The following is a 56,822-nucleotide window of genomic DNA, read 5'->3' as shown; positions in this document are numbered from 1 at the left end:
GGTGCTCTCCTGAAGTGGGGGTGACCTAGAAAGTGACTACCGGGGCGCCGGGCTGTTCAGCCGGAAATCGCAGATTTTCGATATCCGGCGCTGCCGACGAAGGGCGCGCGCTTTCGCCGCAACCAACCCGCGGGCTGCGTTGCCCAAGGGATAGTGCGTGTCCCCAACGGGAGGATCTGCGGATGAACAAGGTTTCGATCGGCCTGTTGGCCCTGTGCCTGGCGGGTACGGCGCTGGCGGCGGAGTCCCCGGCCTGGCTGCAACCGCGCAGCGGCCCCGGCTCGCCTGGGACGGCCACGCCCCAGGCTCCCGCGCAGCCACCGGCACCGACGCCGCCCCGCACCCCCAGCGGCAACCCGCCGCTGCTGCGCAACGGCGGTGGCCCACCGGCGGCCACGCCCGAGCGGCCCGCCTCTCAGCCGGCAACCGGGATTCCCGCCGACAACCGCTCCCCCACGCCGCCCACGCCGTCCAGCGACTGAGCTCGAGCCATCGCCCGGGGCGGGCTAGCTAATGGCTGGCGTTGCCCACCGGACGGGCTGGCGGTACTGCGTCGGCGTGGGCCTCCGGGTCCTGCAACACTTCCAGGATCGAGGCTTCCGGCTCGAACGGGTGCTCGCCGTCGTCGGGGTCTTCAGGCAGGAAAATGTTCAGCAAAATCGCGCTGAAGGCGCCGACGGTGATCGGCGATTCCAGGATGTTGTGCAGCGCCGGCGGCAGGCTGGCCAGCACTTCCGGCACCGCCGCCACGCCCAGCCCGAGGCCCAGGGAGATGGCGGTCACCAGCATGTTGCGCCGGTGCAGGCCGGCCTCGGCGAGGATTTTGATCCCGGCCACTGCCACGGTGCCGAACATGATCAGGGTAGCCCCGCCCAGCACCGGCTTGGGCATCAACTGCAGCACTGCGCCGATCATCGGGAACAGCCCCAGCAGCACCAGGATCGCGGCGATGAAATAGGCCACGTAGCGGCTGGCCACGCCGGTGAGCTGGATGACCCCGTTGTTCTGGGCGAAGGTCACCATGGGCAGGCTGTTGAACATCGCCGCCATGGCCGAGTTGAGGCCATCGGCCAGCAGCCCGGAGCGGATGCGCTTGACGTACAGCGGGCCGCTCACCGGCTGGCGGGAGATCATGGAATTGGCGGTGAGGTCGCCGGCGGCCTCCAGGGGTGTCACCAGGAAGATCACCGCGATGGGCACGAAGGCCAGCCAGTCGAAGGAAAAGCCGTACTTGAAGGGGATCGGGAGGCTCACCGCGGGCACCTGGGGCAGGGCGGCGAAATCCACCTTGCCCAGCAGCCAGGCGGCGACGAAGCCGACCCCCAGGCCGATGACGATGGCGCCCAGGCGCAGCAGCGGCCGGTCGAAGCGGTTGAGCACCACAATGGTCAGCAGCACCAGGGCGGCCAGGCCCAGGTTCAGGGGGGCGCCCAGGTCCGGCGCGCCGAAGCCGCCGGCCATGTCCATCACCGCCACCTTGATCAGCGACAGGCCCATGAGGGTGATGATGGTCCCGGTCACCACCGGGGTGATCAGCTTGCGCAGCTTGCCGACGCACTGGCTGAACAGCACCTCGACGAAGGCTGCGCAGAAGCACACGCCGAACAGGGTGGACAGGATCTCGTCGGTGCCGCCGCCGCGGTTCTTCACCATGAAGCCCGCGCTGAGCACCACGCTGAGGAAGGCGAAGCTGGTGCCCTGCAGGCACAGCAGCCCGGCGCCGATGGGGCCGAAGCGCCGTGCCTGGACGAAGGTGCCGAGCCCGGAGACGAACAGCGCCATGCTCACCAGGTAGGGCACCTCGCTCTGCAGGCCGAGGGCGCCGCCGACGATCAGGGTAGGGGTGATGATCCCGACGAAACTGGCCAGGACGTGCTGCAGGGCAGCGAAGAGGGCCGCGCTGAAATGGGGCCGGTCTTCCAGGCCGTAGATCAGTTCGGAGGGGCGTGAGAACGCGTCGGGTGCACTCATGGATCGTAGCCTGCCTGTTCTTGTTGTCGGTCGTGGGCTGGGAGGTAGGCGAACTACTGCCTACCTCGGGAAGGAACGGCGTCCGCCTGGACTATCGGTGCTGTAGACGGTCTTCATGACAATCGCTTCTCCAGGTTGTGTACAACGCATCGCCTGCTCGTTCCGGAAGAACCTGCCCGCCGCGACGGAGGCGCGGATTGTCCCTGCTCGGGGCGCTCCGCGCCAGCGCGACGGGCTCGCTCACCCTTCTGAATGGGCGCCGCAGGGGGTGGCCCGGCCCTTCTCCGCGAAGATGTTGAACAGCAGGTTCAACGCCATGGCGCTGAGGGTGGCCAGGGCGATGCCGCTGTGGGTGATGGGCTCCAGCCAGTGGGGCAGGTGGGCGAGGAAGTCCGGCCGCACCACCGGTGCCATGCCGACCCCCAGGCTGACCGCCACCAGCAGCTGGTTGCGGCGGTCGCCGATGTCCGCCTCCTGGAGGATGCGAATGCCCGTGGCCGCCACCATGCCGAACATGGCGATGCCGGCGCCGCCCAGCACCGCCGGCGGGATCGAGGCCACCAGGTAGGCGGCCTTGGGCAGCAGGCTGAGGGCCACCAGGAGCAGCCCGGCGACCACCGTGACGAAGCGGCTGCGCACGCCGGTCATCTGCACCAGGCCGATGTTCTGGGCGAACGAGGAATGGGTGAAGGTGTTGAAGAAGCCGGCGACGAACGATGCACCGGCGTCGCACAGCAAACCACGGCGCAGGTCCCGGGCGGACACCGGGCGCTCGGTGATGCTGCCCAGGGCGAGGAACATCCCCGAGGACTCCACGAAGATGATCACCACCACCAGGCACATGGACAGTACCGGCGCCAAGCTGAAGGTGGGCAGGCCGAAGTGCAGCGGCTCCACCACCCGCACCCAGGGCGCCGCGTCCAGGCCGGACAGGTCCACCATGCCCAGCAGCCCGGCCATGCCGTAGCCCAGGGCCATGCCCACCAGCACCGCCACGTTGACCCAGAAGCCGCGCAGGAAGCGGTTCACCAGCAGGATGGTGATCAGCACCAGGGCCGCCAGGGCCAGGTGGTGCAGGGCGCCGAAGGCTGGCGTGCCGCTGCCGCCGCCGGCCCAGTTCACCGCCACCGGGAACAGGGTGAGGCCGATGGCGGTGATGGCGGTGCCGGTCACCAGAGGTGGGAAGAAGCGGGTGATGCGGCACATGAACGGGGCGATCAGCATGCCGAAGAAGCCGGCGGCGATGGTGGCGCCGAAGATGCCCTGCAGGCCGACCCCGGGCATCCCGGCCATGGCCACCATGCTGCCCACGGCGGCGAAGCTGGCGCCCATCATGATCGGCATGCGGATGCCCAGGGGGCCGATGCCGAGGGATTGCACCAAGGTCGCGAGGCCCGCCACCAGCAGGTCGGCGTTGATCAGGAAGGCCGTTTCCTCGCGGGACAGGTGGGCGGCCTGGCCGATGATCAGCGGCACCGCCACAGCGCCACCGTACATCAGCAGGACATGCTGGAAACCGACCAGCAGCAGGTGCAGCAGGGAGGGACAGCGTTCGGGGAGCGGTGGGGCGGCGGAACGGTCGCTGGGCTGGGGCATGCGGCACCTCGTTTTCTTATTGTCGGCCGGCTGGCTTCCTGCCGGCGCCCGGCTGCCCGGGATCGGCTCCAGCAGGCGGCCTGCCGGTTATACCGAGGACTTGTGCGCCATTCAATGTATTTTTGTATACATAAAGATCGTCTCTTTGGTTGCTTATTTCGTGCCATTCGGTACCCAGATAGAGCGGCCGGGCGGTCGTTTCCGGCACCCGTGGGCCGCTCACCGGCTCACCCTGGGCGCGGCCGGCTGGATACACGGGCATGAAAAAGCCCGCGCGGGGCGGGCTTCGTCGAAGGCAATGGGCGTCAGTCGAGCTTGGCGCCGCCGGCGATCCAGTGACCCAGCAGATCGCGTTCCTGCTGGGTCATCTGGGTGATGTTGCCCAGGGGCATGATGGGGTTGGTGACCGCCTGGGCCTGGATCTTCGGCGCCAGCTGCTGGATCTGCTGCGGCGTGTCGAACATCACGCCGGCCGGCGCGCTGGCGAACAGCGGGCTGGTGGGCGTGGCGGAATGGCAGACGCTGCAGCGCTCGTGGATCACCGTCTGCACCTGGGCGAACTCGCTCACCGCGGGGGCCTGTGCGCGGGCGGCGGGCGCCGCGGCCTTGTCCGCACCGGTGACGAACGCCAGGCTGACCATCCCCAGGGCCGCCAGGGGCAGGACCCAGGCGAACTTCTGGCTGTGGTGGCGGGTGTTGAAGTAATGCCGCACCAGCACCGCGATCACCGCCAGGGCGGCGAGAATCAGCCAGTTGTGGGGGCTGCCGTAGCTGCTGGGGAAGTGGTTGCTGATCATGATGAACAGCACCGGCAGAGTGAAGTAGTTGTTGTGCCGCGAGCGCAGCAGGCCCTTGGCCGGCAGGGCCGGGTCCGGCACGCGGTTCTCCTCGATGGCGCGGACCAGGGCGCGCTGGGCCGGCATGATGATGCGGAACACGTTGCCCACCATGATGGTGCCGATCAGGGCGCCGACGTGGATGTACGCGGCGCGCCCGCTGAACACCCGGCTGAAGCCCCAGGCGGCGGCGACGATCAGCAGGAACAGCACCGCGCCCAGGAGGGCCGGGCGCTTGCCCAGGGGCGAATCGCAGAGCAGGTCGTAGACCAGCCAGCCCACCACCAGGGAACCCAGGCCGATGCCCACGGCGGCGGCGGGGGACAGCTCGCTGCCCGGGGCGATCAGGTACAGCTGCGGGTTCAGGTAGTACACCACCAGCAGCAGGGCGAAGCCCGACAGCCAGGTGCTGTAGGCCTCCCATTTGAACCAGTGCAGCGTCTCCGGCATCTTCGGCGGCGCCAGCTTGTACTTCTCCAGGTGGTAGATGCCGCCGCCATGGATCGCCCAGAGGTCGCCGGAGAGCCCGTCCCGTGGGTTGCGCCGGTCCAGGTTGTTTTCCAGCCAGACGAAATAGAAGGAAGCGCCGATCCAGGCCACGCCGGCGATCATGTGGATCCAGCGGATGCTCAGGTTCAGCCACTCGGTCAGGTGTGCGTCCACGGTGTCTTACCTCTTGTCCCGGGGCCGGCACGTCGGCCCCGGATCGTTCTTATCGGTGGGGATCGAGGAGGAGCAGCTCGTCCTCGGTGAAGAAATGCTCGTCGCAGTTGTTGCCGGCGCCGGTGCGGTCGACCACCAGGAAGTCGTCGGGGCCTTCCAGGGCCAGAACCGGGTGGTGCCAGACGCCGCGCCGGTAGTTGACGCCCTGCCGGCCATCGCTGAGGAACGCCCGCACCCGGTCAGGCGCGGGCCGCTCGCCCACCGGTGCCACCACGATCAGGAACGGCCGCCCCAGCAGGGGCATGAACGCCTGGCTGCCCAGGGGGTGGCGTTCCAGCATGCGCACCGTCAGTGGCATCGCCAGGGCATCGGCGCGGAAGATGCTGAGGATCGCGCGATCGTCCGGGTCGCTGGTCTCGACGCTGGCCAGGCGGTGGTAACGGCGGGTCGAGCCGTTGTTGATCATGAAGAAATCGCTGCCGTCGGTTTCCAGCACCTCGCCGAAGGGGGCGAAGGCAGCCTTGGTCAGTGGTTCGAGGGTCAGGGTGCGCATCACGGGCGGCTCCAGTTGGGAAGGGCGCGCTGCCGGCCGGGCGATGGACGCCGGCCGGCACGCGACGGGGCCGTCACTTCGCCGGCTTGCCGAACAGCCGCAGGCGGCTGACGCCGCCGTCGGGGAAGACGTTCAGGCGCATGTGGGTAATCGGCCCGAGGCGGGCGATCTGCTCGGCGAAGGTGTGCTCCTGGTGCATGGAGAGCTTCTGACTCGGCAGCAGTTCGCGCCAGAACAGGCTCTGGGTCTCGATCTGGGCATCGGTGCCGCCCTTCACGTAGGCCGCCTGGATCGAGCAGCTGTCCGGGTAGTTGCCCTTGAAGTGCAGGGTGTCGACGACGATCCGCTCGATCTCCCCGGGGTGGCCCAGGGCGACGATCACCCAGTCGTTGCCGGGGGTGCGGCGGCGGGCGGTTTCCCAGCCGTCGCCCATGTTCTCGCCACGGCCCGGGTTGAGGATGTTGCCCATGCGCCCGAAGTGCTCGTCGGAGCAGGCCAGGGCGCGGCCGCCATTGAGGGCCGCCGCCAGGTCCAGGGTCTCGCCGGAATCGATCGCGGACCAGTCCCGGTAGGGGATGCCGTAGACCCGCAGACGGGCGACGCCGCCGTCGGGGTAGATGTTGAAGCGCAGGTGGGTCCAGGGACGGTCGTCGGCCAGGGCGTGGTAGTGGTGGCTGTCGCCCTGCAGCGCCACGGCCGGCAGCACCTCGGTCCACTCGGTGGCGTCGGTGGGATCGCCCTCGGCGAGGAAGCACGCCTCCAGGGACGCGGAGGGCGGGTAGTTGCCGGTGAAATGGCGGGTGTCGATGTCGACCCCTTTGATCGAGCCCGGCACGCCCAGGCGGATCACCGTGTGGTCATAGCCTTCGAAGCGCTTGCGGCGCGACTCCCAGCCGTCCATCCACTTGCCATTGTCGTCGTACACGCCTTCCTTCCAGACCGGCTCGCCGGGTTGCAGCATCCGGTCCACGGCGGCGAACCAGTCGTCGCTGACCGACAGGGCGCGGGTACCCAGGCGGGCATCGGCGAGGTTGACGTATTTCTCGAAAGGCGCGGCGTAGGTTCTCATTGTTCTTCCTGCTGGTTGGGCGGGGTGCGTCTCGTCTTACAGGGCGTGCAGACGGAACAGCGCGATGCGGTTGATCTCGGCCAGGGCGCGGTGGAATTCCTGCTCCGGCGAATGGTGGATGCGGGTCTCGAAGGCGGCGAGGATCTGGTGTCGGTCGCTGCCCTTCACCGCCATGATGAAGGGGAAGCCGAAGCGCTCCTTGTAGGCGGCGTTGAGGCGGGTGAAGCGCTCGAACTCCTCCGGGATGCAATCCTGGATGCCGGCGCCGGCCTGCTCGGCGGTGGAGGAAGCGGTCAGCTCGCCGCGCACCGCAGCCTTGCCGGCCAGGTCCGGGTGAGCGTTGATCAGCGCCAGTTGTTCGTCGTGGCCGGCCTCCAGCAGCACCTCGGACAGCCGCTGGTGCAGGCCGTCGATCTCGTCGTGGCGCGCGTCCAGGCCACGGTCGAAGGCCCGCTCGGCCACCCAGGGCGAGTGCTCGTAGATGTCGGCGAAGGCCTCGACGAACGCCGCGCGGTCCAGCTGCGACGGGGTCAGGGTCTGGAAACGGCTCATGGGTGGGTCTCCTGGAACGGGTGGGTGGCGTGCCAGTGGCGGGCGATGTCCACCCGGCGGGCGAACCACACCTTCTCGTGGCCCTTGGCGTAGTCGAGGAAGCGCTGCAGGGCCAGCAGCCGGGCCGGCCGGCCCAGCAGCCGGCAGTGCATGCCGATGGAGAGCATCTTCGGCGCGCCGGCCTCGCCCTCGGCGTAGAGCACGTCGAAGGCGTCCTTCAGGTAGCGGTAGAAATCCTCGCCGCAGTTGAAACCCTGGACCTGGGTGAAGCGCATGTCGTTGGTGTCCAGGGTGTAGGGGATCACCAGGTGCGGCTTCTCCGGCGTGCTGGCCGGGTCCCAGTAGGGCAGGTCGTCGTCGTAGGTGTCCGAGTCGTAGAGGAAGCCGCCTTCCTCGCGTACCAGACGCCGACTGTTGGGTCCGGTGCGGCCGGTGTACCAGCCCAGGGGCCGTTCGCCGGCGAGGTCGGTGAGAATGCGGATCGCCTCCTGCAGGTGGGCACGCTCCAGGGCCTCGTCCACGTACTGGTAGTCGATCCAGCGGTAGCCGTGGCTGCAGATCTCGTGACCGTCCTTGACCATGGCACGGATCACCTCGGGGTGGCGCTGGGCGGCCATGGCCACGGCGAAGACAGTCAGCGGGATGTCGTAGTGGCGGAACAGGCGCAGCAGGCGCCAGACCCCGGCGCGGCTGCCGTATTCGTAGAGGGATTCCATGCTCATGTGACGCACGCCCTTGAGCGGCTGAGCGGCGACCATTTCCGAGAGGAAGGACTCGGACTCCAGGTCGTCGTGGAGGACGTTGCGTTCGCCGCCTTCCTCGTAGTTGAGGACGAAGGACAGCGCCAGGCGCGCGTCGCCCGGCCAGTGGGGGTGCGGCGGATGCTCGCCGTAGCCGATCAGGTCGCGGGGGTAGTCAGCGCTCACTCACGAATTCCTCATGGACGAATGACGATCACGAACAGGTAGCCGGATCGAATGGCAGGATTGTATACAAAACGTGGCGGGCTTTGTAAATGCCGCTGCGTGCCACGGTAGCGCGGCGCATCGGACCCTGATTCGTACCGGGGTGACGGACGAAACCAGCCAACGGGTCCGGCTATCTTGTGTACAGTTATCCATTAATTTGTCTACATCCGATTCGGCTGCTAAGCTCCCGGGTCATTCACGCCATCCGATCAGGGAGCCCTCGTGCGATGGGACGCTTGACCACTCATGTGCTGGACGCCGCCCATGGCCGCCCCGGCAGCGGCATCGAAATCGAACTGTTCCGCGTCGACGGCGAGCAACTGACCCGGGTCGCCCGCGCCAGCACCAACCACGACGGCCGTTGCGACAGCCCGTTGCTGCAGGGCGAGGACTTCCGTCCCGGCACCTACCAGCTGCACTTCCACGTGGGGGCGTATTACCGGCAACGAGGCGTCGAGCTGGCTGAGCCGGCTTTCCTCGACGTGGTGGCGCTGCGCTTCGGCATCGCCGCCGGCGAAGACCATTACCACGTGCCCCTGCTGGTCTCCCCTTACAGCTACTCGACCTACCGCGGTAGCTGAACCTCGCTCCAACTCGACTCACATGAGTCTCAGACCCGCGGGAAGCGGGTCTTTTTTTGTCCGCGATCCGCGATCCGCGATCCGCACCTCAGCGGCTGAGCAGCGAGGCCCCGCCGGCGCCGGCGAACAGGCCGGCGCTGATCCGCTCGAACCACACCTTGCCGCGACCGCTGCGCAGGTAGCGCGCCGCGCCGCGCGCGCCCAGCCCGTAGCCCAGCTTGCACAGCAGGTCCAGCACCGCCCAGGTGGCGATCATGGTCAGCAACTGCGCAGACAGCGGCCGCCCGGCGTCGAGGAACTGCGGCAGAAAGGCGGCGAAGAACAGGATGTCCTTGGGGTTGCTGGCACCCAGGGCAAAGGCTTTCCAGAACATCGGGCGGAACGCCGGCCTGGACGCCGCCTGCGGCTCGTCGCCCACCGCGCCGCCTTGCTGGCGCGAGGCGCGCCAGCTCTGCCAGGCCAGGTAGAACAGGTACAGCGCCCCCACCAGCTTCAGGGCACTGAACACCCGTTCGGAGGCCATCAGCAGCGCGCCCAGGCCCAGGGCGGAGGCGCTGAGCAGGCAGAGGGACGCGCTGGTGCCGCCGAGGAAGGCCGGGGTCGAGCGGCGCAGGCCGTAGTTGAGGCTGTTGCCGATCATCAGCAGCGACAGCGGGCCGGGGATGAGGATGACGACCAGCGCGGCGCTGCAGAACAGCAGCCAGGTATCCAGGCTCATGGAAAACTCCGGAGGGGCGCCCGGCGGACCGGACGCGGGGATGGAGCGTCGACCTTACAGGAAGACGAACTTGGCGATGAAGATCACGCACAGCACGTAGAGACTGGGGGAAATGTCCCGGTAGCGCCCGGTGAACAGCTTCAGCGCACCGTAGGTGAGGAAGCCCAGGGCGATGCCGTCCGCCACCGAGAAGGTCAGCGGCATCATCACCACGGTGACGATGGCCGGCAGAGTCTCGGTGTGATCGTGCCAGTCGATGTGGGCCAGGCCGCCCATCATCAGCATCGCCACGTAGATCAGCGCGCCGGCGGTGGCGTAGGCGGGGATCATGCCGGCCACCGGGGCGAAGAACATCGCCAGGACGAACAGCGCGCCCACCGTCACCGCGGTGAGCCCGGTGCGGCCGCCGACGGCCACGCCCGCCGCGCTCTCCACGTAGCTGGTCACCGGCGGCACCCCCAGCAACCCGCCCATCACGCTGGAGGCGCTGTCCGCCTTCATCGCCCGGGACAGGTTGTGGATGCGGCCGTCCTCGCCCACCAGTCCGGCGCGCTGGGCCACCCCCATCAGGGTGCCGGCGGTGTCGAACATGTGCACGAAGAGGAACGCCAGGATCACGCTGATCATGCTGACGTCGAAGGCGCCGCGCACGTCCATGGCCAGGAAGGTGGGCGCCAGGCTCGGCGGCAGGGAGAACACACCGCCGTAGCTCACCAGGCCGAGGCCCCAGCCGGCCAGGGTCACGGCGAGGATGCTGATGAGGATGCCGCCGAACACCCGGTGGTATTCGAGGATCGCGATGGAGAGGAAGCACAGGGCCGCCAGCAGCGGCGCGGGTTCGGTGAGGTGGCCCAGCTTCACCAGGGTCGCCGGGCTGGCCACCACGATGCCGGCGGTCTTCAGACCGATCAGCCCGAGGAACAACCCCACCCCGGCGCCCATGGCGAAGCGCAGGCTGGGCGGGATGCTGTTGAGCAGCCACTCGCGGACCCGGGAGAAGGTCAGCCCCATGAACAGCACCCCGGAGAGGAACACCGCCCCCAGAGCGATCTGCCAGCTGTAGCCGAGGGTGCCCACCACGGTGTAGGTGAAGAACGCGTTCAGGCCCATGCCCGGGGCCAGCCCCACCGGCCAGTTGGCATAGAGCCCCATAAGGAAGCAGCCCAGGGCGGCCGCCAGGCAGGTGGCGACGAAGGCCGCACCGTGGTCGATCCCGGCATCGGCCATGATGTTGGGGTTGACGAAGATGATGTAGGCCATGGTGATGAAGGTGGTGACGCCGGCGGCCAGCTCGGTCTTAACCGAGGTGCCGTGGGCCCGGAGCTGGAACAGCCGCTCCAGGAGGCCGCGGCGGGAGTGTGCGTCGGCCGGGGCCGCCACGCTGGAAGGAGTTGGGGTGCTGTCCACGGGTGGTCCTCGTTCTTATTGTCACGACCCGTCCGCCGACGGGTTCCGCTGCCGCATCTCCTGACCGGGAGGTCAGGAAATCGTGCGCAATGGATTATGCTTTTGTATACAAATAATGCAAACGGAGTTTCCGAAATGCCTCCCCGGTTGGATCGAATCATGCCGTCCGGTCGGATCGCAGTAGGGCATGGCGCGTCCACGAGCCGTGTCCTTTCTCCAAAGCGGCGCAGGCCAGGCGGGCTGTCCATCCACCGGCCGATACCCACCGGTCATCGTTTGCCGGGCGCTTGTGTACAATGCGGCTTTTCCGCCGCGGCTTTGCGCGGCGATCGCCGACCGGAACGGGAACCATGAGCCAACAGCTGCCCCTCAAGAAGCCGACGCGTGCCAGCAAGAGCCCGCGCAGCGGAACCCAGGACGATGTGGTCTACGCGCACATCTTCGACGCCATCCTGGAGCAGCGTCTGGCCCCGGGGACCAAGCTGAGCGAGGAGGCGCTGGGGGAAATCTTCGGGGTCAGCCGCACCATCATCCGCCGCGCCCTGTCGCGGCTCGGCCACGAAGGCGTGGTGCTGCTGCGCCCCAACCGCGGCGCGGTGGTGGCCAGCCCCAGCGTCGAGGAAGCCCGGCAGATCTTCTATGCCCGGCGCCTGGTGGAGAAAGCCATCACCGAACTGGCGGTGGAGCACGCCACGGCCGAGCAACTGGCCGAGCTGCGCCGCCTGGTAAGCGAGGAGCAGGCCTGCTTTTCCCGGGGCGACCGAGGCGCCGGCATCCGCCTCTCCGGCGAATTCCACCTGAAGCTGGCGGAGGCTGCGAAGAACGCGCCCCTGGTAGGGTTCCAGCGCAGCCTGGTGTCACAGACCTCGCTGATCATCGCCCAGTACGAGAGCGGTGGCCGCTCCCACTGTTCCTACGACGAGCACAACCGGCTGATCGACGCCATCGAGTCCCGGGACGCTGCCAAGGCGGTGGAGCTGATGATGCACCACATGGACCACATCGACGGCAAGCTGAACCTGGAGGAAGAGGGCGCCTCCGACGACTTGCACGCGGTGTTCTCCCACCTGCTGGGCACCCGCAAGAAGAGCCCGCGCGGCGCCGACCGCCTCTGATTTCCCACGGGCGGAACGCCTCCTCGTTCCGCCTGTGTCTTTTCCGCCTCCGCTTTCTGCCTTCCTCCACGCACCCGACGCGCCGGTCGCCCGGTGGCCGCTCCCGCCTGCCTTTCGCGCCTGGCCGTCTATGCTGAGAGTCGACGCGACACGTGCCTTGCCCGCCCATTCGACCCGGTAGACCTTGGTCGAATGGTTGCGCCTGCCCGCCGCCGTTACAAAATGAACCCACCCGATACGTGGTTCTCTACAAGAACAGAACAACAAATGACTTCAGTAATCGAGGTAATGCCCATGAGTGCCGCTTCCCTGTATCCCGTACGCCCCGAGGTGGCCGCCCAGACGCTGACGGACGAGGCCTCCTACAAGGCGCTGTACCAGCAATCGGTGATCAACCCGGACGGCTTCTGGCGCGAACAGGCCCAGCGCCTGGACTGGATCAAGCCATTCACCCGGGTCAAGCAGACCTCCTTCGACGACCACCACGTCGACATTAAATGGTTCGCCGACGGTACCCTCAACGTTTCCTACAACTGCCTGGACCGTCACCTGGAAACCCGCGGCGACCAGGTCGCCATCATCTGGGAAGGCGACGACCCCGCGGAACACCGCCACATCACCTACCGCGAACTCCACGAGCAGGTCTGCAAGTTCGCCAACGCCCTGCGCGGCCAGGACGTGCATCGGGGCGACGTGGTAACCATCTACATGCCGATGATCCCCGAGGCGGTGGTGGCGATGCTCGCCTGTGCCCGCATCGGCGCGATCCACTCCGTGGTCTTCGGCGGGTTTTCCCCGGAAGCCCTGGCGGGCCGCATCATTGACTGCAAGTCCAAGGTGGTGATCACCGCCGACGAAGGCGTGCGCGCCGGCAAGAAGACCCCGCTCAAGGCCAACGTCGACGACGCCCTGACCAACCCGGAAACCAACAGCGTCCAGAAGGTCATCGTGTGCAAGCGCACCGGGGCCGACATCAAGTGGAACACCCACCGCGACATCTGGTTCGAGGACCTGATGAAGGTGGCTGGCAGCGTCTGTGCGCCGAAGGAAATGGGGGCCGAGGAAGCGCTGTTCATCCTTTATACCTCCGGCTCCACCGGCAAGCCGAAGGGCGTGCTGCACACCACCGGCGGCTACCTGGTCTACGCCGCGCTGACCCACGAGCGGGTATTCGACTACCGCCCGGGCGAGGTGTACTGGTGCACCGCCGACGTGGGCTGGGTCACCGGCCACAGCTACATCGTCTACGGCCCCCTGGCCAATGGCGCCACCACTGTGCTGTTCGAGGGCGTGCCCAACTACCCGGACGTGACCCGGGTGGCCAAGATCATCGACAAGCACAAGGTCAACATCCTCTACACCGCCCCTACCGCCATCCGCGCCATGATGGCCCAGGGCGATGCCGCGGTGGCCGGTGCCGACGGCTCCAGCCTGCGCCTGCTGGGATCGGTGGGCGAGCCCATCAACCCCGAGGCCTGGCACTGGTACTACAGCACCGTCGGCAAGGAACGCTGCCCTATCGTCGACACTTGGTGGCAGACCGAAACCGGCGGCGTGCTGATCAGCCCGCTGCCCGGCGCCACCGCCCTCAAGCCGGGCTCCGCCACGCGGCCGTTCTTCGGCGTGCAGCCGGCCCTGGTGGACAACCTGGGCAACCTGATCGAGGGGCCGGCCGAAGGCAACCTGGTGATCATCGATTCGTGGCCGGGTCAGGCCCGCTCCCTGTACGGCGATCACGATCGCTTCGTCGACACCTACTTCAAGACCTTCAAGGGCATGTATTTCACCGGCGACGGTGCGCGCCGCGACGAGGATAGCTATTGGTGGATCACCGGCCGGGTGGACGACGTGCTCAACGTGTCCGGCCACCGCATGGGGACCGCGGAGATCGAAAGCGCCATGGTCGCCCACGCGAAGGTGGCGGAAGCGGCAGTGGTCGGCGTCCCCCATGACATCAAGGGGCAGGGCATCTACGTCTACGTCACCCTCAACAGCGGCGAGGAGCCCTCCGAGCAGCTGCGCCAGGAACTCAAGGCCTGGGTGCGCAAGGAGATCGGCCCGATCGCGGTGCCGGACGTCATCCAGTGGGCCCCCGGCCTGCCGAAGACCCGCTCCGGCAAGATCATGCGGCGCATCCTGCGCAAGATCGCCACGGGCGAGTACGAGTCCCTGGGCGACATCTCCACCCTGGCCGATCCGGGCGTGGTGCAGCACCTGATCGACACCCATCGCACCATGCAGGCCGCCTGATCGGCGCCTGAGCGAGCCCGCTTCCCTGAAAGGGGAGGCGGGCTTTTTTATGGGCGCGGAATGGCGGCCATGAGACGCGACAGGCTGGCCCGGTGCTCGGGTGGATCGTGGCTTCAGCGCCTTCCACCGTAATGGATGCGCAGATAGCGCCTGGCTCCCCACCGTTCATACGCAAACCCGAAGAGCGGTCGAGCCAGGCTGTCTCTCAGTGAGCTTATACGTATCCCGGCCGGTCTGGCAGGGGAGGCTGGGCCGGTCCCCAATGGGGGCGGCTCAGGTGTCATTCTGTTTTATTCGAAAGTCGGCCCATTCGTTTCCGCATCTTTTTCCGAAAGAGGCTAGGGCGGCGCAAGGATGTCATCGACTACCCATTTCTGCGTCCAGCCAGACGAATATCGGCATTCGAGGTGCTGTTACGGCCGGTCGTACTCCGTAACGCCTGTGTTTCCGATTGGATCTTTCCAGGCCTCAGTTTCGTGTATCGTGCTGCTCCTGATGCGCGCCTTTATCATACAAGTCGATGTTTATTAAGGAGTTTGAAAGAAAGGCTCGGTTATTGCTTGGATACCGGGTTGTACGTTATGCCTGGTCAGTCACAATCCGTCCCGCCTGTCAATGCCGGCCCGCCAGGGTCCAGTCGCTTTTGTAATTACTTGTCGCATTGAGAAAATATCGGCTTTCCACCTCCCGATAGAATGCCGGACACCCAGCCGCAACGGGTCGCGCAGCTTCAGCGCGCGGCGCGTCGTCGTTACTCCTACAATTCACGCGCGGCGGCGTCCCCCTCGAGCTCGTCTGCCAGTCATACATTTGCCACACGAATCGGAGTCATAAGATGAAGAAGATCCTGCTTCTCGGCGCCCTGGCGCTGTCCGTCCTGTCACCCCTGACCATGGCCGACGACGCCAAGCCGCTGCGGATCGGTATCGAGGCCGCTTATCCTCCCTTCGCCTACAAGACCGCCGAAGGCACCATCGCCGGCTTCGACTACGACATCGGCAACGCCCTGTGCACCGAGATGAAGGTCGAGTGCAAGTGGATCGAGCAAGAGTTCGACGGCCTGATCCCGGCCCTGAAGGTCCGCAAGTTCGACGCCATCCTCTCGTCCATGTCCATCACCGACGAGCGCAAGAAGTCCGTGGACTTCACCGGCAAGTACTACTCCACCCCGGCCAAGCTGGCGATGAAGGCCGGTACCGAGCTCAAGGACCCGCTGGCGGACCTGAAGGGCAAGAAAGTCGGCGTGCAGCGCTCCTCGATCTACGACCGCTACGCCACCGAAGTCTTCGCCCCCGCCGGCGCCGAAGTGGTGCGCTACGGCTCCCAGAACGAAGTGTTCCTCGACCTGGCCTCGGGTCGCCTGGACGCCACCCTGGCGGACTCGGTGAACATCGATCAGGGCTTCCTCAAGACCGACGCCGGCAAGGGCTTCGCCTTTGCCGGGCCTGACTTCACCGACGAGAAATACTTCGGCGAAGGCCAGGGCATCGCGGTTCGCAAGGGCGACAAGGCCCTGGCCGACAAGATCAGCGCCGCCATCCTGGCCATCCGTGCCAACGGCAAGTACAAGGAAATCCAGGACAAGTACTTCCAGTTCGACGTTTACGGCAAGTAAGCGTCCGGCATTCGAGCAGCAGTTCCCTTCCCGGTGTCCGCCGGGGAGGGCGAGGATAAGGCGGGGCCCGCTGCGGGCCGTCGCCTCCCAGTCCGCGGGCGGGAGGTGAGCGCCGCGCTGCCTTGGGCTCTTCGTCCCTCAACACCTCATTCCGAGGACTCGAAATCATGCTGAACGGCTACGGTGCGACCATCGTCGAGGGTGCCTGGCTCACCCTGACGCTGGCGCTTTCTTCCATGGCGGTGGCGATCCTGCTGGGCCTGATCGGCGCGGCGTTCCGCCTGTCGCCCGTCCGCTGGCTGGCGCTGCTGGGCGAGGCCTACGCCACGGTGATCCGGGGCATTCCCGACCTGGTGCTGATCCTGCTGATCTTCTACGGTGGCCAGGATTTGGTGAACCGCGTCGCCCCGCTGCTGGGCTATGACGACTACATCGATCTGAACCCCTTCGCCTCCGGCGTCTTCACCCTCGGCTTCATCTTCGGTGCCTACCTGTCCGAGACCTTCCGCGGTGCCTTCATGGCGATTCCCAGGGGCCAGGGCGAGGCGGGCGCGGCCTACGGCATGAGCGGCCTGCAGGTGTTCTTCCGCATCCTGGTGCCGCAGATGATCCGCCTGGCGATCCCCGGCTTCACCAACAACTGGCTGGTGCTGACCAAAGCCACTGCGCTGATTTCGGTGGTGGGCCTGCAGGACATGATGTTCAAGGCGAAGAACGCCGCCGATGCCACCCGCGAGCCGTTCACCTTCTACCTCGCGGTCGCGGCGCTCTACCTGGTGCTGACCAGCGTGTCCCTGCTGGCCCTGCGCTACCTGGAAAAACGCTATTCCGCCGGCATCAAGACGGCCGAACTGTGAGCCGCGGAGCGAACCTATGATCTTCGATTACAACGTCATCTGGGAAAACCTGCCGCTGTACCTGGGCGGCGTGCTGGTCACCCTCAAGCTCCTGGCGATCTCCCTGGCACTGGGCCTGCTGGCGGCGATCCCGCTGGCCCTGATGCGGGTCTCGCGCCAGCCGGCAGTGAATCTCCCGGCCTGGCTCTACACCTACGTGATCCGCGGCACGCCGATGCTGGTGCAGCTGTTCCTGATCTACTACGGCCTGGCGCAATTCCCGGCAATCCGCGACAGCGTGCTCTGGCCCTATCTGTCCAACGCCACCTTCTGCGCGTGCCTGGCGTTCGCCGTCAACACCAGCGCCTACACCGCCGAGATCCTCGCCGGCAGCCTCAAGGCCACGCCCCATGGCGAGATCGAGGCGGCCAAGGCCATGGGCATGTCCCGCGGCAAGCTCTACCGGCGCATCCTGCTGCCGTCGGCCCTGCGCCGCGCGCTGCCGCAGTACAGCAACGAAGTCATCATGATGCTGCACACCACCAGCCTCGCTTCCATCGTCACGCTGATCGACATTACCGGCGCCGCGCGTACCGTGAGCTCCCAGTACTACCTGCCGTTCGAGGCGTACATCACCGCCGGTGCGTTCTACCTGTGCCTGACCTTCGTCCTGGTCCGCCTGTTCAAGCGCGCCGAGCGCCGCTGGCTGGCCTACCTCGCGCCGCGCAAGGCCTGAGGGGAGGGCCGCGGCGTGCAGCGCATCGATCACGACCTGCCCTGGGGCCTGCCGGGCACCCAGCGCCGGCTGACGGTGTTCCGCTTCGGCAGCGGCCCGCGCAAGGCCTACCTGCAGGCCTCGCTGCACGCCGACGAGTTGCCCGGCATGCGGGTGGCGGTGGAGCTGAAGCGGCGCCTGCGGGAGCTGGAAGCCGAGGGGCGCCTGCAGGGCGTGGTCGAACTGGTGCCGGTGGCCAATCCCATCGGCCTCGGCCAGGTGCTGCAGGGCGTGCACCAGGGGCGGTTCGAACAGGCCGGCGGGCAGAACTTCAACCGCGCATTCGTCGACCTGGCCGAGGCGCTGACGCCGGCGCATGCGGCGCGCCTGGGCGATGAGGCGACCACCAACGTGCGGCTGATCCGCGAAGCCATGCACATCGCCCTGGACGGCCTGCCGCCGGCTCGTTCGGAGTGGCAGGGGTTGCAGCGGCTGCTGCTCAAGCATGCTTGCGATGCCGACCTGGTGCTGGACCTGCACTGCGATTTCGAGGCCGTGGTCCACCTGTATCCGATCCCCCAGCAATGGCCGCGCCTGCGTTCCCTGGCGGCGCGCCTGGGGGCGGGCGCTGCGCTGCTGACCGAGGAATCCGGCGGCTACTCCTTCGACGAGGCCTGTTCCACGCCCTGGCTGCGGCTCTCGCGCCGCTACCCCGAGGCGGACATCCCGCTGGCCTGTCTCGCCGCCACCGTCGAGCTGGGTGGCATGGCCGACACCGGGGCGGATCAGGCTCGCGCCAGCGCCGAGGCGATCCTCGCGTTCCTGGCGGAGCAGGGCCTGCTGAGCGGCGACTGGCCGCCGGCCCCTGAGGCCTGCTGCGAGGCCACGCCCTTCGAAGGCACCGAATTCGTCTACCCGCCCCACGCCGGGGTGGTGAGTTTCCTCCGGCCGGTGGGGGCGTCGGTCAAGGCCGGCGAACCGCTGCTGGAGGTGATCGACCCGCTGGAGGACCGCCACAGCGTGGTGCGTGCTTCGGTGGACGGGGTGCTCTATGCCCGCGAGCGCCTGCGTTTCGCGCAGCCCGGTCTGTGGCTGGCCAAGGTGGCCGGCCGTCATCCCATCCGCAGCGGACGCCTGTTGAGCGACTGACATCTCCGCTTTCTTGAGAGCCCATACCATGTACAAACTCGAAGTCCAGGACCTGCACAAGCGCTACGGCAGCCACGAAGTGCTCAAGGGCGTCTCCCTGGCGGCGAAGGCCGGCGACGTGATCAGCATCATCGGCTCCAGCGGGTCGGGCAAGAGCACCTTCCTGCGCTGCATCAACATGCTGGAGCAGCCCTACGGCGGGAAGATTCTGCTCAACGGTGAAGAGCTCAAGCTGGTTCCGGGCAAGGAAGGCGCGCTCAAGGCGGCAGACCCCAAGCAGCTGCAGCGCATGCGCTCGCGGCTGGCCATGGTGTTCCAGCATTTCAACCTGTGGTCCCACATGACCGCCCTGGAGAACGTCATCGAGGCGCCGGTGCACGTGCTGGGGATGGCCAAGAAGGACGCCCTGGAAAAGGCCGAGCATTACCTGGCCAAGGTGGGTGTGGCCCATCGCAAGGACGCCTACCCGGGCCACATGTCCGGTGGCGAGCAGCAGCGGGTGGCCATCGCCCGCGCCCTGGCCATGGAGCCCGAGGTGATGCTGTTCGACGAGCCCACCTCGGCCCTGGACCCGGAGCTGGTGGGCGAGGTGCTCAAGGTGATGCGCGACCTGGCTCAAGAGGGCCGCACAATGGTGGTGGTGACCCACGAGATGGGGTTTGCCCGGGAAGTCTCGAACCAGCTGATCTTCCTCCACAAGGGTCTGGTGGAGGAGGCGGGCTGCCCGCGCGAGGTGCTGGCGAACCCGAAATCGGAACGGCTCCAGCAATTCCTGTCAGGCAGCCTCAAGTAATCGCCGCGCTGCGGCTAGAATGCCAGCCATGACAGCATCCGCCCAACGAATCGGTTTTCTCATCTGGCCCGGCACCAAGGCCATCACTCTGGCGCTGGCCGAGGAAGCGCTGCGCGTCGCGCGGCGGCTGCACCCGGACGCCCTCTACGAGCCGGCGTTCTTCCACGCCGAGCCGCTGGAAGGCGGCTGGTCGTTGCCGGGCGAGCCCTGGAACGGCCGCCTGGACGGCCTGCAGCGGCTGTTCCTGATCGCCGACGAGCCGCTGCTGAGCGTGTCGCAGCCGCTGTCCAGCGCTCTCAAGCAGCTGGTGCGCGGCGGGTGCGTGGTCGGCGCGCTGTCCGCCGGGGTCTATCCCCTGGCTCAGCTGGGGCTGCTCGACGGCTACCGCGCCGCCGTGCACTGGCGCTGGCAGGACGACTTCACCGAGCGCTACCCCAAGGTCATCGCCACCAGCCACCTGTTCGACTGGGACCGCGACCGCCTCAGCGCCTGTGGCGGCCTGGCCGTGCTGGACCTGCTGCTGGCCCTGCTGGCGCGCGACCATGGCGCCGAACTGGCCGGTGCAGTCAGTGAGGAACTGGTGGTGGAGCGCATCCGCGAGGGAGGCGAGCGCCAGCGTATCCCGCTGCAGAATCGCCTTGGCTCCAGCCATCCGAAGCTGACCCAGGCGGTGCTGCTGATGGAGGCGAACATCGAGGAGCCGCTGACCACCGACGAGATCGCCCAGCACGTGTGCGTGTCCCGGCGGCAACTGGAGCGGATCTTCAAGCAGTACCTGAGTCGCGTGCCCAGCCAGTATTACCTCGAGCTGCGCCTGAACAAGGCGCGGCAGATGCTGATGCAGACCAGCAAGTCGATCATCCAGATCGGCCTGTCCTGCGGCTTTTCTTCCGGCCCGCACTTTTCCAGCGCCTACCGCAACTTCTTCGGGGTGACGCCCCGGGAGGACCGCAACCAGCGGCGCAGCGGCGGTAGTTTCGACAGCGCGCCCTCGGCCGCCGAGCGCGGCTGAAGCCCCAGGCCGGGATATATCCGCTCGTCTGCTGCGGGAGGGTGAGTCCCGCGGCTGGCGCAAGGCCATGGCCCACAGGGGCGACAGGTTCATTTTCGCGGCGCTCGGGCCAGGCGGGCCGTGGGCATCGACCTGTGTTCACAGGCGTCGGCGCGATCGGTTGGTTGTCGATCCTCTCGCTCGGTTCGAAATCGAACCTTCTGACTCGGCCCGCACCCTGATTTGAGCCATTCGCATCCCGGCGGTACGGACGTGCAAGAAGTCGGATATTTCCCGGTCTGTACTGTAGTGAAAATTTGCCAGCGCTGGCGCTCCCTCCCTGCCCAGCGTTTACACTGCGCCATTCCGACGGTTTTTGTCGCTTTGCCGTAAGCCGCGGAAAATCACGGGTTGCCGCTATAAGAAGTTGTCGCATGGCGGCAATGAAGGCCCCCGTGCAGTCCCTACAATCCTTCTCAATCGATAGCCGTTCAAGGCAGGAGAATCCCGATGTCTGTTGAGCATGCGCCGGTGCAACGCGCCGATTTCGACCAGCTGATGGTCCCCAACTACGCCCCTGCCGCCTTCATTCCGGTGCGTGGCCAGGGTTCCCGCGTATGGGACCAGAGCGGTCGAGAGCTGGTCGACTTCGCCGGGGGGATCGCCGTGAACGTCCTGGGTCACTGCCACCCGGCCCTGGTGGGCGCATTGACCGAGCAGGCCAACCGTCTGTGGCACGTCTCCAACGTCTTCACCAACGAACCGGCCTTGCGCCTGGCGAAGAAGCTCGTCGACGCCACCTTCGCCGAGCGGGTGTTCTTCTGCAACTCCGGCGCCGAGGCCAACGAGGCCGCCTTTAAACTGGCGCGCCGCGTCGCCCACGACCGCTTCGGGCCGGAGAAGCACGAGATCATCGCCGCGCTCAACAGCTTCCACGGGCGCACCCTGTTCACTGTCAGCGTCGCCGGCCAGCCGAAGTACTCCGACGGCTTCGGGCCGAAGATCCAGGGCATCACCCACGTCCCCTTCAACGACCTGGACGCCCTCAAGGCGGCCATCTCCGACAAGACCTGCGCCGTGGTGCTGGAGCCGATCCAGGGCGAGGGCGGCGTGCTGCCCGCCGAGCGTGCCTACCTGGAAGGCGCCCGCGCCCTCTGCGATGCCCACGACGCGCTGCTGATCTTCGACGAAGTGCAGACCGGCATGGGCCGTACCGGCGAACTGTTCGCCCACCAGCATTTCGGCGTCACCCCGGACATCCTCTCCAGCGCCAAGAGCCTGGGCGGCGGTTTCCCCATCGGCGCGATGCTGACCACCACCGAGGTCGCCAAGCACCTGGCGGTGGGTACCCACGGCACCACCTACGGCGGCAACCCGCTGGCCTGCGCCGTGGGCGAGGCGGTGATGGACGTGGTCAACACCCCCGAGGTACTGCAGGGCGTGAAGGACCGTGGCGAGCGGATGAGCGCCCGCCTGCGCGAGCTGGGCCAGCGCTACGGCGTGTTCAGCGACGTGCGTGGCCTGGGCCTGCTGATCGGCTGCGTGCTGACCGACGCCTGGAAGGGCAAGGCCAAGGACATCCTCAACGCGGCCGAGAAGGAAGCGGTGATGATCCTGCAGGCCAGTCCGGACGTGGTGCGCTTCGCCCCCAGCCTGGTGATCGACGACGCCGACATCGACGAAGGCCTGGCCCGCTTCGAGCGAGCCCTGGCCAAGCTGACGGCCTGACGCCTCGGGGCGCGCCGTGATGCTGGCGCGCCCTCGCGGCCCGGCGCGTTTCCCGACGCGCTTCAACGTTCATGCGTGACCGGCGCGAGCCGGTTTTCTCCGGGCGATCCGCAGTGCCCGGAGCTTTTCTTGAGAGGAGTGACACCATGCTGGTGATGCGCCCTGCGCAAATGTCTGACCTGGCCGAAGTTCGGCGTCTGGCTGCGGACAGCCCGGTCGGTGTCACCTCGTTGCCGGACGACGACGACCGCCTGAAGGACAAGCTGCGCGCGTCCGAGGCCTCGTTCGCCGCGGAAGTCAGCTTCAATGGCGAGGAAAGCTATTTCTTCGTCCTCGAAGACATCGGCAGCGGGCGCCTGGCGGGTTGCTCCGGCATCGTCGCCTCGGCTGGCTATTCCGAGCCGTTCTACAGCTTCCGCAACGAGACCTTCGTGCACGCCGCCCGCGAGCTGAAGATCCACAACAAAATCCACGTCCTGTCCCTGTGCCACGACCTCACCGGCAACAGCCTGCTGACCAGTTTCTACGTGGAGCGGCCGCTGGTGGACACGGTGTTCGCCGAGCTGAACTCCCGCGCCCGCCTGCTGTTCGTGGCGAGCCACCCGGAGCGCTTCGCCGACTCGGTGGTGACCGAGATCGTCGGCCAGAGCGACGAGCAGGGGGACTCGCCGTTCTGGGACGCGGTGGGCCGCAACTTCTTCGACATGAACTACGCCGAGGCCGAGCGCCTGTGCGGCCTGAAGAGCCGCACCTTCCTCGCCGAGCTGATGCCCCACTACCCGATCTACGTACCGTTGCTGCCGGACAGCGCCCAGGAAGCCATGGGCCAGGTCCACCCCCGGGCGCAGATCACCTTCGACATCCTGATGCGCGAAGGCTTCGAGACCGACCACTACATCGACATCTTCGATGGCGGCCCGACCCTCCACGCCCGCACCTCCGGCATCCGTTCCATCGCCCAGAGCCGCGTGGTGCCGGTGCGCATCGGCGAGCCGGCGGCCAAGGGCGGTCGCTCGTACCTGGTGAGCAACGGCCTGCTGCAGGACTACCGCGCCCTGGTGGCCGAGCTGGATTGGGTGCCCGGCAAGCCGGTGACCCTGTCCATGGCCGCGGCCGAGGCCCTGGGGGTCGGCGAGGGCGCCAGCGTGCGCCTGGTGGCAGTTTGAGCAAACCCGTTCCAGGCCGACCGCCCGCGGTCGGCCCTCTCGCCCGTCACCAGCCGGCCCGTCGCCGGCGTGCGGCGTGAAACCCTTCCGGAGGATGTCATGATCGTTCGTCCCGTACGCAGCGCCGACTTGCCGGCGCTGATCGAGCTGGCGCGCAGCACCGGCGCCGGCTTGACCACCCTGCCGGCCAACGAGGAGCGCCTCGCCCACCGCGTCGGCTGGGCGGAGAAGGCCTTCAGCGGCCAGGCGGAGCGGGGCGACGCCGACTACCTGTTCGTGCTGGAGAACGACGACGGCCGGGTGGTGGGCATCTCCGCGGTGGCCGCCGCCGTGGGCCTGCGCGAGCCCTGGTACAACTACCGGGTCGGCCTCACCGTCAGCGCTTCCCAGGAACTGAAGATCTACCGCGAGATCCCCACGCTGTTCCTGGCCAACGACCTCACCGGCAATTCCGAGCTGTGCTCGCTGTTCCTCCACGCCGACTACCGCACCGGGCTGAACGGCCGCCTGCTGTCCAAGGCACGCTTCCTGTTCATCGCCGAATTCCGCCAGCTGTTCGGCGACAAGGTGATCGCCGAGATGCGCGGCATGTCCGACGAGAACGGCCGCTCGCCGTTCTGGGAAAGCCTCGGCCGGCATTTCTTCAAGATGGAGTTCAGCCAGGCGGACTACCTCACCGGGGTCGGCAACAAGGCCTTCATTGCCGAGCTGATGCCCAAGTTTCCGCTCTATACCTGCTTCCTCTCCGAGGATGCCCGGGCCAGCATCGGCCGCGTGCACCCCGACACCGAGCCGGCCCTGGCGATGCTCAAGGGCGAAGGCTTCAACTACCAGGGCTACGTCGACATCTTCGATGCCGGCCCGGCCATCGAGTCCCCTACCGGGGCGATCCGCGCGGTGCGCGACAGCCAGGCGCTGGTGCTGGCCATCGGCACCCCGGGCGACGACGCCGAGCCCTACCTCGTGCACAACCGCAAGCGCGAGGACTGCCGCATCACCGTGGGCAACGCGCGCCAGGCCGCCGGCACCCTGGTGGTCGACCCCATCACCGCCCGCCGCCTGCAACTGAGCGCCGGCGATCAGGTACGCGCCGCCCCATTGTCGGCGCGCCCGGCCCAGGAACAGGAGAACAGCCGATGAGCACCCACTACATCGCCGGCCAGTGGCAGGCGGGGCAGGGCGAATCCCTGCACTCCCTGAACCCGGTGACCCAGGCGGTGATCTGGAGCGGCCAGGCCGCCAGCGCCGACCAGGTGAACGCGGCCGTGGAAGCCGCCCGGCGCGCCTTCCCGGCCTGGGGAAGGCAACCGGTGGAGGCCCGCATCGAGGTGCTGGAGCGGTTCGCCGAGGGGCTCAAGCGCCGTTCCGACGAACTGGCCCGCTGCATCGGCGAGGAAACCGGCAAGCCCCTGTGGGAGGCCACCACCGAAGTGACCAGCATGGTCAACAAGGTGGCCATTTCCATCCAGAGCCATCGCGAGCGCACCGGCGAGAAGCGTGGCCCCCTGGGCGACGCCACTGCCGTCCTGCGCCACAAGCCCCACGGCGTGGTGGCGGTGTTCGGCCCGTACAACTTCCCCGGCCACCTGCCCAACGGCCACATCGTCCCGGCGCTGCTGGCGGGTAACGTCGTGCTGTTCAAGCCCAGCGAGCTGACCCCCAAGGTCGCGGAGCTGACGGTGCAGTGCTGGATCGAGGCGGGCCTGCCCGAGGGCGTCCTCGGCCTGCTCCAGGGCGCCCGCGATACCGGCGTGGCCCTGGCCGGCCACGAGGGCCTCGACGGCCTGTTCTTCACCGGCTCCAGCCGCACCGGCAACCTGCTGCACAGCCAGTTCGCCGGCCGTCCCGACAAAATTCTCGCCCTGGAAATGGGCGGCAACAACCCGCTGGTGGTGGACCAGGTCCAGGACTTGGACGCCGCCGTCTACGCCATCACCCAGTCGGCCTTTATCTCCGCCGGCCAGCGCTGCACCTGCGCACGTCGCCTGCTGGTGCCCGCCGGCGAGTGGGGCGATGCCCTGCTACAGCGCCTGGTGGCCGTCAGCGCCACCCTCGAGGTGGGTGCCTACGACGCCCAGCCGGCCCCGTTCATGGGCGCGGTGATTTCCCTGAGCGCCGCCGAGCACCTGCTGGACGCCCAGCGCCGGCTGATCGCCCAGGGCGCCGGGGTACTGCTGGAAATGACCCAGCCGCTGCCCGGCGCGGCCCTGCTGACCGCCGGCATCCTGGACGTCACCGCGGTGCCCGAGCGGCCGGACGAGGAGTTCTTCGGCCCGCTGCTGCAGGTGATCCGCTACGCCGATTTCGACGGTGCCATCGCCGAGGCCAATGCCACCCGCTACGGCCTGGCTGCCGGCCTGCTGTCGGACTCCCGCGAGCGTTTCGAGCGGTTCCTCCTGGAAAGCCGCGCGGGGATCGTCAACTGGAACAAACAACTCACCGGCGCCGCCAGCAGCGCACCGTTCGGCGGGGTCGGCGCGTCCGGCAACCACCGCCCCAGCGCCTACTACGCCGCCGACTACTGCGCCTACCCGGTGGCCTCGCTGGAAAGCGAGCAACTGAGCGTACCGGCCAGCCTCAGCCCCGGCGTGCGGCTGTGAGCCGCGTCGATGCAGCACCCGGCCGCCGCCGCGGCCCCTACCGATACGAATGCGCCTTGGGAGCCTTGATATGAACGCCTATGAAGTGAATTTCGACGGTCTGGTCGGGCCGACCCACAACTATGGCGGTCTGTCCTTCGGCAACGTCGCATCCCAGAGCAACAGCCAGTCCATCTCCAGCCCGAAGGAAGCCGCCCGCCAGGGCCTGGCGAAGATGAAGGCGCTGATGGAAATGGGCTTCCAGCAGGGCGTGCTGGCCCCCCAGGAGCGGCCTGACGTCGCCGCCCTGCGCAGCCTCGGCTTCTCCGGCAGCGATGCCCAGGTGGTCGAGAAGGCCGCCAAGACCGCCATGCCGCTGCTGGCGGCCTGCAGTTCCGCCTCCAGCATGTGGACCGCCAACGCCTGCACCGTCAGCCCCGGCGCCGACACCGCGGACGGTCGCGTGCACTTCACCGCGGCCAACCTGAACTGCAAGTTTCACCGCAGCATCGAGCACCCCACCACCAGCCGCATCCTCGCCGCGATGTTCGCCAACGAGCGGCACTTCGCCCATCACGCGGCGCTGCCGGCGGTGAGCCAGTTCGGCGACGAGGGGGCGGCCAACCACACCCGCTTCAGCAAGCATTACGGCGAGCCGGGGGTGGAGTTCTTCGTCTTCGGGCGCAGCGCCTTCGACCGCCGCTTCCCGGCTCCGCAGCGCTACCCCGCGCGGCAGACCCTGGAGGCCAGCCAGGCCATTGCCCGCCTGCACGGGCTGGACGAGGCGGGAGTGGTGTACGCCCAGCAGAACCCGGCGGTGATCGACCAGGGCGTGTTCCACAACGACGTGATCGCGGTGGGCAACGGCGAAGTGCTGTTCCATCACGAAGACGCCTTCCTCGACAGCGACCGGGTCATCGCCGAGCTGCACGACAAGCTGGCCCGCCGCGGTGGCCGCCTGACCGCCGTGCGGGTGCCGCGGGAGGCCGTCACGGTGGATGAGGCCGTGCGTTCCTACCTGTTCAACAGCCAGCTGCTCAGCCGTGCCGATGGCAGCATGCTGTTGATCGTCCCGGAGGAGTGCCGCAATGACGAACGCGTCTGGCGCTACCTCTCCCAGCTCACCGCCGACGACGGTCCGATCCGCGAGGTGAAGGTGTTCGATCTCAAGCAGAGCATGCAGAACGGCGGCGGACCCGCCTGCCTGCGCCTGCGGGTGGCCCTGCGCCAGGACGAGCTGGACGCGGTGAACCCGCGGGTGCTGCTGACCCCGTCGCTGTACGACGAGCTGGTGGCCTGGGTCGACGCCCACTACCGCGATCGCCTGGTGGAAACCGACCTGGCCGATCCGCAGTTGCTGGTGGAGTGCCGGACCGCGCTGGACGAGCTGACCCGAATCCTTAAACTGGGCTCGGTATACCCCTTCCAAATCGATTGAGGCCGCTGTCGCGGAACTCCGCGCGGCCGGCGTGCCGCGCGACACCGCCGACCGCCGCCGGGAGCCTGACATGAGCGACGCCCTGCAACTGATCCTCGAAGACACCGACGGTACCCAGCTGGAAACCTCCTGCACCCGCTTTGCCGTGGTCTGGCAGGGGCGCGAGGTGTGGATCCAGCAGGCCGGCAACGGCCAGCTGCTGATCGGCGTGGACGTGGAGGACGGCGACACCGAGTACGCCAACCTGCTGCTGCGTCCCCTGGCCACCAACCTGGTCAGCCTGCAGCTGGAAATGGAACCGGCGGGCGAGGACGACGACGATGACCACGTCCACGGCCCGGACTGCAACCACTGACCTCGACGCCACCGCCGGAGACGCTCCATGCTCGCCCTTGGCAAACTGCTTGAACTGACCCTGGCCGGCCGCGAGCCGACCGAGAAGATTCAACTGACCGCCGGCGGCGTGCGCCTGCACTGGCTGGCGGAGGGCGCCCTGGAAGTGACGCCGGCGGCCGACGCCGACAACGGCCTCGACCTGCTGCTGTCCGCCGGTATCCACGGCAACGAGACCGCGCCCATCGAGTTGCTCGACCGTCTGCTGCAGGGCATCGCCCGGGGCGAGCTCAAGCCGCGGGCGCGGATTCTCTTCCTGCTGGGCAACCCGGAAGCGATGCGGCGTGGCGAGCGCTACGTCGAGAACGACATCAACCGGCTGTTCAACGGCCGCCACGGCGATGCCAGCGGGCCCGAAGCCCTGCGCGCCAACGAACTGGAGCACCTGGCCGCGGCCTTCTTCGCCAGGGCCGGCCGGCAGCGCCTGCACTACGACCTGCACACCGCGATCCGCGGCTCGAAGATCGAGCAGTTCGCCCTGTATCCCTACAGCGAAGGCCGTACCCATTCGCGCCAGGAGCTGGCCCGCCTGCGGGCGGCCGGGATCGAGGCGGTGCTGCTGCAAAGCAAGCCGGGCATCACCTTCAGCGCCTACACCTACGCCCGGCTGGGCGCGGAAGCCTTCACCCTGGAGCTGGGCAAGGCGCGTCCCTTCGGGCAGAACGCCGTGGTCAACCTGGACCGCCTGGAGGCGGGCCTGCGCAGCCTGGTGGAAGCGCGCGAGCAGTCTCCGGGTGACGACCTGGAGGGGCTGCAGGTGTTCGCCGTGGCTCGCGAGGTGATCAAGCACAGCGACCACTTCCGCCTGAACTTGCCCGACGACATCGAGAACTTCAGCGAACTGCCCCTGGGCTCGCTGTTGGCCGAGGACAGTGGCGGACGGCGCTGGACGGTGGAGGAGAGCGGCGCGCGGATCATCTTCCCCAACCCCAAGGTGAAGAACGGCCTGCGCGCCGGCATCCTGATCGTTCCCGCCGCGTTCTAGCCGGCGGAAGCGCACGGCGCCGCCCTTGTGGCATCCCGCGGGGCCGCATAGCATCGACGGCTTTGGTGTTTCCGAGGAGCCCGCCGTGAGCCTGATCGACCTGCGCAGCGATACCGTCACACAGCCCACCCTCGGCATGCGCGAAGCCATGCTGCGTGCGGACCTGGGGGACGACGTCTACGGCGAAGACCCTACCGTCAACCGCCTGGAGGCCAGCCTGGCCGAGCGCCTGGGCTTCGCCGGCGGCCTGTTCGTGCCCACCGGTACCATGAGCAACCTGCTGGGGTTGATGGCCCACTGCGAGCGGGGCGACGAGTACATCGTCGGCCAGCAGGCCCACACCTACAAATACGAAGGTGGCGGCGCCGCGGTGCTGGGTTCGATCCAGCCCCAGCCCCTGGACGCCGAGGCCGATGGCTCCCTCGACCTGGCAAAGGTCGCGGCGGCGATCAAGGCCGACGACTTCCACTTCGCCCGCACCCGCCTGCTGGCCCTGGAAAACACCATGCAGGGCAAGGTCCTGTCCCTGGACTACCTGGCCGCCGCGCGGGAGTTCACCCGGCGCCGGGGCCTGGCGCTGCACCTGGACGGCGCCCGCCTGTTCAACGCCTCGGTGGCCCTGGGGGTCGAGGCCCGCGAGATCGCCCGGCATTTCGACTCGGTGTCGGTGTGCCTGTCCAAGGGCCTCGGCGCGCCGGTGGGCTCGGTGCTCTGCGGCGACGCCACGCTGATCGGCAAAGCACGCCGGCTGCGCAAGATGGTCGGCGGCGGGATGCGCCAGGCGGGCATCCTGGCGGCGGCCGGGCTGTATGCCCTGGACCACCAGGTGGAGCGGCTGGCCGCGGATCATGCCCATGCCAGGCGGCTCGGCGACGGCCTGCGTGCCCAGGGCTTCGAGGTGGAGCCGGTGCAGACCAACATGGTCTACGTGGCCATCGGCGAGCGTGCCGACGCCCTCAAGGCGCACCTGCGCCAGCACGGCGTGGTGGTCAGCGCGGCCGCGCGTCTGCGCCTGGTTACCCACCTCGATGTAAGCGAGGCGGACATCGCACGGGTACTGGATGCCTTCGCCGCATTCGCCTGAGTTCGACGCCTGCGGGAACCGAGCGGCCCTATAGGGCGTGTCTATCGCGAAAGAGCTACCCGCCCGTGGCGAGGCCGATATAATGCGGCCTTTGCCGGCGCCCCCTGGCTGCCATTTTTCTGGAAAAATCAATGAAAAGCGCAGAAATCCGTGAAGCCTTCCTCCGCTTCTTCGAAGAGAAGGGGCATACCCGCGTCGCGTCCAGTTCGCTGATCCCGGCGAACGACCCGACCCTGCTGTTCACCAACGCCGGCATGAACCAGTTCAAGGACTGCTTCCTCGGCCTGGAGAAACGTGCCTACACCCGCGCCACCACCAGCCAGAAATGCGTGCGCGCCGGCGGCAAGCACAACGACCTGGAAAACGTCGGCTACACCGCGCGTCACCACACCTTCTTCGAAATGCTGGGCAACTTCAGCTTCGGCGATTATTTCAAGCGCGACGCCATCAGCTACGCCTGGGAGTTCCTGACCTCCGAAAAGTGGCTGAACCTGCCCAAGGACAAGCTCTGGGTCACCGTCTACGCCACCGATGACGAAGCGTTCGACATCTGGACCCGGGACGTCGGCGTGCCTGTCGAGCGCATGGTGCGCATCGGCGACAACAAGGGTGCTCCGTACGCCTCCGACAACTTCTGGGCGATGGGCGATACCGGCCCGTGCGGCCCCTGCACCGAGATTTTCTTCGACCACGGCGCCGACATCTGGGGCGGCCCGCCCGGTTCGCCGGAAGAAGACGGCGACCGCTACATCGAGATCTGGAACAACGTGTTCATGCAGTTCAACCGCACGGCGGACGGCGTCCTGCACCCGTTGCCGGCGCCCAGCGTGGATACCGGCATGGGCCTGGAGCGGATCAGCGCGGTGCTCCAGCACGTTCACTCCAACTACGAGATCGACCTGTTCCAGAGCCTGCTCAAGGCATCCGCCGAGGCCATCGGTTGCGCCAACGACGACGCGCCGTCCCTCAAGGTAGTGGCGGATCACATCCGTTCCTGCAGCTTCCTGATCGCCGATGGTGTGCTGCCCTCCAACGAAGGCCGCGGCTACGTGCTGCGGCGCATCATTCGCCGCGCCTGCCGCCACGGCAACAAGCTGGGGGCCAAGGGCACCTTCTTCCATAAAATCGTCGCTGCCCTGGTGGCGGAGATGGGCGAGGCGTTTTCGGAACTGGTGCAGCAACAGGCTCACATCGAGCGCGTGCTGAAGACCGAAGAAGAGCAATTCGCCAAGACCCTGGAGCAGGGCCTGAAAATCCTCGAGCAGGACCTGGCGGGCCTGGAAGGCAACCTCATTCCCGGCCATGTGGTGTTCAAGCTCTATGACACCTACGGCTTCCCGGTCGACCTCACCAACGACATCGCCCGCGAGCGCAGCCTGACCCTCGATGAAGAAGGCTTCGAGCGGGAAATGCAGGCCCAGCGCGAGCGCGCCCGTTCCGCCAGCGCCTTCGGCATGGACTACAACAGCCTGGTGAAGGTGGACGGCGAAACCCAGTTCACCGGCTACGCCGGCACCCAGGGCCAGGGTGCCGTGCTCGCCCTGTTCCGCGACGGGCAGGCAGTCGAAGCCCTGGAAGATGGCCAGGAAGGCGTGGTGGTCCTGGACCGCACGCCCTTCTACGCCGAGTCCGGTGGCCAGATCGGCGACAGCGGTTACCTGGAGGCCGATGGTGTTCGCTTCGAGGTGCGCGACACCCAGAAGGCTGGTGGCGCCTACCTGCACCACGGCGTGGTGGCCGGCGGCCGCCTGGGCAAAGGCCTGGCGGTGGAGGCGCGGGTCACCGCCGAGGTGCGCGACGCCACGGCGCTGAACCACTCCGCTACCCACCTGCTGCACGCCGCGCTGCGCCAGGTGCTGGGCGATCATGTACAGCAGAAAGGCTCGCTGGTGGACAGCCAGCGCCTGCGTTTCGACTTCAGCCATTTCGAGGCGATCAAGCCCGACCAGCTGCGCCAGCTGGAAGACATCGTCAACGCCGAAATCCGCAAGAACACCGCCGTCGAGACCGAGGAAACCGATATCGACAACGCCAAGCGCAAGGGCGCCATGGCCCTGTTCGGCGAGAAATACGGCGACCGCGTCCGCGTGCTGAGCATGGGCGGCGGCTTCTCGGTGGAATTGTGCGGTGGCATCCACGCTTCCCGCACCGGCGACATCGGCCTGTTCAAGATCGTCAGCGAGAGCGGCGTGGCGGCGGGCGTGCGGCGCATCGAGGCGGTCACCGGCGCCGCGGCCCTGGCTTACCTGAATGCTGCGGAAGAGCAGCTCAAGGAAGCTGCGTCCCTGCTCAAGGGCGGCCGCGACAACCTGGTGGACAAGCTGTCGGCGGTGCTGGAGCGCAATCGCCAGCTGGAAAAAGAGCTGGAGCAGCTCAAGGCCAAGGCCGCCAGCGCGGCAGGCGATGACCTTGCCGGCGCGGCTGTGGACGTGAATGGCGTGAAGGTCCTGGCCACTCGCCTGGACGGGCTGGACGGCAAGGCCCTGCTGGCCCTGGTCGACCAGTTGAAGAACAAATTGGGCAGCGCGGTGATCCTGCTGGGCGGCGAACTGGACGGCAAGGTGGTGCTGGTGGCGGGTGTTACCCAGGACCTGACCGCACGATTCAAAGCCGGCGACCTGATGAAGCAGGCGACCGCGGCCGTTGGCGGCAAGGGCGGCGGACGCCCCGACATGGCCCAGGGTGGCGGCACCGACGTGGCGCGCCTGGACGAGGCGCTGGCCACTGCCCGGGCCCTGGTGGAGGCAGCCGCCTGAGCCTCCCGGCGGGCCGCGCCTGGCGCGGCCCATTCCTGACCCCGCGGTAAAGCCTGTATGTGCGAGCCTTGGCAGTCCTGTCGAGTTGGATGTTTAATGAGCGCCCTTCGAGGGTTTAGGCGGCAGAGAAATGGCGTTGATCGTACAGAAGTTTGGGGGGACCTCGGTCGGCTCTATCGAGCGCATCGAACAGGTGGCCGAGAAAGTTAAGCGTTTCCGCGAAAGAGGCGACGACATTGTCGTGGTGGTATCTGCCATGAGTGGCGAGACCAACCGGCTGATCGACCTGGCCAAGCAGGTGTCCGATCAACCCGTTCCGCGCGAACTGGACGTCATGGTGTCCACCGGCGAGCAGGTGACCATCGCCCTGCTGGCGATGGCCCTGATCAAGCGCGACGTACCGGCCGTGTCCTATACAGGCAGCCAGGTGCGCATCCTCACCGACAGCGCTCATACCAAGGCGCGCATCCTGCAGATCGACGACCAGCGCCTGCGTGCCGACCTCAAGGCCGGGCGCGTGGTGGTGGTGGCGGGGTTCCAGGGGGTGGACGAGCAGGGCAACATCACCACCCTCGGGCGCGGTGGCTCGGACACCACCGGCGTAGCCCTGGCCGCGGCCCTCAAGGCCGACGAGTGCCAGATCTACACCGACGTGGACGGGGTCTACACCACCGATCCGCGGGTGGTGTCCCAGGCGCGGCGCTTGACCAAGATCACCTTCGAGGAAATGCTGGAAATGGCCAGCCTCGGTTCCAAGGTGCTGCAGATCCGCGCGGTGGAATTCGCCGGCAAGTACAACGTCCCGCTGCGCGTGCTGCACAGCTTCCAGGAGGGCCCGGGCACCCTCATCACCCTTGACGAAGAGGAATCCATGGAACAGCCGATCATTTCCGGCATCGCCTTCAATCGCGACGAAGCCAAGCTGACCATCCGTGGCGTGCCGGATACTCCCGGGGTGGCATTCAAGATTCTCGGCCCGATCAGTGCTGCCAACATCGAGGTGGACATGATCGTGCAGAACGTGGCGAACGATAACACCACCGACTTCACCTTCACCGTCCACCGCAACGACTACCTCGGCGCCCAGCAGGTGCTGGAGCGCACCGCCCAGGAAATCGGCGCCCGCGAAGTCAGCGGCGACACCAAGATCGCCAAGGTCTCCATCGTCGGCGTCGGCATGCGCTCCCACGCCGGTGTCGCCAGCCGCATGTTCGAGGCGCTGGCCAAAGAGAGCATCAACATTCAGATGATCTCCACCTCCGAGATCAAGGTCTCGGTGGTGATCGAGGAGAAGTACCTCGAGCTGGCGGTGCGTGCCTTGCACACCGCATTCGAACTGGATACGCCTGCCCATCAGGGCGAGTGAATCGAGCACTAACGGAAGGCGCGTCCTGCGCGCCTTCCATCCTGTTTGGCAGGCGCCCGGTGGAACTTTCTTTTTGCCGGCGCTGGTCAATACTGGGAGAAGGTCTCCAGTTTCATACTGTTACGGCGACCTTCACCTTCTTTTTTGCAGACTGTTGTTCTGAACTGTAATCCGTGAGGAGAAAGGAATGCTGATTCTGACTCGCCGGGTCGGAGAGACCCTGATGGTGGGTGACGACGTCACCGTCACCGTATTGGGCGTGAAAGGTAACCAAGTGCGTATCGGTGTGAACGCTCCCAAGGAAGTGGCCGTGCATCGTGAGGAAATCTACCAGCGCATCCAGAAAGAGAAAGGCGAGGAACCAAGCCACTAATTTTTCTCAAATTTTTGGCTTTGCAAACGGGGAAAACATGGTTATCATGCGCCCCGTGTTGCGGAGAGGTGGCCGAGTGGCCGAAGGCGCTCCCCTGCTAAGGGAGTACACCTCAAAAGGGTGTCGGGGGTTCGAATCCCCCCTTCTCCGCCATGTTTTGCGTTGTAGGTAGGGTCTGCAATCGGCGATGAGAATCGCCAAGTGCTTGACCGGTAAGTTGAAGTACCTATAATGCGCACGCTCAGCGCACTCGTAGCTCAGCTGGATAGAGTACCCGGCTACGAACCGGGCGGTCAGAGGTTCGAATCCTCTCGAGTGCGCCATATCGAAATGAATCGCAGCGATGGGATTCAGTCCGAAACCAGAGCGGTCTGGTATAGAAGTACCCACCACGCACTCGTAGCTCAGCTGGATAGAGTACCCGGCTACGAACCGGGCGGTCAGAGGTTCGAATCCTCTCGAGTGCGCCATACGCAAGAAGGCCTGCAGCGATGCAGGCCTTTTTCGTTTCAGCGCCTTTTTCCTTTCACGCAGCCATCCTCGTCGAAGCTCACGACCTGTTGCCGGCCGCTGCGCTTGTCCTGGTAGAGGTAGCGCATCCGCCCGTCCTGGCCGCTGACGCGGGTTGGTTTGCCGAGCGAACTCTCCACTTCCTTGCGGCTCATGCCGGCCCGTACTTCGTTTCGCACCTGGGCTCGCCTTCGTTCGGTTTCCGACAACCCGGTACCGCAGGTGCGTGCTTCCTGTATGCCGACGATGTGCATGCCCGCCGAGGCATTGGCGTGCTTGCGTCTGGGTGGAGATTTGCCGCGGCCTTTCTGGGCCAGGCGGCCTCCGGGCGGCGGGTTATCGGCTTTCTGCAAGGTCTGCGTGGCCGTGTGGGAGCAGCCCTGTTCGGTGAACAGGACATGTCCGCTGTCGTCCTCGCAACGGAACACCGTGGCAGCCGAAGAGGGTAGGGCGGGATAAAGGGAAAGTGCACATAACGTTACGCGTAGCCATCCAAGCATAGAACGTCCTCCATGACGAACCCGGATCAGCCTAGGCGAAAATCGGGCGAGCGCCAGCGCTTTTCCGATTTCCTCCTTTGTGTAAAGGGTGTGAGCGCGGCGTTCAGCTTTCTGTCGCAAGCGGTTGTTTGTTCGCCATTTTGTCACGCGGAAACGGCATGGGCGGTGTATCATTCCGAAGCCAGCCCCGCCGGGGCTCATGGACTCCCACCATGGACTTACCCAGTAGTTGCTCATTACCTCGATTACTTGATCGCGTAACGACCGATTGATCCCCGAGCGTGTTCTGCCGCTGGGGGTGGAGCGCGCTATGACTGAAGTAGAAGCCAAGAAGCCGCAAGAAAGTCTGCAGGATCGCCTGTCCCAGGTGGTCGAACTGCTGCACCGCCACAAGCTGGTGGAAGACCTTACTCATCGCCAGGAAGGTCATCACCAGGATCGCGTGGAAAACCTGGTACACCGGCAGAATCTCGTCGAGCTGCAACGCAAGCTCGACGAGCTACACCCCGCCGACATCGCCCACATTCTCGAAGCGCTGCCCCTCGATGACCGCCTGACCGTCTGGCAATTGGTCAAGGCCGAGCGGGACGGCGACATTCTGCTGGAAGTCTCCGACGCGGTCCGGGAAACCCTGATCGCCGACATGGAGGATCATGAGCTGCTCGCCGCCGCCCGGGACATGGATGCGGACGAGCTGGCCGACCTGGCGCCCGAGCTGCCCCGGGATGTCGTGCTCGAGCTGATGGAAAGCCTGGACGCCCAGCAGCGGGAGCGTGTCCGTTCAGCCTTGTCCTACGACGAGGATCAGGTCGGCGCGCTGATGGACTTCGAGATGGTTACCATCCGTGATGATGTCAGCCTGGAAGTCGTGCTGCGCTACCTGCGTCGCTTGAAGGAATTGCCCGGTCATACCGACAAGTTGTTCGTCGTGGATTACGACGGTGTGCTGAAAGGTGTGCTGCCGATCAAGCGGCTGCTGGTCAACGATCCCGATAGAAAAGTCGTGGACGTGATGGCGAACGATCCGGTGAGTTTCCACCCGGATGAGGACGCCTACGAAGCAGCCCAGGCGTTCGAACGTTATGACCTGGTTTCCGCGCCTGTCGTGGACAAAGGTGGCAAGCTGATCGGGCGCCTCACCATCGATGAGATGGTCGACCTGATTCGGGAAGAAAGCGAAAGTGAAGTGTTGAACATGGCGGGTCTGCGCGAAGAGGAAGATATCTTCGCGTCGGTCTGGAAGTCGCTGCGCAACCGCTGGTCATGGCTTGCCATCAACCTCATCACCGCCTTCCTCGCCTCCCGCGTCATTGGCTTGTTCGAAGGCTCCATCGAGCGCCTCGTGGCCCTGGCGGCGCTGATGCCCATCGTGGCGGGGATCGGGGGGAATTCCGGCAACCAGACCATTACCATGATCGTGCGCGCCCTGGCATTGGACCAGGTGAGTACCGGCAACACGGCTCGGTTGCTGCGCAAGGAGCTGGCGGTGTCGCTGATCAACGGAGTGGTATGGGGCGGGGTGATCGGCCTGGTTGCCTATACCCTCTACGACAGCTGGTCCCTTGGCGTGGTCATGACGGCAGCGATGACCCTGAACCTGTTGCTCGCCGCGCTGATGGGCGTATTGATCCCTATGACCCTGATTCGGCTGGGCAAGGATCCGGCGATGGGCGCCAGTGTGATGATTACCGCCATGACCGACAGTGGCGGTTTCTTCATTTTCCTTGGCCTCGCGACCCTGTTCCTGCTCTAGCAGAAACAAAAAAGCCGGCAAAAGCCGGCTTTTTGTTTTTCTAACTGCTCATCATGCTTCGGCGGCAGCCAGTTCAGCGTCATGAGCGATCAGGGCAACCAGTGCATTCTGCTGGCGACGGGACAGCTGACGAAAGCGCTGCAGCAATTCCCGCTCATGCAGCGAAAGCTCGGGGCTGTCCAGGCGAAGGGCCATGCCTTCTTCGAGAGCGCCTTCCTGCAGCATGCTCTGTTCGAGGCGGGCGATGATTTCGGAGTTCATGCTGCGATGATGGTTACGAGCCACATCGGCGATGCGCTCACGCATGCCTTCTGGCAAGCGGACCACGAATTTGTCAGCCGTACGACTGGAATAGATAGCCTGTTTCATAGGGCGCATACGTTTAAACCGGTTAGTTCAGGAGAGCGATGCTAGCGATGAGCTACAAGATCGTCACCGTTGGACCACCTGTAGCTACAACCGTTCAACTAACCTCGCGATCGCCGTCAATAACACCTTGGTCTAGACCAAATATCATTTTATTGACGTCAAATCTGTGTCGATTGTGGGCCTCGTAGAGGCTTTTTGCTAGCACCAATCATCCGTTTTGCGATTCACTAGACAGAACGAGCGTGCCAGCTTTCGAGGCCACACAGTCTAGGCGTCTTGAGGATTTTGAAAACCCGGAGAAGCCCGATTTTTATCCAATTCGTGACCACGCTCTCGCTCCAGCCGAGCGGGTAGACGAACGCCAGTCGCTACGTCGCAATGCACTCGTTGAAACGTACGGTAGAAAAGGCAGGTTGTGAAAAGTTGCCGGTAGAAGATCAGCGCAATACGGGATCGAACTTGATCTTTCGTCCTACCACCAGTGCACCGATGAAAAGGGCGGCGAAGCAAGCGACAGCGAAGGTACCGAAGGTGTCAGCCCATTCGACTTGGGGAGGGGTCAACGCAACGCTGACGGTGGTGAGAATAGTCAGCATCAGGAACAGCAGGGCTGATTTCGACATATCACGATCCTGTCAACGAATAGAAAAAGGCCTGAACTCCATTGTTCGTTAGAACACAAACCGTTCATTGCGCTTGTCTTGCCAGGCTTGGACGTCGACGTCGCTGACTTGAGTATGGCGGGTAGCCAGAGACGCATGGCGGACGTTCAGCGGGGCGACATTGGCGCGAGCTTGCTGAAGCAATTGATGAGCGTGGTGCTGGGCAACTTCTTCGGAGGGAGCGAGGACCAGGGTGGCCAGCAGAGTGAAGAGCATGGCGCCAACCAGTGCGATAACTGTGTCCATCGTGTGCTCCGTCATCATCTGAATTGAAAAGTTAGGATGACTAGAGCAGATGGCGTGCCAGCTTTTTTCCTGATTTTTTTCCTTTTATATCAATCGCTTGCGAATAAAACTACACATTTCCGCAATGCACTATGCACGAGTACATTTTTTTCAGATTGCATTTTGCATGGTGTCGACTTCGCTGTTAGCCAAGCACCGACCCTAAGCGCGCTAGCCGAGCGGCAGTTCGGTCGTTCGTTTCACCTCGCTCATGGCGATATGGGAATGGGCTTCCAGCACGTGGGGTCGTTGCAGCAGGTGATCACGCAGGAAACGTTCATAGCCGGCGATGTCCCGCGCCACTACCTTGATCAAGAAGTCGAACCCGCCCGCCATGGTGTAGCACTCCAGCACCTCGGGATAATCGACGATCGCGTCCTCGAACTCCTTGAGGTTGTTCCGGCCATGTGCGGACAGCTTCACGTTGACGAAGACCGTGATGCTCAGCCCAAGGCGCCTCGGGTTGAGTAAGGCCACCTTGCGTTCGATGTAGCCTTCCTGCTGCATGCGATGGATGCGTCGCCAACAGGGTGACTGGGAGAGGTCGACCCGTTCGGCGATGTCCGCGGCGGAGAGGTCGGCGTTGCGTTGCAAGAGCCCGAGAATCTTTCGATCCAGGCTACTCAGCGAGTCCTGCATGAATGTTCCCTTTTCTTGTCATTGTGGGAATGAAACATGCGCAATGGTGGCGTCTGTCGGCGCAATTAGAAAGAAAAAACCGAGACTGACCCGTCATATTTTCTCCGCCGCCGGACGAAGCGTTCCGGCTCGCTCACCTTGCACTGGCTGCCATAAGAACAACAGGGAGCACCACATGTATCGCCTCTGGATGCCGCTCCTTGCATCGACCGCCGCACCGATGGGGCTTTTGCCGAGCCGGAGCAGGGTGCCTGCCTCATCTTTCCGAACGCTCCGCTTTTCCTATTCTCTCTCGCCTATGCGCCGCCCGGCATCGAGATCGGCTCGCGCTGCGCAGACCTTTGGGAGAGCGGTGCCCGGTCCCATCCCGCATTGCCCAGGAGTGAAGCATGTCCGTTTTTTCCCATGTCGAGTTCGACCAGCATGAACGCGTCGTGTACGGCTACGACAAACGTTCCGGCCTCAAGGCCATCATCGCCATCCATGACTCGCGCCTTGGCCCGGCCTTGGGTGGATGCCGCATGTGGCCTTATGGGTCGGACGAGGAAGCGCTGCGCGACGTACTGCGGCTGTCGCGCGGGATGACCTACAAATCGGCCCTGGCCAAGCTGCCCCTGGGGGGCGGAAAGGCGGTGATCATCGGTGACCCCCGCACCGACAAGAGCGAAGCGCTGTTCCATGCCATGGGCGATTTCGTGGAAAGCCTGGGTGGGCGCTACATCACCGCGGCGGACTCCGGCACCGGCGTGGCGGAAATGAGGTTGATGAGCGAGCGGACACGCCACGTGGGCGGCGCGGAGCAGCGCGAGGCGTTCGGCGGCGGCCTGCGCGAGGGTGATCCGTCGCCTTCCACTGCCTATGGCGTCTTCATCGGCCTGCAGGTGGCCGTGGCCCATCGCCTGGGTCGCCACGACCTGAAAGGGCTCAAAGTGGCAATCCAGGGCGTCGGCCAAGTGGGCTTCGGCCTTGCCAGGCACCTCAAGGATGCGGGGGCCGAGCTGTGGGTCAGCGATATCCAGGAAAGCAACGTGCACCGCGCCGTGGACGAACTGGGCGCCACCGCGGTGGGTCAGCAGGACATCTACGGCCTGGACGTGGACGTGTTCGCGCCGTGCGCCATGGGTGGCATCCTCAATCCGCAGACGCTGGAAGCCCTGCGAGCGCCGGTGATTGCCGGGGCGGCCAACAACCAGCTCGCCGATGCACGACTGGCGGAAGAGCTGCAGCGGGACGGTCGCCTGTATGCGCCGGACTACGCCATCAACGCGGGCGGCATTATCGACGTGTGCTACGAGCGCACCGGTGGCAGCACGGAGGCCCTGAAGGCGCATATCGAGGGCATCGGCGACACGCTGGCGCAGATCTTCCAGCGCGCCGACGCGGAAGGGCGCACCACCGCGGCGGTTGCCGACCAGTTGGCCCGCGAGCGTCTGAAGGCCGGGCGCTAGGACTTCCAGCCGCGAATCGCGGCATGACAAACCCCGGCATGATCGTTAACATGCCGCCCGGCGCCGCGCTCGCGGCGCCTTCGGGTCCCCTTAGTTCAATGGATAGAATAAGCCCCTCCTAAGGGCTAGATGCTGGTTCGACTCCAGCAGGGGACGCCATCCGGCCCGTCTTTCCTCTTGCACCGCATTCCTTTCTGTTCTCACGCACGCAGCAAGCGCAGGCCGTTGAATACCACCAGCAGGCTCACTCCCATGTCGGCGAACACTGCCATCCACATGGTGGCATCCCCGGCCAGGGTGACGGCGAGGAAGACCGCCTTGATACCCAGGGCCAGGGCGATGTTCTGCCGCAGCACCCGGGCGGTGCGCCGGGACAGCCGCACGAACTGCGGGATCTTGCGCAGGTCGTCGTCCATGAGGGCCACGTCCGCGGTCTCGATGGCGGTGTCGGTCCCGGCAGCGGCCATGGCGAAACCCACCTGCGCCCGCGCCAGGGCGGGGGCATCGTTGATGCCGTCGCCCACCATGCCGACATGGCGCCCCTCGGCCTGCAACGCTTCCACGGCGCTGCGCTTGTCGTCCGGCAGCAGGTCGCCTCGGGCCTGGTCGATTCCCGCCTCGGCGGCAATGGCGGCGGCGGTGTGGGCGTTGTCGCCGGTGAGCATCACGGTCTCGATGCCCAATTCATGCAGCGCGACGATGGCCTGGCGGCTCGATTCCTTCAGGGTGTCGGCCACTGCGAACAGAGCCAGGGCCGCTTCCTCGTCACACAGTACGACGACGGTACGGCCCTGACGCTCGAGCCGTTCCAGGTCCGCCTCGATCCGCGGTGAGCAGAAACCCAGGGCCTCGACCAGCCGATGGTTGCCCAAATGGTAGCGCTTGCCCTCCATGCGTCCCCGGACACCCTGGCCGGGCAGGGCGGCGAAGTCTTCCACCGGTCTCGCCTCGCCGTCATCGGCCTTGGCCACGGCGCGCGACACGGGGTGGTCCGAGCGGCGCGCCAGGCTGGCAGCCAATACCCGGGCGAGCGCTTCGTCCTGGCCCTCCTTCAGTGGGATCACGTCGGTGAGCACCGGTTTGCCATGGGTGAGGGTGCCGGTCTTGTCCAGGGCCAGGCAGTTCAGGTGCCGGCCGCTTTCCAGGTACACGCCGCCCTTGATGAGAATGCCCTTGCGGGCGGCCGCGGCCAGGCCGCTGACGATGGTCACAGGAGTGGAAATCACCAAGGCGCAGGGGCAGGCCACTACCAGCAACACCAGGGCGCGGTAGAGCCAGTCCGACCAGTCCTGGGCGAACAGCAGGGGCGGCAGCAGCGCCACGGCCAGCGCCAGGAGGAAGACCGCGGGCGTGTAGATGCGCGAGAAGCGGTCGACGAAACGCTGGGTCGGCGCCCGGGTACCCTGGGCTTCCTCCACGGCGTGGATGATCCGGGCCAGGGTGCTGCCGCTGGCGGTGGCGGTGACGCGGTATTCCAGGGCGCCGGACTGGTTGATGGTGCCGGCGAACAGCGTGTCCCCGGGTGCCTTTTCCACCGGCAGGCTCTCTCCGGTGATGGGCGCCTGATCCACCGTGGACTGCCCCTCGGTAACCACGCCGTCCAGGCCGATGCGCTCGCCTGGGCGAACCCGCACTTGGCTATCCACGGCGACCCGCGACACGTCCATTTCTTCCCAGGCGCCATCGCCCTGCAGCACGGTGGCCCGTTCCGGCGTCAGCTCCAGCAGGCCGCGGATCGCCCGGCGCGCGCGGTCCAGGGACAGCGCCTCGATCCGCTCCGCCAGGTTGAACAGCACCATCACCATGGCCGCTTCCGGCCATTGGCCGATCAGCACGGCGCCGGTCACAGCGATGCTCATCAGCGCATTGATGTTCAGGTTGCGGTTCTTCAGCGCGATCCAGCCCTTGCGGTAAACGCCCAGTCCGTTGGACAGGATCGCCAGGAGGGCGAGGGCGGCGGTCACCCAGGCGGGGGCGGCACCGGTGAAATGCACCAGTTCGGCAGCCAGCGCGGCCATCGCGCCGAGTACCAGCGGCCACGAGGGTTTGCGCTCCGGCGACGCGACCGTCGACTCGGCGTTCGTGGTCTCTTCCTGCGGCTGCGGATCGAAGCCCAGTGCGCGAATCTCCTCGAGGGCCGCCTCCAGAGCCTCGGGCTCGTGCTGGATCAGCAGGGTGCGCTGCAACAGGTTGAACTCCAGCCCATTGACCCCTGGCACCTTGGCCAGGGCCGTGCGGATCAGGCGTTCCTCGGTCGGACAGTCCATCTGGGCGATCCGTATCCGACTCTGGCCCTTCTCATCCAGCGGTTCGGCGGTCATCCCCAGGTCGGCGACGGCCTGGACCAGGGGCGCGGTATCGGGCAGGGCATGCCAAATACCCAGGGTGCGCTGCAACAGATTGAAGTCGAGGCGCTCGACGCCACGCATCCGGCCCAGCCCGTTCTGGATGAGGGTTTGCTCAGTAGGGCAATCCATCTGACGGATGCGAAAACGACTCAGGCGAGCATTGGCGGACAAACTGGCCGGACGTTCGTCTGCAGGGGCGTCGGTCGCGCTAGCGGCAGCCGCGGGGTCGCCCCCATGCTCAGGATGGTCATGGTCATGGTCATGGTCATGGTCATGGTCATGGTCATGGTCATGAGGGTGCGGGTGGGTCGTTGCCATGGGAACGGTCTCGAAAGGGCCTGTTGCGCAGTGAACACCCTGTAGCCACTATAGGGTCAAGCGGCCTTGGAGAGACTTCATGAAAATCGGCGAACTGGCTCGACTCACCCACTGCCAGGTGGAAACCATTCGCTACTACGAGCGGGAAGGGCTGCTGGACGCTCCCGAACGCAGCGAGGGCAACTATCGGGTCTACGATGACGCCCATATGGAGCGGCTCACCTTCATCCGCAATTGCCGCGGGCTGGACATGACCCTGGATGAAATCCGCAGCCTGCTGGCACTGCGGGACGAGCCGCGACGCAATTGTGTCGAGGTGAACTCGCTGATCGATGCGCACATCGACCATGTCCAGGTACGGATTACCAGCCTCCAGGCCCTGCAGGCGCAACTGGTGGCGTTGCGGGGGCGTTGCAATCAGGACGGGCCCGAAGCCCCGTGCAGCATCCTGCAGCGGCTCAATACCAGTGGCAGTGTCGCTGCCGTGGAGGGGGAGCCCTCCCACGTCGGCAACAGTCACGCCCATTGAGTTTTGCTCGCTGCCGAGGGGCAATCGTCCGGGTGACGCAGTTGTCACCGCCGGTGTCGCTCCTCTGCTTGAAATCTTGAACAAGCGATGCGTATTTTGTTCGCGCCGTCTGTTCGACGGTTGCCAACAAGGATAAGAACTCATGACTACCGTAGGCCGCAGCCCACTCGCCGAGCGACTGGCCGGCATCGACGAAATCGAATGCGTGACGCCCGATCTGAACGGCGTGCCGCGTGGCAAGGTGATGACCGGGGAAGGTTTCCTCAGCGGGCGGCGCCTGCAGTTGGCCCGTGGCGTGCTACTGCAGTGCGTGATGGGTGGCTACCCGCCGGCGCGCTTCTACGGCAGCGACGATGGCGACCTGGCGCTGATCGCCGATCCGGAGCAGATTCACCCGTTGCCCTGGAGCGATACCCCGCGCGCCCTGGCCATCTGCGATGGCATCGAGCTGAATGGCCAGCCGTCGGGCCTCTCCACCCGCTGCCTGCTCAAGGACGTGGTGCGCCGCTACACCGAGCGCGGCTGGCAGCCGATCGTGGCGACCGAGCTGGAATTCTTCGTCTTCGCGCCCAACACCGACCCCCATGGGGACTTCCACGCCCCGCTGGGCCTGGACGGTCGCCGGGAGGACGGCTGCTCGGCCTTCAGTGTCTCGTCCAACAACGGCCTGCGGCCATTCTTCAATGAGGTGTATCGCTGCATGGCCGCGCTCGGCCTGCCTCGCGACACCTTCATGCACGAGATGGGCGTCAGCCAGTTCGAGATCAATCTCTGGCACGGCGATCCGTTGCTGCTGGCCGACCAGACCTTCCTGTTCAAGCACATGCTCAAGGAAGTCGCGCTCAAGCACGGCATCACTGTGGTCTGCATGGCCAAGCCCCTGGCCAAGACCCCGGGCAGCTCCATGCACATCCACCAGAGCGTGGTGGAGCAGGCCAGCGGCCGCAACCTGTTCAGTGACGCCAACGGCGAGGCGTCGGCGGCGTTCCGGCACTTCATCGGTGGTCAGCAGGCGGCCCTGGCGGACCTGACCCTGTTGTTCGCGCCCCACGTGAATTCCTACCATCGCCTGTGCAATCCCTACGCCTCGCCCAACAATGCCTGCTGGTCCCACGACAACCGCGCCGCCGGCCTGCGCGTGCCTGCCAGCGGTCCGGACGCGCGGCGCCTGGAGAACCGCCTGCCGGGGGCCGATGCCAACCCCTACCTGGCCATCGCCGCCAGCTTGGCCGCGGGCTTCCACGGCCTGGAGCGTGAACTGGAGCCAAGCGAGGCAATCCAAGGGGAGTTCGAGGTGCCCGACGCGCTCAGCCTGCCGTGCACGATGTTCGATGCCCTCACTCGCCTGAAACGCAGCCAGTTGGCTCGTGACCTGTTCGGCCACGAGTTCATCGAAGGCTACGTTGCCAGCAAGTCCATGGAGCTGAGCAGTTTCCTCGACGAAATCACGCCCTGGGAGCGTCGCGTACTCGCCGCCCAGGCGTGAACCTCTGACGGGCCGCCACCCAGGCGGCCCGTGTCATCGGCGGTCATTCCTGGAGTTTCGATGCGTACCTTGGTGGCTTTTCGTGCGTTGTACTTCGCCACGCTGTTGATGCTGATGGGCTCCGGCCTGCTTAGCACCTATCTGGCCCTGCGGCTGGCGGCCGAACAGGTGGATGGACTCTGGGTCGGCGCGCTGATGGCGTGCAACTATATAGGGCTTGCGCTCGGCGGGAAGCTCGGTCACCGATTGATCGGCCGGGTCGGCCACATCCGTGCCTATGTGGCCTGCGCCGGGGTCGTCACGGCCGCGGTGCTCGGGCATGGCCTGATCGCCTGGCTGCCTGCCTGGCTATTCCTGCGCATGCTGGTGGGCGTGGGCATGATGTGTCAGTACATGGTCATCGAGAGCTGGCTCAGCGAGCAGGCAGAGCCCAGTCAGCGCGGCAAGGTGTTCTCCGGCTACATGGCCGCGTCCTATTTCGGGCTGATCCTCGGCCAACTGGTGCTGGTGGTGCACCCGCATCTGGGTCTGGAGCTGCTGATGCTGGTTGCGCTGTGCTACGCCCTGTGCCTGGTGCCGGTGGCTGTCACTCGCAAGATCCACCCCGCGCCGCTGCGTCCTGCCCCCATCGGGCCGCGCTTCTTTATCAAGCGGGTGCCCCAGTCCCTGACCACGACCCTGACCGCGGGCCTGATCATCGGGTCGTTCTACGGCCTGGCGCCGCTCTATGCCAACGCCCAGGGCCTGGCCAACGAAAAAGTCGGCTTGTTCATGGGCAGTTGCATCCTGGCGGGGCTCCTGGTGCAGTGGCCGCTGGGCTGGTTGTCCGACCGCAAGGACCGGGCGCTGCTGATCCGCATCGCCGCCATCCTGCTGGCGCTGGCCGCCTTGCCCCTGGCCCTGATGCCAAACGTGCCGCTGGCGTTGTTGCTGCCCCTGGGATTCCTGGTGAGCATGCTGCAGTTCTCCCTCTACCCGCTGGCGGTGGCGTTTTCCAACGACCATGTGGAGGCGGAGCGACGGGTATCGCTGACCGCCATGCTGTTGATCACATTCGGCGTAGGCGCCAGCATCGGCCCCTTGCTGGCGGGCGCCCTGATGAAAATGGTCGGGGCGAACCTGCTCTATGCGTTTTTCAGTGTCTGCGGGGTCATCCTGGCGTTGCGGGTGCATCCTGGCGCGGTCACCGGCTTACACCGGGTGGACGAGGCGCCGCTGCACCACGTGCCGACGCCGGACAGCATGACCAGTTCGCCCCTGGTGGCGGCCCTTGACCCCAGGGTCGACGAGCAGGATGTACAGCAGCAGATGCAGGTGAGCGAGCCGACCCCTGCGGACAGCGCGGATTCGCCCGCGGAAGCGCCAAAGCCGAGCGACTGAAGGGGCGCTGCCGCCTGACTTGGTCTCAGAGATCGTCTTTATCGGTGCGCCGCGCTTCGCGCTGCAGTTGATAGACGAAGCGTTCGATATTGCGTTGCTCGAGCCCGCCGATGCGGTGGAAGCGTGTGCCGGCGAAGGTGGCATCGAGCTTCACGTCATGGACCGCATGGCGTATTTCGATGGGGGTCACCAAGGTACCGAACGGCAGCTGGATGGTGAGCCGCTCGTAGACTTCCCCGCTGTGAAGGCGAGCGCTGATATCGCCCGGGAAGCGCAGTTTGCACCCGGTCGCCGAGATGTCGATCAACTGGCCTTTCAACACCAGGGACAGGCGCTCGCCGCTCAGCTCGACGCTTACCGGCTGGCCGGGCAGGGTGATGGCCCGGTAGGCATTGCGTCGCTGGTGATACAGCATCTCCGTGGGCAGGGAGCACCAATAGCAGCGGGTTCCTTCCAGCTCACCGATGTCCGCGGGCTGGTCGCAATCCCAGGCGATCCGCACGCCGTCGTGGGACGACTCCACATGGAACAGCTCGCCGTTGTTCAGGAAGCGCTCGCCGTCGGAGGGGATCATTTCGTCCAGGGCCAACAGGCCGCGGTCGCGGTCCACCTCCACCAGGTAGGTGCGGAACTGCTGGTTGCGTTCATGGAAGGTGATGATCAGCGGGTCGTGGTTCTGGAGCAATTGGCGCAGGTTGGCGTGGATCTCCACCGGTGTCTTCAACACCTTGGGTGGCTGAGGGCTATTGATCGGGTCGGACACGGTCCAGGATTCTCCCCAAGCGCGCGGAGCGGCAGCACGGGAAGCGCGGCGGGGCCGGCGACCTTGGTGCTCTTGTTGTTATCACGCCTGGCTGAGCGGGCGCTGCTGGGCGATTCTAGCGGCGCTACCGCGGCTGTCATAGAGGTTTGGCGTTTCCGTACCGCGCAGCAGGCCGAGCAGGTTGCTCACCACGAACTGATTGGCGCGGATGAGCTGGCCATTGCGCGCATTGCCCTGCTGGCAGCGCTCCAGTAGCTCGCTCAGTTCCTGGCTGCGGGCGAGCAGGTCGCCGCCGTGGGGGGAGCGTTCGGCCAGGGCCTGGAGGCCGTTTAGGTCGGGGCTGAGTTGCAGGCTCACCAGGGTCTGGCTGCGCTGCAGGCCATGCTCGTCGAGCGTGGCCAGGAGAGGGCGTTTTTCCGTCAGGAGGCTTTCCAGGCGAGGCAGGTCGCGGGCCTCGAGGGCCTCGCGTTCAGCGTCGATCAGCGTCAGCAGTGACTGCGCGTTCTGGATATCGTCGGTGAACAGCTGGAGCAGAGTGAGATCTTGCATGGCGGCCTCTGGGGTCTAGGCGTCCAACACCCCGGCGCAGCCTCGAAGACTAGCGCTGGGACTCTAGGGCCAGCATCTTGCTGGCGATCTTGCGACTATCGACCTGATAGCTGCCGTCGGCAATCGACTGCTTGAGCTTTTCGACGCGCTCTTTATCGACCGCGGGCAAGTCGCGCAGTTTGTCGGTGATTTTCTGCAATTGCTGGGCTTCGCTGCTGAGCTGGACGGTTTCGCCGCTCTTGGCCTTTTCGGCGGGTTGCGCCTGGGCCTGTGCGGAGGCGGACTGGCCGCTGACGGCTTCGCTGCGCGTGCCGGACTGCGCGGACCCGCTGCGTCCGGATGAGACGGGCGTGTTGGCATTGTTCAGCCGGTTGAAGTCGATAGCCATGATGAAAACCTCGGAGAGTGGACGCTTGCCTAGCTTTTCGGCGGTACGCAGGAATACTTTAGGAAAATAAATGAGAACCGGTCGACAAAGCGGTCAGCGGCTCCTAGGTCGCATCGCTGACCGCACACAGTACAAAATCCGCTCCTACATCGCCACTTCCACCTGCCCTGGCCCGACGACTCGTGCCTTGACCACCCGATGGGAATTCAGGTTGCGTACGCGGATCTGTTGGCCTGGCGCTCCGTTGGATAGGGCCTCGCCCGGCATGCGCACGCTGACGGAAGGGTTTTGCGCAGTGATGACCACCTGATCGCCTTTCTTCACCACCTCCGCCAATTGGAGATGGGACGGTGTGACGATCTGGTCGGGCAGCAGCGCACGGGTCAATTTGGTGTTCATGACCTGGGCCGGATCGGTGAGATAGCCCTGACTGAGCAGACCGGTATCCCGTTCCGCCAGCACCAGGTCGTCGGCGCTCAGCAGCGAGTCGCGTTTCAGCGGGCGGGCCGCCACCAGCACGCTGCGGTACAGCTTCACCTGGGCCGGCACGAACACCGTCCAGGGCGAACTGCCTTCGCAGCGAACCTGTACCGTCACCCGCCCCAGGGGCTGCGCCGGGCTCTGCAAGGTGGTCGTCAAATCCTTGTCGCACCGGGCCAGGCGCAGGCGCGGGTCGATGGAGTTGACCGTCACTTCGCTGCGGCCTTCGATGGCGCCGCGCTCCAGGTAATCTTCCACCAGCACTTCAAGAAAGCCTTGTGTGGTGCCGATAAGTTGCTCGGGCAGCGTCATTTCCGCCTCGTCCGCGCGGCTATAGCCTACGCTGTACAAAGCAGGTAAAACTGCCGCGAGCCAACCGGCTTTGGCGAGTGCGCGTCGAAAAAGTGTCGTAATCCGCTTCATGATGGTTGCATAGCAAGGCGCGTGCCGCCTGCTAGGCTATCTAGGCAGTGCGTCAGCGACTTACTCAGTGAGGAACTTGGCATGGCGGGTATATTGGATTCGGTTAACCAGCGCACGCAGCTGGTTGGGCAGAACCGCCTGGAATTGTTGCTGTTTCGCCTCGACAACTCGCAGTTGTACGGGATCAACGTGTTCAAGGTGAAGGAGGTGCTGCAATGCCCCAAGCTCACCATCATGCCGAAGTCCAGCCCCGTGGTCCGCGGTGTCGCCAACATCCGTGGCGGCACGTTGCCGATCCTCGACCTGGCCATGGCCACCGGTCGAACTGGTCTGGATGACCTGAAGAACAGCTTCGTCATCATCACCGAGTACAACAGCAAGATTCAGGGCTTTCTGGTGCGTTCGGTCGAACGCATCGTCAACATGAACTGGGAAGAGATTCATCCACCACCCAAGGGCACCGGCCGCGACCACTACCTGACGGCAGTGACCCGGGTCGACAAGCAACTGGTAGAAATCATCGACGTGGAGAAGATCCTCGCCGAAGTAGCGCCCACCTCGGAGGTGATTTCCGAGGGGGTCATCGACGTCGAGTCCCAGGCCAAGGCGGTCTCCAAGCACGTGCTGATCTGCGATGACTCGTCGGTGGCACGCAAGCAGGTGGTCCGTTGTCTGGAGACCGTGGGGGTGGAGGTCACGGCGCTCAACGATGGCCGCGAAGCCTACAACTTCCTGCTGAAAATGGTGGAAGAAGGCAAGGCGCCGGAAAAAGAGCTGCTGATGCTGATCTCCGACATCGAGATGCCGGAAATGGACGGCTACACGCTGACGGCGGAGATTCGCGGCGACCCGCGCATGCAGAAGCTGCACATCATCCTGCATACTTCGCTTTCCGGGGTGTTCAACCAGGCGATGGTGAAGAAGGTCGGCGCGGACGATTTCCTCGCCAAATTCAAACCTGACGAACTGGCCGCCCGGGTCATCGAGCGCATCAGGGTAACGGACGGGGGCTGAGGCCCAGCCCCCGTAAAAAACATGAGTGGAGAGGCGGCGCTAGTGTCTTCGGGCAATTTGGACTTCGAGCAATTTCGGACCTTCCTGGAAAAAACCTGCGGGATTCTGCTTGGCAGCAACAAGCAGTACCTGGTTTCCAGCCGTCTCAACAAACTGATGGAACAGAATGGCATCAAGACGCTGGGGGAGCTGGTGCAACGCATCCAGAACCAACCCCGCGGCGGGCTGCGCGAGCAGGTGGTGGATGCCATGACCACCAACGAAACCCTCTGGTTTCGCGATACTTACCCCTTCGAAGTGCTGAAGACGCGCGTCCTCCCCGAACTGATCAAGGCCAGCCCGGGGCAGCGTCTGCGTATCTGGTCCGCCGCCAGTTCGTCCGGCCAGGAGCCGTTCTCCCTGTCCATGGCCATCGACGAGTTCGAGAAGACCAACCTGGGCCAGCTCAAGGGCGGCGTGCAGATCGTCGCCACGGACTTGTCGCCCTCGATGCTGGCGGCCTGCCGCGCCGGCGAATACGACAGCCTGGCCATGGGCCGGGGCCTGTCCCAGGAGCGTCTGACCCGCTACTTCGACCCGAAAGGGCCGGGGCGCTGGGCAGTGAAGCCGGCCATCAAGGGGCGTGTGGAGTTCAAGGCCCTGAACCTGCTGGACAGCTATGCCAGTCTGGGCAAGTTCGACGTGGTGTTCTGCCGCAACGTCCTCATCTATTTCTCCGCCGAAGTGAAGAAGGACATCCTGACCCGCATCCACGCCACCCTCAAACCGGGGGGCTACTTGTTCCTTGGGGCGTCCGAAGCACTGAACGGGCTGCCGGACCTCTACCAGATGGTGCAGTGCAATCCGGGCATCATCTACAAGGTCAAGTGACGGCTCGTCGCAACTGAAAAGGGAAGCCTTGGCTTCCCTTTTTTAATGTCCATCGGCTGTATGCCAGCGGGGTCAGCCGATCTGGATCGGCGGCAGCTCCGGCAGGTCGACGGTCATGGACTGTTTCGGCGCCAGGACTTCGGCTTCACCGTCCACCACCTGCTCGGCGTTCTGGTTGAACACCCGGGTGGCGATGCGCACACGATTCTTCGGCAGCTTTTCCAGCACCTCCAGGTCCACCCGGAGCCGGTCGCCCAGCTTGACCGGGCGGGTGAAGCGCAGGTTCTGGCCCAGGTAAATGGTGCCCGGCCCCGGGAGTTCACAGGCGATGGCCGCACTGATCAACGCGCCGCTGAACATGCCGTGGGCGATGCGCTCCTTGAACAGGGTGCCGGCGGCGTATTCCGCATCCAGGTGCACCGGGTTGCGGTCGCCTGAAACGGCGGCGAAGAGCTGGATATCGCGTTCCTCCACCTGTTTCTCGTAGCGGGCGGTCTGGCCGACCTCCAGGGCGTCATAGGTGAAGTTGCTGGCTTGGGTCATCGGGTTCTCCTGTGGATTCGGCCGCCGGGCCTATCAGGTGGGCATGACGCAGCGGCGGCGGTGGGCGAGGGCCTGTTCGAGCCAGTCCAGCAGCTCGAACACCACCTCGTCGCGAATGTTCTCGTTGAGCAGCTCATGGCGCGCGTTGGCGTAGACGCGCAGTTGCACGTCGCGGACACCGGCCTCCCGCAGCGCGTCCGCCAGCGCCTCCAGGCGGGTACCGGCGCTGACCGGGTCGCGCTCGCCGCCGATTACCAGCAGCGGCAGGTCGGGGTCGATCTGCGCCAGGTTCTGCACCGGCGTGATCTCGCTCAGCCCGTCCAGCAAGTCGACCCAGAGCTGCGTGGTGCAGGCAAACCCGCACCGGGGGTCGGCCACGTAGGCATCCACCTCCGCTGGATCGGCGCTCAGCCAGTCGTAAGGCGTGCGGTTGGGCGCGTAGGCGCGGTTGTAGGAGCCGAACGATAGCCACTGAATGAGGCGGCTGCTGCGGCGCGGCCCCAGGCGCCAGCGCTCGACCCGGGCGATGGCCGCCGCCAGCCGGTAGAGCCCCCGGGGCTGGTAGTTGGAGCCCGAGAGGATCGCGCCCTGCAGGCTGCAGCTGTGTTGCATCAGATATGCCTGGCCGATGTAGCTGCCCATGCTATGGGCGAACAGGAAGATCGGCAGGCCAGGGTATTGCTGGCGAATGTGGTGGTTCAGGCTGGCCAGGTCGCCGACCACCCGGGTCCAGCCCGACGCATCGGCGAAATGGCCCTGGACGCCTTCGCCTACGGTCTGGCCGTGGCCGCGCTGGTCGTGGGCGAAGACCGCGAACCCGGCCTGGGTCAGGGCGTCGGCGAAGCGCCCGTAGCGGCCGCCGTGCTCGGCCATGCCATGGGCCACCATCAGCACGGCGCGCGGGGGTGTGGCCGGGCTCCAGCGGTTGACGTAGAGCGGTGTCTCGTCGCTGGCGCTGAGCCAGAAGGCCTCGTGGCGCATGGTGGCTCCTGTCGTCTGGGATGTTTGCGCAGTGTAGTCCTGAATCGACCGACAGCCCCACGGCGGCGCGGGAGCGGCCGGGGTACCCGGCGGGTCGCGAGATTCACGGGATCAATGACACCGCCCGCGCTATTTGCCGGTTGTCGGCGAACTGCTAAGTTCCGAAGAGTCCCGCCGCTGCGGGCCCGTTCAGGATCACGAGGACAATAATAAATGCAAGCGGATTTCTGGAACGACAAGCGCCCCGCCGGCGTTGCCAGCGACATCGACCTGGGTGCCTATCGCTCGGTGGTGGAGGTGTTCGAGCGCTCCTGCAAGCGCTTCGCCGACCGGCCAGCGTTCAGCAACCTGGGCGTGACCCTGAGCTACGCGGAGCTGGAGCGCCTGTCGGCCGCCTTCGCCGGCTACCTGCAGCAGCACACCGACCTGAAGCCGGGCGATCGCATTGCGGTGCAGATGCCCAACGTCCTGCAGTTCCCTATCGCGGTGTTCGGCGCCCTGCGCGCCGGCCTGGTGGTGGTCAACACCAATCCGCTGTACACCGTCCGCGAGATGCGCCACCAGTTCAAGGATGCCGGGGTGCGGGCCCTGGTGTACATGAACCTGTTCGGCCAGCGGGTGCAGGAAGTCCTCGCGGATACCGAGATCGACTACCTGATCGAGGCGCGCATGGGCGACCTGCAGTCGCCCCTCAAGGGCTGGCTGATCAATGCCGCGGTGAAGCACCTGAAGAAGATGGTGCCGGACTATCGCCTGCCCCAGGCCATCGCCTTCAAGACCGTGCTGAGCCAGGGCCAGGGCGCGGGGCTGAAGACGCCGCCCATGGGCCTCGACGACGTGGCGGTGCTGCAATACACCGGCGGCACCACCGGAGTGGCCAAGGGCGCGATGCTGACCCACGGCAACCTGGTGGCCAACATGCTGCAGGTGGATGCTTGCCTGTCCCAGTTGGGCCCGGACGGCCAGCCGCTGATGAAACAGGGCCAGGAGGTGATGATCGCGCCGTTGCCGCTGTACCACATCTATGCCTTCACCGCGAACTGCATGTGCATGATGGTCAACGGCAACCACAACGTGCTGATCACCAACCCGCGGGACATCCCGGGCTTCGTCAAGGAACTGGGCAAGTGGCGATTTTCCGCGCTGCTGGGCCTCAATACCCTGTTCGTCGCGCTGATGGACCACCCCGGTTTCAAGGACCTGGATTTTTCCCACCTCAAGCTGACCAACTCCGGCGGCACCGCCCTGGTGAAGGCTACTGCCGAGCGCTGGAAATCCATCACCGGTTGCTCGGTGGTGGAAGGCTACGGCCTCACCGAGACGTCCCCGGTGGCCAGCAGCAACCCCTACGGTGATGCGGCGCGACTGGGGACGGTGGGAATCCCGGTGCCCGGCACGGCCTTCAAGGTGATCGACGACGAAGGCCGTGAACTGCCCTTCGGCGAGCGGGGCGAACTGTGCATCAAGGGCCCGCAGGTGATGAAGGGCTACTGGCAGCGCCCGGATGCCACCGCCGAGGTGCTGGATGCGGAAGGCTGGTTCAAGACCGGCGACATCGCAGTGATCGAGCCGGACGGCTACGTGAGCATCGTCGACCGCAAGAAGGACATGATCATCGTCTCCGGCTTCAACGTGTACCCCAACGAGATCGAGGACGTGCTGATGGCCCACCCGAAGGTGGCCAGTTGCGCCGCTATCGGCGTGCCGGACGAGCGCTCCGGCGAGGCGGTCAAGCTGTTCGTGGTGCCCCGGGAGGGGGGCGTCTCGGTTGAGGAGCTCAAGGCCTACTGCAAGGCTAATTTCACTGCCTACAAGGTGCCGAAGCAGATCGTTCTGAAGGAGGCGTTGCCCATGAGTCCGGTGGGCAAGATCCTGCGGCGGGAGCTGCGCGATATCGCCTGAAAGGCGCGTCCCCATGCGCCTGGGGACTTCCCACCGACGAACGAACGAGCGTGACCGTAATTAAAATTACGGTCATTTTCGTGACTCGTTGGCCCGGTTTGGCGCTAGGCGCCTCCTAGCAAAGCTGCTAATCTCGGCGCGTTTTTGCCCCTGGCGGGGGAAACCGCGCAGAACACAATAAACAACCGCTCTCGCAGCGGTGAAGATTAGCTGTTGCTTAGGAGTGGGCTTCCATGATCGAAAATTTCTGGAAGGACAAATATCCAGCAGGCATACCTGCCGAAATCGATGCCGACCGCTACCCGAACATCCAGTCGGTACTCAAAGAGTCCTGCCAACGCTTCGCCGACAAGCCTGCCTTCAGCAACCTCGGCAAGACCCTGACCTACGGCGAGCTATACCGTCTTTCCGGTGACTTCGCCGCCTACCTGCAACAGCACACCGACCTGCAGCCCGGCGACCGCATCGCCGTGCAGATGCCGAACATCCTGCAGTACCCCGTGGTGGTCTTCGGCGCCATGCGCGCCGGCCTGGTGGTGGTCAACACCAACCCGCTGTACACCGCCCGGGAGATGGAGCACCAGTTCAACGACGCCGGCGCCAAGGCGCTGGTCTGCCTGGCCAACATGGCCCACCTCGCCGAAGATGTCCTGCCCAAGACGGGCGTGCGCCACGTCATCGTCACCGAGGTCGGCGACCTGCTGCCACCGTTGAAGCGCCTGCTGGTCAACAGCGTCGTCAAGTACGTGAAGAAGATGGTGCCGGCCTATCACCTGCCGGGCGCCGTCCGCCTCAACGATGCCCTGGCCCAGGGCCACGGCAAGACCCCGCGGGAAGCCACGCCCCAGGCTGGCGACGTCGCCGTGCTGCAGTACACCGGCGGCACTACTGGGGTGGCCAAGGGCGCCATGCTCACCCACCGCAATCTGATTGCCAACATGCTGCAGTGCAAGGCTCTGATGGGGGCCAACCTCAATGAGGGCAGCGAGATCCTCATCACCCCGCTGCCGCTGTACCACATCTACGCCTTCACCTTCCACTGCATGGCGATGATGCTGACCGGCAACCACAACATCCTCATCACCAACCCGCGGGACCTGCCGGGCATGGTGAAGGAGCTGTCCCGCTGGCGCTTCACCGGCTTCGTCGGGCTCAACACCCTGTTCGTCGCCCTCTGCCACAACGAGGACTTCCGCCGCCTGGACTTCGCCCCGCTGAAGCTCACCCTGTCCGGCGGCATGGCGCTGCAACTGGCTACCGCCGAGCGCTGGAAGGAAGTCACCGGCTGTTCCATCTGCGAAGGCTTCGGCATGACCGAGACCAGTCCGGTGGTGTCGGTGAACCCGTTCCAGGCCATCCAGATCGGCACCATCGGCATCCCGGTGCCGTCCACCCTCTGCAAGGTGGTGGACGACCAGGGCATCGAGCAGCCCATCGGCGCCATCGGCGAACTGTGCGTCAAAGGGCCCCAGGTGATGAAGGGCTACTGGCAGCGCCAGGACGCCACCGACGAGATCCTCGACGCCGAGGGCTGGCTGAAGACCGGCGACATCGGCGTGATCCAGGAAGACGGCTACATGCGCATCGTCGACCGGAAGAAGGACATGATCCTGGTCTCCGGTTTCAACGTGTACCCGAACGAACTGGAAGACGTGCTGGCGACCCTGCCGGGCGTGCTGCAGTGCGCGGCCATCGGCGTGCCGGACGAGCGCTCCGGCGAGGCGATCAAGATGTTCGTGGTGGTCAAGCCGGGTATGAGCCTGACCAAGGAACAGGTGATCGAGCACATGCGCGCCAACGTCACCGGCTACAAGATGCCCAAAGCCGTGGAGTTCCGCGACAGCCTGCCGACCACCAACGTCGGCAAGATCCTGCGCCGCGAACTGCGTGACGAAGAGCTGAAGAAACTGGGCAAGAAGTAACGGCCCACGCCTTCCGGAAGCCCCGCCTCGGCGGGGCTTCTTCGTTTTCGCCCATCCAATCCAGCCCATCACGTTGGGCGCTCATTGATGCTCTCACCCCTGGGTGGGGTGGATGACCGAAGTCATCCACCGACGAGGCGCGGTGGGATAAGCGCGGCTTATCTATCCTACGAAAGCCCGGCCGGAAAGCGCCTGGGTTTTTCCGTATCCGATGTCGCGTACCAAGGCGCCGCCTGAAAAATCGTTCCAAGGAGTAGGGTGGATGACCGAAGTCATCCACCGACGAGGCGCGGTGGGATAAGCGCGGCTTATCTATCCTACGAAAGCCCGGCCGGCAAAGCGCCTGGGTTTTCCGCATCCGATGTCGCGTACCAAGTCGCCGCCCGAAAAATTGTCCCAACGGGTAGGGTGGATGACCGAAGTCAACCACCCACGAAGGACGGCGCATAAGCCAGGGCATATCCCTCCTACCCCGATAGAACGCCCCAGCCGATCCGTCGCACCCGTCTCGAAC

At 65.7% G+C, this 56,822-nt stretch carries 51 protein-coding genes and 4 tRNA genes; 34 read left to right on the top strand and 21 right to left on the bottom strand.

What is annotated here, in order from left to right:
- The first annotated feature begins 182 nt into the window (after positions 1–182).
- On the top strand, positions 183–482 hold the full coding sequence (locus FM069_RS18530) for a hypothetical protein (RefSeq protein WP_143489854.1): 300 nt from the start codon (positions 183–185) through the stop codon (positions 480–482).
- A gap of 28 nt (positions 483–510) precedes the next feature.
- On the opposite strand, the gene FM069_RS18525 is transcribed toward FM069_RS18530, so the two are convergent.
- From FM069_RS18525 to puuE, 7 genes are all read right to left on the bottom strand, one after another.
- Entirely contained in the window at positions 511–1,971 is a 1,461-nt protein-coding gene (locus FM069_RS18525; protein ID WP_143489853.1) for a nucleobase:cation symporter-2 family protein, read from the bottom strand.
- Between the two features lie 240 nt (positions 1,972–2,211).
- Complete coding sequence (locus FM069_RS18520) at positions 2,212–3,567, bottom strand: nucleobase:cation symporter-2 family protein (RefSeq protein WP_143489852.1); 1,356 nt, start codon at positions 3,565–3,567, stop codon at positions 2,212–2,214.
- 305 nt (positions 3,568–3,872) lie between these two features.
- Positions 3,873–5,066, bottom strand: a complete 1,194-nt coding sequence (locus FM069_RS18515; protein WP_143489851.1) for a urate hydroxylase PuuD — start codon at positions 5,064–5,066, stop codon at positions 3,873–3,875.
- A gap of 49 nt (positions 5,067–5,115) precedes the next feature.
- A complete protein-coding gene (locus FM069_RS18510) occupies positions 5,116–5,619 on the bottom strand; it encodes an ureidoglycolate lyase (RefSeq protein WP_143489876.1) in 504 nt (167 codons plus the stop codon).
- A 73-nt stretch (positions 5,620–5,692) separates the two neighbouring features.
- Complete coding sequence (gene alc, locus FM069_RS18505) at positions 5,693–6,688, bottom strand: allantoicase (RefSeq protein WP_143489850.1); 996 nt, start codon at positions 6,686–6,688, stop codon at positions 5,693–5,695.
- Between the two features lie 36 nt (positions 6,689–6,724).
- Complete coding sequence (uraD, locus tag FM069_RS18500) at positions 6,725–7,240, bottom strand: 2-oxo-4-hydroxy-4-carboxy-5-ureidoimidazoline decarboxylase (RefSeq protein WP_143489849.1); 516 nt, start codon at positions 7,238–7,240, stop codon at positions 6,725–6,727.
- Entirely contained in the window at positions 7,237–8,166 is a 930-nt protein-coding gene (gene puuE / locus FM069_RS18495) for an allantoinase PuuE (RefSeq protein ID WP_143489848.1), read from the bottom strand. Before puuE ends, uraD begins: the two co-directional genes overlap by 4 nt.
- 269 nt (positions 8,167–8,435) lie before the next feature.
- Here puuE and uraH point away from each other — a divergent pair, with 269 nt between their 5' ends.
- Positions 8,436–8,789 carry a hydroxyisourate hydrolase gene (gene uraH / locus FM069_RS18490; RefSeq protein WP_143489847.1) on the top strand — a complete coding sequence of 118 codons (354 nt, stop codon included), beginning with the start codon at positions 8,436–8,438 and terminating at the stop codon, positions 8,787–8,789.
- 88 nt (positions 8,790–8,877) lie between these two features.
- Here the strand turns inward: uraH and FM069_RS18485 are convergent, their stop codons facing one another.
- Both FM069_RS18485 and FM069_RS18480 read right to left on the bottom strand, forming a co-directional pair.
- Complete coding sequence (locus tag FM069_RS18485; protein ID WP_143489846.1) at positions 8,878–9,507, bottom strand: LysE family translocator; 630 nt, start codon at positions 9,505–9,507, stop codon at positions 8,878–8,880.
- Between the two features lie 54 nt (positions 9,508–9,561).
- Complete coding sequence (locus FM069_RS18480; protein WP_143489875.1) at positions 9,562–10,887, bottom strand: NCS2 family permease; 1,326 nt, start codon at positions 10,885–10,887, stop codon at positions 9,562–9,564.
- 377 nt (positions 10,888–11,264) lie between these two features.
- On the opposite strand from FM069_RS18480, the gene FM069_RS18475 reads away from it, so the two are divergent.
- The 22 genes from FM069_RS18475 to FM069_RS18370 all read left to right on the top strand — a co-directional run bounded on the left by FM069_RS18475 (position 11,265) and on the right by FM069_RS18370 (position 34,716).
- Positions 11,265–12,029: a GntR family transcriptional regulator gene (locus FM069_RS18475; protein ID WP_143489845.1), complete on the top strand. Its 765-nt coding sequence runs from the start codon at positions 11,265–11,267 to the stop codon at positions 12,027–12,029.
- Between the two features lie 294 nt (positions 12,030–12,323).
- On the top strand, positions 12,324–14,279 hold the full coding sequence (gene acs / locus FM069_RS18470; protein WP_143489844.1) for an acetate--CoA ligase: 1,956 nt from the start codon (positions 12,324–12,326) through the stop codon (positions 14,277–14,279).
- Positions 14,280–15,114: 835 nt separating this feature from the next.
- A complete protein-coding gene (locus FM069_RS18465) occupies positions 15,115–15,894 on the top strand; it encodes an ABC transporter substrate-binding protein (RefSeq protein WP_143489843.1) in 780 nt (259 codons plus the stop codon).
- A 167-nt stretch (positions 15,895–16,061) separates the two neighbouring features.
- Entirely contained in the window at positions 16,062–16,751 is a 690-nt protein-coding gene (locus FM069_RS18460; protein ID WP_143489842.1) for an ABC transporter permease, read from the top strand.
- Between the two features lie 16 nt (positions 16,752–16,767).
- On the top strand, positions 16,768–17,466 hold the full coding sequence (locus FM069_RS18455; protein ID WP_143489841.1) for an ABC transporter permease: 699 nt from the start codon (positions 16,768–16,770) through the stop codon (positions 17,464–17,466).
- 15 nt (positions 17,467–17,481) lie between these two features.
- The gene (locus FM069_RS18450; RefSeq protein ID WP_143489840.1) at positions 17,482–18,594 is read left to right on the top strand and encodes a succinylglutamate desuccinylase/aspartoacylase family protein; all 1,113 of its coding nucleotides are present in this window, start codon (positions 17,482–17,484) and stop codon (positions 18,592–18,594) included.
- A 28-nt stretch (positions 18,595–18,622) separates the two neighbouring features.
- Complete coding sequence (locus FM069_RS18445; RefSeq protein WP_143489839.1) at positions 18,623–19,387, top strand: ABC transporter ATP-binding protein; 765 nt, start codon at positions 18,623–18,625, stop codon at positions 19,385–19,387.
- A 28-nt stretch (positions 19,388–19,415) separates the two neighbouring features.
- Positions 19,416–20,399, top strand: coding sequence for a transcriptional regulator ArgR (gene argR / locus FM069_RS18440; RefSeq protein WP_178106842.1), 984 nt, complete (start codon positions 19,416–19,418; stop codon positions 20,397–20,399).
- A 489-nt stretch (positions 20,400–20,888) separates the two neighbouring features.
- Positions 20,889–22,106, top strand: a complete 1,218-nt coding sequence (locus tag FM069_RS18435) for an aspartate aminotransferase family protein (RefSeq protein WP_143489837.1) — start codon at positions 20,889–20,891, stop codon at positions 22,104–22,106.
- Positions 22,107–22,252: 146 nt separating this feature from the next.
- Positions 22,253–23,272, top strand: coding sequence for an arginine/ornithine succinyltransferase subunit alpha (gene aruF / locus FM069_RS18430; protein ID WP_143489836.1), 1,020 nt, complete (start codon positions 22,253–22,255; stop codon positions 23,270–23,272).
- 99 nt (positions 23,273–23,371) lie between these two features.
- Positions 23,372–24,412 carry an arginine N-succinyltransferase gene (astA, locus tag FM069_RS18425; protein ID WP_143489835.1) on the top strand — a complete coding sequence of 347 codons (1,041 nt, stop codon included), beginning with the start codon at positions 23,372–23,374 and terminating at the stop codon, positions 24,410–24,412.
- Positions 24,409–25,872, top strand: a complete 1,464-nt coding sequence (gene astD / locus FM069_RS18420; RefSeq protein WP_143489834.1) for a succinylglutamate-semialdehyde dehydrogenase — start codon at positions 24,409–24,411, stop codon at positions 25,870–25,872. Before astA ends, astD begins: the two co-directional genes overlap by 4 nt.
- Positions 25,873–25,942: 70 nt before the next feature.
- Complete coding sequence (astB, locus tag FM069_RS18415; RefSeq protein WP_143489833.1) at positions 25,943–27,289, top strand: N-succinylarginine dihydrolase; 1,347 nt, start codon at positions 25,943–25,945, stop codon at positions 27,287–27,289.
- A gap of 70 nt (positions 27,290–27,359) precedes the next feature.
- Entirely contained in the window at positions 27,360–27,644 is a 285-nt protein-coding gene (locus tag FM069_RS18410; protein WP_143489832.1) for a topoisomerase II, read from the top strand.
- Between the two features lie 27 nt (positions 27,645–27,671).
- A complete protein-coding gene (gene astE / locus FM069_RS18405) occupies positions 27,672–28,667 on the top strand; it encodes a succinylglutamate desuccinylase (RefSeq protein WP_143489831.1) in 996 nt (331 codons plus the stop codon).
- Between the two features lie 85 nt (positions 28,668–28,752).
- Positions 28,753–29,751 (top strand): low-specificity L-threonine aldolase, encoded by a 999-nt coding sequence (gene ltaE / locus FM069_RS18400; RefSeq protein WP_143489830.1) that lies wholly within the window; start codon positions 28,753–28,755, stop codon positions 29,749–29,751.
- Positions 29,752–29,882: 131 nt separating this feature from the next.
- A complete protein-coding gene (gene alaS, locus FM069_RS18395; RefSeq protein ID WP_143489829.1) occupies positions 29,883–32,507 on the top strand; it encodes an alanine--tRNA ligase in 2,625 nt (874 codons plus the stop codon).
- A gap of 130 nt (positions 32,508–32,637) precedes the next feature.
- Positions 32,638–33,873: an aspartate kinase gene (locus tag FM069_RS18390; protein WP_143489828.1), complete on the top strand. Its 1,236-nt coding sequence runs from the start codon at positions 32,638–32,640 to the stop codon at positions 33,871–33,873.
- Positions 33,874–34,060: 187 nt separating this feature from the next.
- Positions 34,061–34,246, top strand: a complete 186-nt coding sequence (csrA, locus tag FM069_RS18385; protein WP_090211452.1) for a carbon storage regulator CsrA — start codon at positions 34,061–34,063, stop codon at positions 34,244–34,246.
- A 62-nt stretch (positions 34,247–34,308) separates the two neighbouring features.
- Positions 34,309–34,399, top strand: a tRNA-Ser gene (locus FM069_RS18380).
- A gap of 93 nt (positions 34,400–34,492) precedes the next feature.
- Positions 34,493–34,569: transfer RNA gene (locus FM069_RS18375), tRNA-Arg, on the top strand.
- A gap of 70 nt (positions 34,570–34,639) precedes the next feature.
- Positions 34,640–34,716 (top strand) — tRNA-Arg (locus tag FM069_RS18370).
- A 39-nt stretch (positions 34,717–34,755) separates the two neighbouring features.
- Here FM069_RS18370 and bamE read toward each other — a convergent pair.
- Entirely contained in the window at positions 34,756–35,493 is a 738-nt protein-coding gene (gene bamE / locus FM069_RS18365; RefSeq protein ID WP_233282083.1) for an outer membrane protein assembly factor BamE domain-containing protein, read from the bottom strand.
- A gap of 73 nt (positions 35,494–35,566) precedes the next feature.
- Between bamE and mgtE the strand changes: the two genes are divergently transcribed.
- Positions 35,567–37,009 (top strand): magnesium transporter, encoded by a 1,443-nt coding sequence (mgtE, locus tag FM069_RS18360; RefSeq protein ID WP_143489827.1) that lies wholly within the window; start codon positions 35,567–35,569, stop codon positions 37,007–37,009.
- A 51-nt stretch (positions 37,010–37,060) separates the two neighbouring features.
- Here the strand turns inward: mgtE and FM069_RS18355 are convergent, their stop codons facing one another.
- The 4 genes from FM069_RS18355 to FM069_RS18340 all read right to left on the bottom strand — a co-directional run bounded on the left by FM069_RS18355 (position 37,061) and on the right by FM069_RS18340 (position 38,964).
- On the bottom strand, positions 37,061–37,387 hold the full coding sequence (locus FM069_RS18355) for an Arc family DNA-binding protein (RefSeq protein ID WP_143489826.1): 327 nt from the start codon (positions 37,385–37,387) through the stop codon (positions 37,061–37,063).
- A gap of 428 nt (positions 37,388–37,815) precedes the next feature.
- The gene (locus FM069_RS18350; RefSeq protein ID WP_143489825.1) at positions 37,816–38,001 is read right to left on the bottom strand and encodes a PA3371 family protein; all 186 of its coding nucleotides are present in this window, start codon (positions 37,999–38,001) and stop codon (positions 37,816–37,818) included.
- 48 nt (positions 38,002–38,049) lie between these two features.
- Positions 38,050–38,286, bottom strand: a complete 237-nt coding sequence (locus FM069_RS18345; protein ID WP_143489824.1) for a hypothetical protein — start codon at positions 38,284–38,286, stop codon at positions 38,050–38,052.
- A gap of 210 nt (positions 38,287–38,496) precedes the next feature.
- On the bottom strand, positions 38,497–38,964 hold the full coding sequence (locus FM069_RS18340; protein WP_143489823.1) for an Lrp/AsnC family transcriptional regulator: 468 nt from the start codon (positions 38,962–38,964) through the stop codon (positions 38,497–38,499).
- 389 nt (positions 38,965–39,353) lie between these two features.
- Here FM069_RS18340 and FM069_RS18335 point away from each other — a divergent pair, with 389 nt between their 5' ends.
- Together FM069_RS18335 and FM069_RS18330 are read left to right on the top strand one after the other, a co-directional pair.
- Positions 39,354–40,412: a Glu/Leu/Phe/Val dehydrogenase dimerization domain-containing protein gene (locus FM069_RS18335; RefSeq protein ID WP_143489822.1), complete on the top strand. Its 1,059-nt coding sequence runs from the start codon at positions 39,354–39,356 to the stop codon at positions 40,410–40,412.
- Between the two features lie 84 nt (positions 40,413–40,496).
- Positions 40,497–40,571, top strand: a tRNA-Arg gene (locus FM069_RS18330).
- Between the two features lie 41 nt (positions 40,572–40,612).
- On the opposite strand, the gene FM069_RS18325 is transcribed toward FM069_RS18330, so the two are convergent.
- A complete protein-coding gene (locus FM069_RS18325; RefSeq protein WP_143489821.1) occupies positions 40,613–42,889 on the bottom strand; it encodes a heavy metal translocating P-type ATPase in 2,277 nt (758 codons plus the stop codon).
- A gap of 268 nt (positions 42,890–43,157) precedes the next feature.
- Between FM069_RS18325 and cadR the strand changes: the two genes are divergently transcribed.
- The 3 genes from cadR (at position 43,158) to FM069_RS18310 (ending at position 46,473) form a co-directional block, all read left to right on the top strand.
- Entirely contained in the window at positions 43,158–43,607 is a 450-nt protein-coding gene (cadR, locus tag FM069_RS18320; RefSeq protein ID WP_143489820.1) for a Cd(II)/Pb(II)-responsive transcriptional regulator, read from the top strand.
- A 244-nt stretch (positions 43,608–43,851) separates the two neighbouring features.
- Positions 43,852–45,093, top strand: a complete 1,242-nt coding sequence (locus FM069_RS18315; protein WP_178106844.1) for a glutamine synthetase family protein — start codon at positions 43,852–43,854, stop codon at positions 45,091–45,093.
- A 60-nt stretch (positions 45,094–45,153) separates the two neighbouring features.
- A complete protein-coding gene (locus FM069_RS18310) occupies positions 45,154–46,473 on the top strand; it encodes an MFS transporter (RefSeq protein ID WP_143489818.1) in 1,320 nt (439 codons plus the stop codon).
- A 25-nt stretch (positions 46,474–46,498) separates the two neighbouring features.
- On the opposite strand, the gene FM069_RS18305 is transcribed toward FM069_RS18310, so the two are convergent.
- The 4 genes from FM069_RS18305 to flgA all read right to left on the bottom strand — a co-directional run bounded on the left by FM069_RS18305 (position 46,499) and on the right by flgA (position 49,076).
- Positions 46,499–47,236, bottom strand: coding sequence for a flagellar brake protein (locus FM069_RS18305; RefSeq protein WP_143489817.1), 738 nt, complete (start codon positions 47,234–47,236; stop codon positions 46,499–46,501).
- A gap of 81 nt (positions 47,237–47,317) precedes the next feature.
- On the bottom strand, positions 47,318–47,785 hold the full coding sequence (locus FM069_RS18300; protein ID WP_143489816.1) for a flagella synthesis protein FlgN: 468 nt from the start codon (positions 47,783–47,785) through the stop codon (positions 47,318–47,320).
- Positions 47,786–47,834: 49 nt separating this feature from the next.
- Entirely contained in the window at positions 47,835–48,173 is a 339-nt protein-coding gene (gene flgM / locus FM069_RS18295) for a flagellar biosynthesis anti-sigma factor FlgM (protein ID WP_143489815.1), read from the bottom strand.
- A gap of 144 nt (positions 48,174–48,317) precedes the next feature.
- Complete coding sequence (flgA, locus tag FM069_RS18290; RefSeq protein ID WP_143489814.1) at positions 48,318–49,076, bottom strand: flagellar basal body P-ring formation chaperone FlgA; 759 nt, start codon at positions 49,074–49,076, stop codon at positions 48,318–48,320.
- A gap of 81 nt (positions 49,077–49,157) precedes the next feature.
- On the opposite strand from flgA, the gene FM069_RS18285 reads away from it, so the two are divergent.
- Both FM069_RS18285 and cheR read left to right on the top strand, forming a co-directional pair.
- Positions 49,158–50,090 carry a chemotaxis protein CheV gene (locus FM069_RS18285; RefSeq protein WP_143489813.1) on the top strand — a complete coding sequence of 311 codons (933 nt, stop codon included), beginning with the start codon at positions 49,158–49,160 and terminating at the stop codon, positions 50,088–50,090.
- A 42-nt stretch (positions 50,091–50,132) separates the two neighbouring features.
- Positions 50,133–50,960, top strand: coding sequence for a protein-glutamate O-methyltransferase CheR (gene cheR, locus FM069_RS18280; protein WP_143489812.1), 828 nt, complete (start codon positions 50,133–50,135; stop codon positions 50,958–50,960).
- Between the two features lie 72 nt (positions 50,961–51,032).
- On the opposite strand, the gene FM069_RS18275 is transcribed toward cheR, so the two are convergent.
- Positions 51,033–51,503 (bottom strand): MaoC family dehydratase, encoded by a 471-nt coding sequence (locus FM069_RS18275; protein WP_143489811.1) that lies wholly within the window; start codon positions 51,501–51,503, stop codon positions 51,033–51,035.
- A 33-nt stretch (positions 51,504–51,536) separates the two neighbouring features.
- Positions 51,537–52,484 (bottom strand): alpha/beta hydrolase, encoded by a 948-nt coding sequence (locus FM069_RS18270; protein ID WP_143489810.1) that lies wholly within the window; start codon positions 52,482–52,484, stop codon positions 51,537–51,539.
- A 213-nt stretch (positions 52,485–52,697) separates the two neighbouring features.
- Between FM069_RS18270 and fadD2 the strand changes: the two genes are divergently transcribed.
- Both fadD2 and fadD1 read left to right on the top strand, forming a co-directional pair.
- Positions 52,698–54,386, top strand: coding sequence for a long-chain-fatty-acid--CoA ligase FadD2 (fadD2, locus tag FM069_RS18265; protein ID WP_143489809.1), 1,689 nt, complete (start codon positions 52,698–52,700; stop codon positions 54,384–54,386).
- Between the two features lie 233 nt (positions 54,387–54,619).
- Positions 54,620–56,308 carry a long-chain-fatty-acid--CoA ligase FadD1 gene (gene fadD1 / locus FM069_RS18260; RefSeq protein WP_143489808.1) on the top strand — a complete coding sequence of 563 codons (1,689 nt, stop codon included), beginning with the start codon at positions 54,620–54,622 and terminating at the stop codon, positions 56,306–56,308.
- The last annotated feature ends 514 nt before the right edge of the window (positions 56,309–56,822 follow it).

The sequence above is a fragment of the Pseudomonas mangiferae genome (genome assembly GCF_007109405.1).
Lineage (GTDB): Bacteria > Pseudomonadota > Gammaproteobacteria > Pseudomonadales > Pseudomonadaceae > Pseudomonas_T > Pseudomonas_T mangiferae.
Note: the sequence above shows the minus strand (reverse complement) of the source record. Positions and strands in the feature narration are given on the sequence as shown.

Coding starts and splice junctions, on each gene's coding strand:
- FM069_RS18530 (WP_143489854.1), top strand. CDS start 183: ATGAACAAGGTTTCGATCGGCCTGTTGGCCCTGTGCCTGGCGGGTACG.
- FM069_RS18525 (WP_143489853.1), bottom strand. CDS start 1,971: ATGAGTGCACCCGACGCGTTCTCACGCCCCTCCGAACTGATCTACGGC.
- FM069_RS18520 (WP_143489852.1), bottom strand. CDS start 3,567: ATGCCCCAGCCCAGCGACCGTTCCGCCGCCCCACCGCTCCCCGAACGC.
- FM069_RS18510 (WP_143489876.1), bottom strand. CDS start 5,619: ATGCGCACCCTGACCCTCGAACCACTGACCAAGGCTGCCTTCGCCCCC.
- alc (WP_143489850.1), bottom strand. CDS start 6,688: ATGAGAACCTACGCCGCGCCTTTCGAGAAATACGTCAACCTCGCCGAT.
- uraD (WP_143489849.1), bottom strand. CDS start 7,240: ATGAGCCGTTTCCAGACCCTGACCCCGTCGCAGCTGGACCGCGCGGCG.
- uraH (WP_143489847.1), top strand. CDS start 8,436: ATGGGACGCTTGACCACTCATGTGCTGGACGCCGCCCATGGCCGCCCC.
- FM069_RS18485 (WP_143489846.1), bottom strand. CDS start 9,507: ATGAGCCTGGATACCTGGCTGCTGTTCTGCAGCGCCGCGCTGGTCGTC.
- FM069_RS18475 (WP_143489845.1), top strand. CDS start 11,265: ATGAGCCAACAGCTGCCCCTCAAGAAGCCGACGCGTGCCAGCAAGAGC.
- acs (WP_143489844.1), top strand. CDS start 12,324: ATGAGTGCCGCTTCCCTGTATCCCGTACGCCCCGAGGTGGCCGCCCAG.
- FM069_RS18465 (WP_143489843.1), top strand. CDS start 15,115: ATGAAGAAGATCCTGCTTCTCGGCGCCCTGGCGCTGTCCGTCCTGTCA.
- FM069_RS18460 (WP_143489842.1), top strand. CDS start 16,062: ATGCTGAACGGCTACGGTGCGACCATCGTCGAGGGTGCCTGGCTCACC.
- FM069_RS18455 (WP_143489841.1), top strand. CDS start 16,768: ATGATCTTCGATTACAACGTCATCTGGGAAAACCTGCCGCTGTACCTG.
- FM069_RS18445 (WP_143489839.1), top strand. CDS start 18,623: ATGTACAAACTCGAAGTCCAGGACCTGCACAAGCGCTACGGCAGCCAC.
- argR (WP_178106842.1), top strand. CDS start 19,416: ATGACAGCATCCGCCCAACGAATCGGTTTTCTCATCTGGCCCGGCACC.
- FM069_RS18435 (WP_143489837.1), top strand. CDS start 20,889: ATGTCTGTTGAGCATGCGCCGGTGCAACGCGCCGATTTCGACCAGCTG.
- aruF (WP_143489836.1), top strand. CDS start 22,253: ATGCTGGTGATGCGCCCTGCGCAAATGTCTGACCTGGCCGAAGTTCGG.
- astA (WP_143489835.1), top strand. CDS start 23,372: ATGATCGTTCGTCCCGTACGCAGCGCCGACTTGCCGGCGCTGATCGAG.
- astD (WP_143489834.1), top strand. CDS start 24,409: ATGAGCACCCACTACATCGCCGGCCAGTGGCAGGCGGGGCAGGGCGAA.
- astB (WP_143489833.1), top strand. CDS start 25,943: ATGAACGCCTATGAAGTGAATTTCGACGGTCTGGTCGGGCCGACCCAC.
- FM069_RS18410 (WP_143489832.1), top strand. CDS start 27,360: ATGAGCGACGCCCTGCAACTGATCCTCGAAGACACCGACGGTACCCAG.
- astE (WP_143489831.1), top strand. CDS start 27,672: ATGCTCGCCCTTGGCAAACTGCTTGAACTGACCCTGGCCGGCCGCGAG.
- alaS (WP_143489829.1), top strand. CDS start 29,883: ATGAAAAGCGCAGAAATCCGTGAAGCCTTCCTCCGCTTCTTCGAAGAG.
- FM069_RS18390 (WP_143489828.1), top strand. CDS start 32,638: ATGGCGTTGATCGTACAGAAGTTTGGGGGGACCTCGGTCGGCTCTATC.
- csrA (WP_090211452.1), top strand. CDS start 34,061: ATGCTGATTCTGACTCGCCGGGTCGGAGAGACCCTGATGGTGGGTGAC.
- bamE (WP_233282083.1), bottom strand. CDS start 35,493: ATGAGCAACTACTGGGTAAGTCCATGGTGGGAGTCCATGAGCCCCGGC.
- mgtE (WP_143489827.1), top strand. CDS start 35,567: ATGACTGAAGTAGAAGCCAAGAAGCCGCAAGAAAGTCTGCAGGATCGC.
- FM069_RS18355 (WP_143489826.1), bottom strand. CDS start 37,387: ATGCGCCCTATGAAACAGGCTATCTATTCCAGTCGTACGGCTGACAAA.
- FM069_RS18350 (WP_143489825.1), bottom strand. CDS start 38,001: ATGTCGAAATCAGCCCTGCTGTTCCTGATGCTGACTATTCTCACCACC.
- FM069_RS18345 (WP_143489824.1), bottom strand. CDS start 38,286: ATGGACACAGTTATCGCACTGGTTGGCGCCATGCTCTTCACTCTGCTG.
- FM069_RS18340 (WP_143489823.1), bottom strand. CDS start 38,964: ATGCAGGACTCGCTGAGTAGCCTGGATCGAAAGATTCTCGGGCTCTTG.
- FM069_RS18335 (WP_143489822.1), top strand. CDS start 39,354: ATGTCCGTTTTTTCCCATGTCGAGTTCGACCAGCATGAACGCGTCGTG.
- FM069_RS18325 (WP_143489821.1), bottom strand. CDS start 42,889: ATGGATTGCCCTACTGAGCAAACCCTCATCCAGAACGGGCTGGGCCGG.
- cadR (WP_143489820.1), top strand. CDS start 43,158: ATGAAAATCGGCGAACTGGCTCGACTCACCCACTGCCAGGTGGAAACC.
- FM069_RS18315 (WP_178106844.1), top strand. CDS start 43,852: ATGACCGGGGAAGGTTTCCTCAGCGGGCGGCGCCTGCAGTTGGCCCGT.
- FM069_RS18310 (WP_143489818.1), top strand. CDS start 45,154: ATGCGTACCTTGGTGGCTTTTCGTGCGTTGTACTTCGCCACGCTGTTG.
- FM069_RS18300 (WP_143489816.1), bottom strand. CDS start 47,785: ATGCAAGATCTCACTCTGCTCCAGCTGTTCACCGACGATATCCAGAAC.
- flgM (WP_143489815.1), bottom strand. CDS start 48,173: ATGGCTATCGACTTCAACCGGCTGAACAATGCCAACACGCCCGTCTCA.
- flgA (WP_143489814.1), bottom strand. CDS start 49,076: ATGAAGCGGATTACGACACTTTTTCGACGCGCACTCGCCAAAGCCGGT.
- FM069_RS18285 (WP_143489813.1), top strand. CDS start 49,158: ATGGCGGGTATATTGGATTCGGTTAACCAGCGCACGCAGCTGGTTGGG.
- FM069_RS18275 (WP_143489811.1), bottom strand. CDS start 51,503: ATGACCCAAGCCAGCAACTTCACCTATGACGCCCTGGAGGTCGGCCAG.
- FM069_RS18270 (WP_143489810.1), bottom strand. CDS start 52,484: ATGCGCCACGAGGCCTTCTGGCTCAGCGCCAGCGACGAGACACCGCTC.
- fadD2 (WP_143489809.1), top strand. CDS start 52,698: ATGCAAGCGGATTTCTGGAACGACAAGCGCCCCGCCGGCGTTGCCAGC.
- fadD1 (WP_143489808.1), top strand. CDS start 54,620: ATGATCGAAAATTTCTGGAAGGACAAATATCCAGCAGGCATACCTGCC.